The organism is Kribbella sp. NPDC006257 (assembly GCF_040613535.1).
Classification (GTDB): Bacteria; Actinomycetota; Actinomycetes; order Propionibacteriales; family Kribbellaceae; genus Kribbella.
Genome location: NZ_JBEXSJ010000056.1, coordinates 1 through 50,119, shown reverse-complemented (window position 1 = coordinate 50,119; position 50,119 = coordinate 1). Strand labels below are relative to the sequence as shown.

Annotated in this window: 41 protein-coding genes and 2 pseudogenes; 21 read left to right on the top strand and 22 right to left on the bottom strand. The window is 67.5% G+C overall.

The window, feature by feature from the left end; all coding sequences use genetic code 11:
- Positions 1–97: 97 nt before the first annotated feature.
- Positions 98–1,000: pseudogene (gene sucB, locus ABZ004_RS38770) on the top strand (2-oxoglutarate dehydrogenase, E2 component, dihydrolipoamide succinyltransferase); the annotation flags it as partial.
- A 344-nt stretch (positions 1,001–1,344) separates the two neighbouring features.
- Entirely contained in the window at positions 1,345–2,241 is an 897-nt protein-coding gene (locus tag ABZ004_RS38765) for a TIGR01777 family oxidoreductase (protein ID WP_355687037.1), read from the top strand.
- A gap of 399 nt (positions 2,242–2,640) precedes the next feature.
- Here ABZ004_RS38765 and ABZ004_RS38760 read toward each other — a convergent pair whose 3' ends face one another.
- Both ABZ004_RS38760 and ABZ004_RS38755 read right to left on the bottom strand, forming a co-directional pair.
- A complete protein-coding gene (locus tag ABZ004_RS38760; RefSeq protein ID WP_355687040.1) occupies positions 2,641–3,066 on the bottom strand; it encodes a hypothetical protein in 426 nt (141 codons plus the stop codon).
- A gap of 993 nt (positions 3,067–4,059) precedes the next feature.
- Positions 4,060–4,473 (bottom strand): annotated as a pseudogene (locus ABZ004_RS38755) (protein kinase); the annotation flags it as partial.
- Between the two features lie 108 nt (positions 4,474–4,581).
- On the opposite strand from ABZ004_RS38755, the gene lipB reads away from it, so the two are divergent.
- Positions 4,582–5,322 carry a lipoyl(octanoyl) transferase LipB gene (gene lipB, locus ABZ004_RS38750; RefSeq protein WP_355687035.1) on the top strand — a complete coding sequence of 247 codons (741 nt, stop codon included), beginning with the start codon at positions 4,582–4,584 and terminating at the stop codon, positions 5,320–5,322.
- A 442-nt stretch (positions 5,323–5,764) separates the two neighbouring features.
- Positions 5,765–7,474, top strand: coding sequence for a hypothetical protein (locus ABZ004_RS38745; RefSeq protein WP_355687034.1), 1,710 nt, complete (start codon positions 5,765–5,767; stop codon positions 7,472–7,474).
- Positions 7,475–7,667: 193 nt separating this feature from the next.
- On the opposite strand, the gene ABZ004_RS38740 is transcribed toward ABZ004_RS38745, so the two are convergent.
- From ABZ004_RS38740 to ABZ004_RS38720, 5 genes are all read right to left on the bottom strand, one after another.
- Positions 7,668–8,633 carry a LysR family transcriptional regulator gene (locus ABZ004_RS38740; protein ID WP_355687032.1) on the bottom strand — a complete coding sequence of 322 codons (966 nt, stop codon included), beginning with the start codon at positions 8,631–8,633 and terminating at the stop codon, positions 7,668–7,670.
- A 108-nt stretch (positions 8,634–8,741) separates the two neighbouring features.
- Positions 8,742–9,920: an ABC transporter permease gene (locus ABZ004_RS38735; RefSeq protein ID WP_355687030.1), complete on the bottom strand. Its 1,179-nt coding sequence runs from the start codon at positions 9,918–9,920 to the stop codon at positions 8,742–8,744.
- Positions 9,917–10,798, bottom strand: coding sequence for an ATP-binding cassette domain-containing protein (locus ABZ004_RS38730; RefSeq protein ID WP_355687038.1), 882 nt, complete (start codon positions 10,796–10,798; stop codon positions 9,917–9,919). The genes ABZ004_RS38735 and ABZ004_RS38730 overlap by 4 nt, the downstream gene beginning before the upstream one ends.
- 282 nt (positions 10,799–11,080) lie before the next feature.
- Positions 11,081–11,758, bottom strand: coding sequence for a response regulator transcription factor (locus ABZ004_RS38725; protein WP_355687028.1), 678 nt, complete (start codon positions 11,756–11,758; stop codon positions 11,081–11,083).
- Complete coding sequence (locus ABZ004_RS38720) at positions 11,755–13,149, bottom strand: sensor histidine kinase (protein ID WP_355687027.1); 1,395 nt, start codon at positions 13,147–13,149, stop codon at positions 11,755–11,757. The genes ABZ004_RS38725 and ABZ004_RS38720 overlap by 4 nt, the downstream gene beginning before the upstream one ends.
- Before the next feature lie 73 nt (positions 13,150–13,222).
- Here ABZ004_RS38720 and lipA point away from each other — a divergent pair, with 73 nt between their 5' ends.
- From lipA to ABZ004_RS38695, 5 genes are all read left to right on the top strand, one after another.
- Positions 13,223–14,167, top strand: coding sequence for a lipoyl synthase (gene lipA, locus ABZ004_RS38715; protein ID WP_355687025.1), 945 nt, complete (start codon positions 13,223–13,225; stop codon positions 14,165–14,167).
- Positions 14,168–14,197: 30 nt separating this feature from the next.
- Positions 14,198–14,893, top strand: coding sequence for a DUF4191 domain-containing protein (locus ABZ004_RS38710; protein ID WP_355687024.1), 696 nt, complete (start codon positions 14,198–14,200; stop codon positions 14,891–14,893).
- Positions 14,894–15,092: 199 nt separating this feature from the next.
- Entirely contained in the window at positions 15,093–16,370 is a 1,278-nt protein-coding gene (locus ABZ004_RS38705) for a cyclopropane-fatty-acyl-phospholipid synthase family protein (protein ID WP_355687022.1), read from the top strand.
- An 89-nt stretch (positions 16,371–16,459) separates the two neighbouring features.
- Positions 16,460–17,851, top strand: a complete 1,392-nt coding sequence (locus ABZ004_RS38700) for an aminopeptidase (protein WP_355687020.1) — start codon at positions 16,460–16,462, stop codon at positions 17,849–17,851.
- A gap of 235 nt (positions 17,852–18,086) precedes the next feature.
- Complete coding sequence (locus ABZ004_RS38695; protein ID WP_355687018.1) at positions 18,087–18,248, top strand: hypothetical protein; 162 nt, start codon at positions 18,087–18,089, stop codon at positions 18,246–18,248.
- 79 nt (positions 18,249–18,327) lie between these two features.
- On the opposite strand, the gene ABZ004_RS38690 is transcribed toward ABZ004_RS38695, so the two are convergent.
- Positions 18,328–18,792 carry an RDD family protein gene (locus ABZ004_RS38690; RefSeq protein ID WP_355687016.1) on the bottom strand — a complete coding sequence of 155 codons (465 nt, stop codon included), beginning with the start codon at positions 18,790–18,792 and terminating at the stop codon, positions 18,328–18,330.
- A 189-nt stretch (positions 18,793–18,981) separates the two neighbouring features.
- Here ABZ004_RS38690 and glnA point away from each other — a divergent pair, with 189 nt between their 5' ends.
- Entirely contained in the window at positions 18,982–20,406 is a 1,425-nt protein-coding gene (glnA, locus tag ABZ004_RS38685; RefSeq protein ID WP_355687014.1) for a type I glutamate--ammonia ligase, read from the top strand.
- A 164-nt stretch (positions 20,407–20,570) separates the two neighbouring features.
- Here glnA and ABZ004_RS38680 read toward each other — a convergent pair whose 3' ends face one another.
- From ABZ004_RS38680 to ABZ004_RS38660, 5 genes are read right to left on the bottom strand one after another with little or no spacing between them, the layout of a single operon-like run.
- Complete coding sequence (locus tag ABZ004_RS38680) at positions 20,571–22,010, bottom strand: alpha-L-fucosidase (protein WP_355687012.1); 1,440 nt, start codon at positions 22,008–22,010, stop codon at positions 20,571–20,573.
- Between the two features lie 14 nt (positions 22,011–22,024).
- Entirely contained in the window at positions 22,025–23,716 is a 1,692-nt protein-coding gene (locus tag ABZ004_RS38675) for an ABC transporter substrate-binding protein (protein ID WP_355687010.1), read from the bottom strand.
- A gap of 34 nt (positions 23,717–23,750) precedes the next feature.
- Entirely contained in the window at positions 23,751–24,701 is a 951-nt protein-coding gene (locus ABZ004_RS38670) for a carbohydrate ABC transporter permease (RefSeq protein WP_355687008.1), read from the bottom strand.
- Positions 24,698–25,690: an ABC transporter permease subunit gene (locus tag ABZ004_RS38665; protein WP_355687006.1), complete on the bottom strand. Its 993-nt coding sequence runs from the start codon at positions 25,688–25,690 to the stop codon at positions 24,698–24,700. Before ABZ004_RS38665 ends, ABZ004_RS38670 begins: the two co-directional genes overlap by 4 nt.
- Positions 25,691–25,714: 24 nt before the next feature.
- Positions 25,715–28,072, bottom strand: coding sequence for a glycoside hydrolase family 95 protein (locus tag ABZ004_RS38660; RefSeq protein WP_355687004.1), 2,358 nt, complete (start codon positions 28,070–28,072; stop codon positions 25,715–25,717).
- A gap of 134 nt (positions 28,073–28,206) precedes the next feature.
- On the opposite strand from ABZ004_RS38660, the gene ABZ004_RS38655 reads away from it, so the two are divergent.
- A complete protein-coding gene (locus ABZ004_RS38655; RefSeq protein WP_355687002.1) occupies positions 28,207–29,526 on the top strand; it encodes an L-fuconate dehydratase in 1,320 nt (439 codons plus the stop codon).
- Entirely contained in the window at positions 29,523–30,239 is a 717-nt protein-coding gene (locus ABZ004_RS38650) for a FadR/GntR family transcriptional regulator (RefSeq protein ID WP_355687000.1), read from the top strand. The genes ABZ004_RS38655 and ABZ004_RS38650 overlap by 4 nt, the downstream gene beginning before the upstream one ends.
- Here ABZ004_RS38650 and ABZ004_RS38645 read toward each other — a convergent pair.
- The 3 genes from ABZ004_RS38645 to ABZ004_RS38635 are packed head-to-tail and all read right to left on the bottom strand — an operon-like array spanning position 30,236 to position 31,736.
- Positions 30,236–30,622 carry a hypothetical protein gene (locus ABZ004_RS38645; RefSeq protein ID WP_355686998.1) on the bottom strand — a complete coding sequence of 129 codons (387 nt, stop codon included), beginning with the start codon at positions 30,620–30,622 and terminating at the stop codon, positions 30,236–30,238. The two genes, ABZ004_RS38650 and ABZ004_RS38645, sit on opposite strands and share 4 nt — an antisense overlap.
- Positions 30,622–31,266: a hypothetical protein gene (locus tag ABZ004_RS38640; protein WP_355686996.1), complete on the bottom strand. Its 645-nt coding sequence runs from the start codon at positions 31,264–31,266 to the stop codon at positions 30,622–30,624. The genes ABZ004_RS38645 and ABZ004_RS38640 overlap by 1 nt, the downstream gene beginning before the upstream one ends.
- Before the next feature lie 26 nt (positions 31,267–31,292).
- The gene (locus ABZ004_RS38635; RefSeq protein WP_355686994.1) at positions 31,293–31,736 is read right to left on the bottom strand and encodes an Hsp20/alpha crystallin family protein; all 444 of its coding nucleotides are present in this window, start codon (positions 31,734–31,736) and stop codon (positions 31,293–31,295) included.
- A gap of 130 nt (positions 31,737–31,866) precedes the next feature.
- Between ABZ004_RS38635 and ABZ004_RS38630 the strand changes: the two genes are divergently transcribed.
- The 3 genes from ABZ004_RS38630 (at position 31,867) to ABZ004_RS38620 (ending at position 34,297) form a co-directional block, all read left to right on the top strand.
- Positions 31,867–33,249, top strand: coding sequence for an FAD-dependent oxidoreductase (locus tag ABZ004_RS38630; RefSeq protein ID WP_355686993.1), 1,383 nt, complete (start codon positions 31,867–31,869; stop codon positions 33,247–33,249).
- Between the two features lie 111 nt (positions 33,250–33,360).
- On the top strand, positions 33,361–34,044 hold the full coding sequence (locus tag ABZ004_RS38625; RefSeq protein ID WP_355686991.1) for a GAF and ANTAR domain-containing protein: 684 nt from the start codon (positions 33,361–33,363) through the stop codon (positions 34,042–34,044).
- A gap of 46 nt (positions 34,045–34,090) precedes the next feature.
- The gene (locus ABZ004_RS38620) at positions 34,091–34,297 is read left to right on the top strand and encodes a hypothetical protein (protein WP_355686989.1); all 207 of its coding nucleotides are present in this window, start codon (positions 34,091–34,093) and stop codon (positions 34,295–34,297) included.
- On the opposite strand, the gene ABZ004_RS38615 is transcribed toward ABZ004_RS38620, so the two are convergent.
- The gene (locus ABZ004_RS38615) at positions 34,294–35,292 is read right to left on the bottom strand and encodes a hypothetical protein (protein WP_355686987.1); all 999 of its coding nucleotides are present in this window, start codon (positions 35,290–35,292) and stop codon (positions 34,294–34,296) included. The genes ABZ004_RS38620 and ABZ004_RS38615 overlap by 4 nt on opposite strands.
- A gap of 121 nt (positions 35,293–35,413) precedes the next feature.
- Positions 35,414–36,739, bottom strand: coding sequence for an MFS transporter (locus tag ABZ004_RS38610; protein ID WP_355686985.1), 1,326 nt, complete (start codon positions 36,737–36,739; stop codon positions 35,414–35,416).
- A gap of 67 nt (positions 36,740–36,806) precedes the next feature.
- On the opposite strand from ABZ004_RS38610, the gene ABZ004_RS38605 reads away from it, so the two are divergent.
- From ABZ004_RS38605 to ABZ004_RS38585, 5 genes are all read left to right on the top strand, one after another.
- Positions 36,807–37,358 carry a CGNR zinc finger domain-containing protein gene (locus ABZ004_RS38605; RefSeq protein WP_355686984.1) on the top strand — a complete coding sequence of 184 codons (552 nt, stop codon included), beginning with the start codon at positions 36,807–36,809 and terminating at the stop codon, positions 37,356–37,358.
- 97 nt (positions 37,359–37,455) lie between these two features.
- On the top strand, positions 37,456–39,684 hold the full coding sequence (gene yicI / locus ABZ004_RS38600; protein WP_355686982.1) for an alpha-xylosidase: 2,229 nt from the start codon (positions 37,456–37,458) through the stop codon (positions 39,682–39,684).
- Complete coding sequence (locus ABZ004_RS38595) at positions 39,677–41,629, top strand: beta-galactosidase (protein ID WP_355686981.1); 1,953 nt, start codon at positions 39,677–39,679, stop codon at positions 41,627–41,629. The genes yicI and ABZ004_RS38595 overlap by 8 nt, the downstream gene beginning before the upstream one ends.
- 177 nt (positions 41,630–41,806) lie before the next feature.
- The gene (locus tag ABZ004_RS38590) at positions 41,807–42,499 is read left to right on the top strand and encodes a hypothetical protein (RefSeq protein WP_355686979.1); all 693 of its coding nucleotides are present in this window, start codon (positions 41,807–41,809) and stop codon (positions 42,497–42,499) included.
- Between the two features lie 208 nt (positions 42,500–42,707).
- Positions 42,708–43,721, top strand: coding sequence for a LacI family DNA-binding transcriptional regulator (locus tag ABZ004_RS38585; RefSeq protein ID WP_355686977.1), 1,014 nt, complete (start codon positions 42,708–42,710; stop codon positions 43,719–43,721).
- 3 nt (positions 43,722–43,724) lie between these two features.
- Here ABZ004_RS38585 and ABZ004_RS38580 read toward each other — a convergent pair whose 3' ends face one another.
- Genes ABZ004_RS38580 through ABZ004_RS38565 form a run of 4 tightly spaced genes read right to left on the bottom strand, consistent with a single transcriptional unit; the run spans position 43,725 to position 49,555 of the window.
- Positions 43,725–45,926, bottom strand: a complete 2,202-nt coding sequence (locus ABZ004_RS38580; RefSeq protein WP_355686976.1) for a carbohydrate-binding protein — start codon at positions 45,924–45,926, stop codon at positions 43,725–43,727.
- A 41-nt stretch (positions 45,927–45,967) separates the two neighbouring features.
- On the bottom strand, positions 45,968–46,930 hold the full coding sequence (locus ABZ004_RS38575) for a carbohydrate ABC transporter permease (protein ID WP_355686974.1): 963 nt from the start codon (positions 46,928–46,930) through the stop codon (positions 45,968–45,970).
- Positions 46,927–47,904: an ABC transporter permease subunit gene (locus tag ABZ004_RS38570; protein WP_355686972.1), complete on the bottom strand. Its 978-nt coding sequence runs from the start codon at positions 47,902–47,904 to the stop codon at positions 46,927–46,929. Before ABZ004_RS38570 ends, ABZ004_RS38575 begins: the two co-directional genes overlap by 4 nt.
- The gene (locus ABZ004_RS38565; protein WP_355686971.1) at positions 47,888–49,555 is read right to left on the bottom strand and encodes an extracellular solute-binding protein; all 1,668 of its coding nucleotides are present in this window, start codon (positions 49,553–49,555) and stop codon (positions 47,888–47,890) included. The genes ABZ004_RS38570 and ABZ004_RS38565 overlap by 17 nt, the downstream gene beginning before the upstream one ends.
- Positions 49,556–49,709: 154 nt before the next feature.
- Here ABZ004_RS38565 and ABZ004_RS38560 point away from each other — a divergent pair.
- The coding region (locus ABZ004_RS38560) for a helix-turn-helix domain-containing protein (protein ID WP_355686969.1) at positions 49,710–50,119 on the top strand (410 nt) is incomplete at its 3' end.

The window sequence follows — 50,119 nt, the reverse complement described above, 5'->3', positions numbered from 1 at the left end:
CTGGCTGCAGTCGATCGTGCCGTCTTCGGGGTCGGAGACCGTGATCGTGTACGGCTTGGTGTCGCCGAAGCTGAACAGGCTCCCGTTCTGAGGTGCCCCGCTCGTCCGCAAGCTGGCGAGCGAGCACGGCGTCGACCTCGCCTCGGTGGCCGGCACCGGCGTCGGCGGCCGCATCCGCAAGCAGGACGTACTCGCCGCCGCCGAAGCCAAGAAGGCTGCCGCAGCCGCTGCCCCCGCACCGGCCGCCGCACCTTCCGCTCCGGCCGCCGCGGCCCCGGCGGTCAGCCCGCTGCGTGGCACCACCGAGAAGATGAGCCGCATCCGCAAGGCCATCGCCAACCACATGGTCAACTCGCTGCACGTCTCGGCGCAGCTGACCACCGTGGTCGAGGTGGACGTCACCGAGATCGCCAAGCTCCGGAACGCGAAGAAGGCCGAGTTCGAGGCCCGCGAGGGCGTCAAGCTGTCCTTCCTGCCGTTCTTCGCGCTCGCCGCGGTGGACGCGCTCAAGCAGTACCCGAAGCTGAACGCGTCGATCAACGACGAGGCCGGCGAGGTCACGTACCACGCCGCCGAGCACCTCGGGATCGCCGTCGACGCCGAGAAGGGCCTGATGGTCCCGGTCGTGCACAACGCCGGTGACCTGAACATCGCCGGCCTGGCGAAGAAGATCGCCGACCTCGCCGACCGCACCCGCAACAACAAGGTGCTGCCGGACGAGATGGCGGGCGGTACCTTCACCATCACGAACACCGGCAGCCGCGGCGCCCTGTTCGACACGCCGATCCTGAACCAGCCGCAGGTCGGCATGCTCGGTACCGGCGCCGTCGTCAAGCGCCCCGTCGTGATCACCCACCCGCAACTGGGCGAGACGATCGCGATCCGGCAGATGGTCTACCTGGCGCTGACCTACGACCACCGCCTGGTCGACGGCGCCGACGCGGCCCGCTACCTGACCGCCGTCAAACAGCGCCTAGAAGAAGCCCAGTTCGACGTCTGATCCCTCGCATCACCCCCTCCGGGCCGGCCGCACCACGCGACCGGCCCGGTTTCTTTGCCCAAAGCAACAACCCCACCGCCGCACGAAGAGCAACCACTGACCCGCCAACACTGAGCCGCTGATGCAGAGCCGCTGGCGAGGCGGTGGCGGCGAGCTGCTGGTGAAAGCGGTGGCTGAGGGGTCGGTGGCGAGGGGCTGGTGATGGGCTGGCTAGAGGGGGTGGGTGCGTGGGTCGTGGCAGTGCGGGCGGTTTGGGCGAAAGTTGTGCAAGCTGGTTCGATGGGCTTGCCGGCTGATCCGTCTCGCCGTCCGGCTCGAGTTCTCCACCCGCGACCGAGGGGCCGATGTTTCGGATGAAGTACGTACTGGCCGGCTCGTCCGGCTTCCTGGGTAAGGCACTCGCCCGCGACCTGCTGGCCGACGGCCACGAAGTGATCCGCCTGGTACGCCGTACGCCGAGCGCACCCGGCGAGGTCCAGTGGAACCCCGCCACCGGCCAACTCGATCTCGCTCCCCTCGCCGGCGCCGACGTCCTGGTCAACCTCGCCGGCGCGAACATCGGCCGCCCCTGGACCCCGACGTACCGCAAGACGATTCGCGAGAGCCGCGTCGACACGACCGCAACCCTCGCCGTCGCGGCCGCCGCCCTCGACAGCCGGCCTGTGTTCATCAGCCAGAGCGGGATCGGTGGCTACGGCAAGGACTGCGGCGACCGCATCCTCACCGAACACTCCGAACTCGGCGAAGGCTTCCTCTCCGACGTCGTCCGCCTCTGGGAAGGCGCCGCCGATCCCGCCCGCGCGGCCGGCTGCCGGGTCGCCGCCCTCCGCACCGGAGTAGTCCTGGACAGCGCCGCCCCCGCATTCCGCCTTCTGTCGTTGCCTTTCCGGCTCGGCTTCGGCGGACGCCTCGGCTCAGGCAACCAGTACTTCCCGGTGATCTCCTTGACCGACTGGATCCGCGCCGTCCGCTTCGTCGCCGAACACGACGAGATCAGCGGCCCCGTCAACGTCGACCTCCCCACCCCCGTGACGAACAAGGACTTCACCACGGCCCTCGGCAAGGCGCTGCACCGCCCGACCCTCTTCCCCGTCCCGTCCTTCGTCCTCACCACCCTCCTCGGCGAATTCGCCTGGGAACTCATCGGCAGCAAACGAGCCCTCCCCACCAAGCTCCTAGACGCCGGCTTCACCTTCACCCACCCCACCGCCCCCGAAGCCCTAACCGCCGCCCTCTCCTAAACCCGCACCCGTACCCCCTCGGGTTGAACAAAGCTTGCAAATGTCGATTGAAACTTTCCACCCAATGCGGTCGGCGCCCACGCCTCACAGCCCCTGTGGGCCAAAGCAAACAGCACCCAGGCAATACCGGAACGAACCCGCATTCAGGCGACACCAGGACGAACTCGGAGCCACGCGGTACCGGAACGGGACCCAGATCCACCCGGTACCGGAACGGCACCCAGATCCACGCGGTACCGGAACGGCTGTCGAGCCAGGCAGTGCTGGAACGGCCGCAAGCGGCCGTTGCGGTGACGCCGTCCATTCGGTTCGGCTTCTTCTCGACCCGGGCGGCGCCGGGTTCGGGGCGCGCTGCCGGCTGGAAGTTTGGGATCACCCCGTGGCAGGTCTGCGTGCTGATCAGAGGGTGGTGATTTTGGTTATTCGCCAGGTGCCGGGGGTTCTTGCTTCCAGGGTGATGCGGCGGGCGGTGGGTTTGCCTGGGGTGAAGGTGGTTCTGCGGCCGTGCCGGTCGACGGCAGTGCCGGAAGCCAGGCGGTCGACGACCTGGATGACGGCGTGGTTCGGCTCCTCGCTCTCGATGAGGACGCTTCGGATCTCCATGGTCAGCCCCTCAATTCGCGCGTGCTGGTTCCTGTACGTCGCGAGCAACCGGCGATCCGCGTTCCAGGGCACGCTTCCGCGCACATAGACGGAATCCAGCCCGGCCGCGTCGCCGGATTTGAAAGCTGCCGATCGCTGTCTATCAAGCGCTTTCAAAACATCGAGCCACGACGTCGGCCAGTCCGCCTGCGGCGCCGTCGACACCGACGTTGCTGTCGGCACTGGCGGATCCCCCGACGTACTAGCTCCCGAACTGGGCGGACCAATCGACTCCGCTGACACATCCGGCGCTCCTGGATCGGCTGCCCCATTCGACGCGGCGATGCTCGCCCCTCCCCCAAGGAGACCAACAGCAACAAGCCCGAGCACAAGGACGATCAACGCGGCAGCACCAGCCGAAGCCAGTACGCCGTACGCCGGAACCCGTCGTCGAACACCCTCACTCAACCGCAATCGACCATCCCTCCGCGCCCGCCTGCGCCGCAAAGAAGAAGTGGAGGCGGGTGACCTCCGGAGGGCAACGTGGAGGGCGGTGCTTTGTGGCGACCCGGTTTGTGGCGAGGTGACTTGTGGCAACCCGACTTGTGGCCACCCGGCTTGTGGCGAGGTGACTTGTGGTGAGCCGGTTTCTGGAGAGCTCGTTTGCAGAGAGGTGGGGTGGTGGGTTGGATCGAGGGTGTTCAGTCGGCGTCGGCCTCCGGTGGATGGTGTGGGGGTGGGGATCGCGTGGGTGCCCGTGGGCCTGCGTGGGCTGCGGAGGAGTTCTGACATTCGTCGGAACGAGCCTCTGGTGGGGCGACTTCCCGTTCGGCTCATTGGTGAGCGGTTTGTGCTGTCTCGGCGTGAGCCGGTCGCGCCGGGACCTGTGCGGGTTGGAATGCCAATACCGATTGATGAACTGTCGGCCGGCTCAGAGCCCTCCTTCGGAGATTCGGGTCGATTCGCATCTCCCGGCATCGCTGTGGAATCGGCGGTTGGAGGTGGTCGGTTGGAGGAGTTGCTGAAGAAGGCGATGGGGGTCGGAGCGGCTAGGTGGAGGACGTTCTGGGCGGTTTGGTCGGCGTCGGGGGTGAAGAGGGAAGGTGGGAAGAGGCGGGGGTTGCCGCCGCAGGTGTGGGCCAGTTCGGCTAGCGCCTCCAGGTCTGACTCGGGGGTTGAACGGGGTGCGATCAGCGCGCGGAGACCGGTGTCGGCGAGGACGGGGCGGCCTTCGGTGTCAAGCATGATGTTGGCTGGCGTGAGGTTGCCGTGGGTGAGGCCGGCGCGGTGGACGACCGCGAGGGCTTGGGCCAGTGGGGTGATCAGGGTGACCAGCTCGCCGGTGGAGAGTGGGGCGCGGCGGGCGAGCAGGCTCGCGAGGGTGCCTGCCGCGACGTACTGACTGAAGAGGAGCCATTCGCGGTCGGTTTGCCGTACGTCGAGCAGGCGGGCGAGGTGGGGATGGTCGATGGATCGGGCGAGGACGAGGTCCCGGCGGAACTGCTCGACAGCCGGGACCGTGGCTGCCGGGATGCGTTTGAGCACGGCGTGCCGGCCGGAACCGAGGTCCCGGAGCAGCCAGACCGAGCCGGTCGCTCCGGACCCGAGGTCGCGGCGCAAGCTGTAGCCGGCGATGTCTTCGAGTGCCATGTCAGAGAGGATGCCCGGATCGGTCCGGGCACCGCGGAAGTTATCCACAGCACCGGGGCTGTGGATGGCGGCGACCGGGCTCGAGCGCGGCGACATACACTCGAAGGCGTGCGTGAGATCAAGTATGTGAGGGCTGGGTTCGGCGCCGAGGCGGTCGGGTACGAGCAGGCGTGGGCGGAGCAGCGTCGTCTGCACGCGGCAGTTGCCGAGGGCACCGGACCGGAGACCGTCATCCTGCTCGAGCACCCGCCGGTCTACACGGCCGGCAAGCGCACCGAGCCGCACGAGCGACCAGTGGACGGTACGCCGGTGGTCGACGTCGACCGCGGCGGCAAGATCACCTGGCACGGTCCCGGGCAGCTGGTTGGCTATCCGATCGTCAAGCTCGCGTCCCATGTGTACGTCGTGGACTACGTGCGGCGGCTGGAGGAAGCGCTCATCGCTGTGTGTGCTGAGCTTGGGGTGAAGGCCGGTCGGGTCAAGGGGCGCAGCGGTGTCTGGGTTCCGGCGGACGACCGTGGGCGGGAGCGCAAGATCGCCGCGATCGGGATCCGGGTCGCGCAGAGCGTCACCATGCACGGCTTCGCGCTGAACTGCGACAACGACCTCACCTGGTTCGACCGGATCGTCCCGTGCGGGATCGCCGATGCCGACGTCACGACGCTCAGCAAGGAACTGGGTCGCCAGGTCACCATCGCCGAGGTCCTCGACCCGGTCGAACGCCACCTGACCGACGTACTCGCCTGGAACCCCTACGAACGCACCGCCGACCTCCCCCACGCCGAACCCGCCGCGGCAGCCGCCCCCACCGGCATCACCTACGGCCTCACCGCCACCCCACTTCCCTAACCGCACCGGGGGCCGTGTGGCCTTTGAAGATCTCCCGTACGCCGGGAAGCCGACCGCTGCGCTCGATTCGCCGGAAAGGCGACCGCTCCGCCCGTACGCCGGGAGCCGGCCGCTCCGCCCGTACGCCGGGAAGCCGACCGCTGCGCTCGATTCGCAGGGAAGCCGGCCGCTGCGCTTGGTTCGCGGGACAGCCGTCGGGGCTGTGTGGAGTCGAGGATGTGCGGGGTGTGTAGGGACAGATACCTCTGCGCAACCGGGTGGGCTGTTCGGGGGCAGATCTCCGAGGCCTAAAGGTCAGAGGATCTGTGGGGTGTAGCAAGCGCTTCCAGGCAGGTTACGGGGTTTGGTAGGCGGGGACGTGGCGACTGAGAGTGAGCTGTGCGGGCAGGTGCTCGCGAAGTGTCGTCCCTGCGTCGGGCGGAAACGTCGCTACGGTGGGGATGTGTCCAAAATCTTTGGCTTCCTCTTAGGTGTCGTAGTTGCGCTGGCCGGTCCGGCCGCCTTCGGAGTACTGGCTGCGGAGGGCGGGATCGAGCTCAACGCGAAGGAGATGGCGCTTGCCTATGGCATCGGAGCGCTGATCTTCTGGGCCGTCGTGTCCTACTTCTCGGGCGCCGCCGCGCTGGGTGCATTCGTCGTGTTCGGCACCATGGTCTACGCGGTGCACTGGATCCCCAACCGGATGACGAACTTCCTCAACGACGTTCCCGGGGTGACGACCGGGATGATCGACGGCGTCAAGGCGTACACGCTCAACGGCGTCGTACCTATTCTTGCTGTCATCTCGCTGGTGTTCGGCATCCAGTCGATCGTGCGGTCGGTGCAGCGGCGCCGACGGGCGCGGGCCGAGGCTGAGCGCGCGCTGCGCGAGCAGGAGTTGGCGCAGGCGCAGCAGGCGGCGGAGGTCGCGCCGTACCAGCCGCCGGCGGCGTATCCGGTTGCCGGGGGCGACTATCAGCAGCCGGCCGCGAACCAGTACGCCGGGTATGGGAACTCCAGCTACGAGGATCTGTTCGACGACGAACCTGAGCCGGAGCCGGTGCGGCCGCGGAACCAGGCGGATGAGCAGACGGCGATGATCGCGACTGCGCCTGCCGAGCAGGAGGCGTCCGCCGACGAGGATTACCGGCCGGACAACGACGACGAGACTCGCCTGGTGCCGACGGATGGGGACGCCACCGTTCTGGTTCCAACTGGGCAGCACGAGGCGGACGACTCCGCGGACGAGGTAACCGAGGCCGAAACACCTGCGGCACAACACACGCAGGAGCCGGTTGCCCAAGGCACCGATCCCGCCGAAGACGAAACCCAACTCACCCCAGCATCAGAAGCCAGTACTACGGCGCCCGCTGCACCTGCTACCTCTGAGCAGCCAACTGTCGTCGCCTCCGTCGACCCCAGTACGCCGGTGCCTGCCCAGCCGAGCGCGCCCAGCGCTCAAGCACCCAGTGCACCCGCACCCAACGCGCCGGCGCCGAGTGCTCCGACGGCGCCGGAGCCGGCTGAGCCAAGGCACTCAGGTGAAGGTGGACAGGCTTCAGCGTCGTCGGAAGACGCTCCGCAGGCTTCGGCTCAGCCCAGTGCACCCGCGCCGAGCGCTCCCGTTCAGGCAAGTGCTCAGGCGCCCAGTGCGCCCGCTTCCAATACTCCTGTGCCAACTGCACCCGCGCCGGCAGCTCCTGCTCCAAGTGCACCCGCGTCTGGTGCGCCCGTGTCCAGCGGTCCCGTGGCCGGGGCGCCCGCTTCCAGTGCTCCGGTCTCCGGTTCGCCTGCATCGACCGGTCCGGGGACTGGGTCGACTGGTTCGGTGACTGGGTCGACTGGTTCGGTGACCGGGTCGACTGGTTCGGTGACTGGGGCGACTGGTGCGGTGGGTGGTTCGTCGGAGGCGGGGCGGTTGGGTGAGGGCGGGGAGTCTTCGGAGGGTGGTTCGCAGGCTGCGGGTGGGGTGGTTTCGGAGCCGGCGCCTGTGGGGCAGCGGCGGGAAGAGGTGGGGCAGCAGTACCGGGAGCGGATGGAAGGGCCGGAGGAGGACGAGACCGGCGAGCATCACTTCGGGGCGTTCGAGAATCCGATGTTCTCCGACGAGATGCTGCCGCAGGCTCCCCGCGTGATGGACGCCCCCGGCCACTTCCGCCCCGCCGGCACCTAACCCGCGAGCACCTGACCCGCGAGCACCTGACCCGGAGGTTCCTGACGGGCACCTGAACGGCGGGAACACGATGCGACTCTGTGCCCAGGTTGGCTACTTCCGGTGCCGGAAAGTGGTCGACCTGGGCACAAAGATGCCGGGGAGTTGACCCGTCGCTTCTGGAAGCCGGGAGAGGGCCTAGGAGCAGAGGGCGTCAGGCGACGTGCATGCGTTGGTGCTGGCCCCAGCGGGCGTGTTCGGCGAAGGCTTCGTCGTAGGCGTGGATCGCCATCTGGCAGACGTCGCCGGCCATCTGCGCCCGCGGTGACTCAGTACTCCAAGCCAGCATCAGCCGCCGGTGAATCGGGTTGCCGGCGAGCGGCCGCGTCGTCACATCACTCGACAGCATCCGGTACGACGTCGGCGAGATCAGCGCGACCCCTTGCCCACTGGTCACGAACCCCATCAGCACCGAAGTATCAACAGAGTGATGCTCGACCCGCGGCATGAAGCCGGCCTTCTCACAGGCCGCCCGGAACAACACGTGGAACCCACTGTCGTCCGGCGGCTCGCCGATCCACTCCTCATCGGCGAGATCAGCTAGGTCGATCTCCTTGCGATGCCGGGTCGCGACGGCCAGCGGATGATCCGCGGCCATCACCACGTACGCCGTCTCGGACTCCACGATCGTGCACGCCTCGACGCCGGACGGCAGCCGCAGCTCGAAGCCCGGAAACTCCCGCAGCAAGGCGAAGTCCAGCCGCCCGCTCTCCAGTTGCTGCAGCAGCACGCTGGTCGCCCATTCGACCTCGATGCTGACCTGCTCGATCTCCCCGTGCTGACGGAGCCGGCTCGCGATCCCGGACATCGGCGCGGTCGGGAATCCACCGAGTCGCACGGCGCTCGACTCGACGGCGGTCATCGCCGAGACGGTCGCCGACAGGTGGTCGACGTCGACCAGGATGGCGCGAGCGCGATCCACGGCGTACCGGCCGAGTGGGGTGGGCGTGACCCCGGTCCGCGAGCGTTCGAAGAGTTCGCCACCGAAGGCGGACTCGATCCGCTTCAGCTGCGCGGTCAGGCTCGGCTGGCTGACCTTGAGCCAGCGGGCAGCCCTACCGACGGAACCCGCTTCTGCCACCAGGACCACCACCCGCAGGTGGCGCAGCTCGACGTTCATGCGTCGTGACCGTAGTCGAGGTGTGCGCTCAGCACACAGCGGACCCGTGTTGCGGTTTCATCACAGCCAGCAAACTTCCTGTAACGCCCGCCGCGAAATCACGATAAGTCACGTCGCCTCGAGAGTGATCGCCTCTCGGTAACCGAGCTTGCGTCCCGTCTTCAGCAAGGTCCGCTCGTAGATCCGGGCGCCGAGCCGGACGATCAGCACGGTCGCGACGAGCAGGATCGCGATCGCCAGCAACGGCTGCCACAGTGGGACGTCCTCGGTCAGCATCCGGCCGGGCATCGCCATCGACGACGCGATCGGGATGAAGGAGGCGATCTCCTTGGCCCCTCCCCCGGCGAAGGCGGAGAAGAAGAACGGCACCACCAGGATCATCTGACCGGGAAGCGTGGTCGACCCGAGATCCTCCTGCCGGCTCGCCAGCGAACCCGCCACCGCCCAGAGCCCGGCCAGGGCGACGAAGCCGAGCACGAAGAAGAGTACGAACCAGCCCGCCACCGGCGCGACCACCTTCAGGATGTCGCCCTGCCCGGTGGCCAGGAGCCCGATCAGCGACGCGCCGCCGATCACCACGATCTGGGTCAGCGCGAGCACGGTGTTGCCGATCACCTTGCCCCACAGCAGCGCCCGGATCGGGATCGCGGCGGCCAGGATCTCGACCACCCGGCTCTCCTTCTCCTGCACGACGCTCTGCGCGATCATCATGCCGAAGCCCAGCGCGGTCATGTAGAAGACGAGCGCGAGCCCGACGCTGACGAAGTCGGCGAGGCCCCCGGACAACGGCCCCGGTTTCAGCAGCTTCTCCTGCACCTGGGTGTTCGCGTGCAGTTCCTCGGGCGTCAGCCCCTTCTTCGAGGCGTTCTGCTCCATGCCGATGGTGCCGACCGCCTCGCGCACGATCGCCTGCAGGTCGCTGTCGACCTTCTCCTTGCCCACAAGGACGTACCCGTCCGAGCCCGGTAGCAGTGCCGCCTTCACGTCACCGTCGTCGACCAGCCGCTCGGCCGCGTCGACATCCGCCGTACGGCTGACTTCGTAGCTGTCGCCACCCTTGATCGCGTCGGCCGCCTGGACCACCTTCGCGCCTGCGTCGTCCAGTACGGCGATCTTGTCGGGGCCACCGTGACCCGCCACCAGCGCAGGAATCAGTACGGCGGCCAGCACCAGGAGCAGCAGGAATCCGGTCGAACCGAGGAACGTCTTGTCCCGCAGTTTGGTACTGATCTCGCGATGCGCCACCAGCTGCCACGGCCGGGTCAGGTTCATGGTCGGGTTGTTCATCGGGTCGCCTCCCGGAAGACGTCAGCCAGCGCGACCCGTTCGGGTGCGAACTCCAGTACCTGCCCACGACTCATCGCTTCGGCCAGAATCTGTTGCTCCTGGCCCCTTTCCTCGACATCGAACAACGCCGTCGCGCCGGCCACATCGCGCACCGTGATCCCCCGTACGTCGCGCAGCCAGCCGGCGTCGCCGTCCACGACCAGCCGGTACGTCGTACCTGGGCCGGCCGCGAGTTCCGCAACGGGGCCCGCGGCAACCACTTTGCCGCGGGACAGCACCACCAGGTCGTCGCAGAGCCGCTCGACCAGCTCGAGTTGGTGGCTGGAGAACAGCACCGGCACCTCTGGGGTGACCTCGTCGCGGAGCAGGTCCACCATCGCGTCGACGGCGAGCGGATCCAGTCCGCTGAACGGCTCGTCGAGGACCAACGCGATCGGTTCGTGCACCAGCGCTGCGGCGATCTGGACGCGTTGCTGATTACCCAGCGAGAGCGTCTCGAGCACATCGCCGGACCGCTCGCCCAGGCCGAGCCGGCCGAGGATCTTGTCGGTCCGTTCGGCCGCGCGCAGCTCGTCGAGCCCGTGCAGGCGGCCGAAGAACACCAGCTGGTCGCGGATCTTCATCTTCGGGTACAGCCCGCGCTCTTCCGGCATGTACCCGAAGTCGCGGCGCACCGCGGGAGTCAGCGGCGCCCCGTGCCAGCTCACCGAACCGGCCGTCGCGGCCAGCACCCCGAGGATGATCCGCATCGTCGTCGTCTTGCCGGCCCCGTTCGCGCCGACGAACCCGGTCATCCGGCCGGGTCGTACGTCGAAGGTGACGTCGTCCAGCGCGAGGTGATCACCGAACCGCCGGGTCAGCCCAGCAACGCTCAGCATCGTCCACCGTTCCTCTGCTCCAGCGGTTCCGGACACGTCCGGACACTCCCGTTCGGAAGTGCCTCCAACGCTAGTCATCGCGATCCCCGCATACATCGGTCCGCAGTTTGACCCGCCAGATCAACCCCAGGGTGGACCACTCCACCCAGCACGTACCGCAAACGCAGCAGCCCGTACTACGGGCGCCTACGCGCCGACGCCCGCCACCGGGCACTCCGCAGTACGGGCCAACGGCAACCATCAGGCCAGGCAGAACCACCGGCCCAGGCAGAATCCATCGGGCTAGGCAGACTGGTCATCGCCCGGTATGACGAGGCCGCATTCGTAGGCGAAGACGACCGCCTGGACGCGGTCGCGCAGACCGAGTTTGAGCAGCACCCGGGAGACGTGGGTCTTGACCGTCGCCTCGCCCACGAAGAGCGAGTTCGCGATCTCCGTATTCGTCAGACCGCGGGCGATCAGCCCGAGCACCTCCCGCTCCCGATCGGTCAGATCCGCCACCAGATCCGGCCGGTAGACGCGCTCACCACCACCCGTGAACCGCTTGATCACCCGCTGCGTCACCTCCGGCGCGAGCAACGCATGACCGGAATGGACCACCTGGATCGCCTCGACCAGATCCTCCGGCGCGGTGTTCTTCAGCAAGAACCCACTCGCTCCGGCACCGAGCGACTCGAAGAGATAGTCGTCCCGGTCGAACGTCGTCAGGATGATCACCTTCCCGGCGTCGGCGGCGACGATCCGCTGGGTCGCGGCGATCCCGTCCAGGCCGGGCATCTGGACGTCCATCAGTACGACGTCCGGGCGCAGCTGCTCGGCGAGCTGGACCGCCTTCTCGCCGTCGGCGGCCTCGCCGACCACCTCGATGTCGGGCTCGACGGACAGGATCATCCGGAACCCCGCCCGGACCAGATCCTGGTCGTCCACCAGCAGCACCCGCATCGGGGCCGTCTCAGTCATGCCTTCTCCTCGACATCAGTTACATCCTCAACAGACGCTGGTTGGAGCGGGATCCGGGCCCGGACCCGGAAGCCGCCGACCGGCCGCGGCCCGATCTCGCTCTCCCCGCCGAGCAGCCCGACCCGCTCGCGGATCCCGACATGGCCCAGCCGGCTCCCGACCGGCGCGTGTTTCGGCCGCCCGTCGTCGATCACCTCGACCTCGACCGCGGTGTCGCCGATGTACCGCAAGGTGACATGCGCGCTCCGCGCCGTCGAGTGCCGCCGGACGTTGGTCAGCGCCTCCTGGGCGATCCGGTAGACCGATACCGAGATCGTCTCCGGCAGCTGCACCGGCCGCCCGATCTGGTGGAACCCGACCTCGAGCCCTTCTCCCCCGACCGTCGCGACCAACGCCGGCAGCCGGTCCGCACCCGCCTGGGGCTCCTTCGCGCTCGGCGTACCGATCTCGTCGTCCAGATCCGGATCGGCCGCGCGGAGCATGCCGAGCAGCTGGCGCATCTCGTTGACCGCCGTCCGGCTGGAGTTCTCGATCACCGCCAGAGCATTCTTCGCCGCCGACGGATCCTTCTCCATCACGCGCCGAGCACCACCGGCCTGTACGCCGATGCTGCTGATGTGGTGAGCCACGACGTCATGCAGTTCGCGGGAGATCCGGAGCCGCTCGTCGATCACTGCGCGCCGGGCGTTCGCCTGCTGCTGAGCAGCGAGCTCGGCTGCTTGGTGCTCGAGTTCATAGCGCTGCCGGGCAGCTGCCCACGCAGTACGGCCCCAGAAGAAGGCACCGAAGAAGTAGAGAACGTTCAAAGCGATAGCAAGCAGTACATAGGACACGTACGGCGACAGCACGCCCTGCTTGGTGCCCTTGATGGTGTCGTGCTGCAGTGCCTGGACGAAGCCGTAGATGAGCCAACAGAACATCCCGACGAAGACCACGATCATGGTCAGCTTCATCCGGCGCCGGTCCTTCGACCACGCGGCCGCGGCGTACAGAGCCATGAACTGGGAGGCCTGCGTCACCAGGTTGCCGCCGAACGCCCACGGCACCCGCTCGCCCGCAGTGAAGAACAGCAATGACACGGCGAGCAACACGGTCAGCGGGAAACGGCGCCGGAAGCACAGCGGCAGGGCGACAGCAGCACTGAGTACATAGGCCTCGACGCCACCAATGCCGAGATCGACTGCCGCCGGGGACGACCCGCGCGCCAGCTCGGTGCCGAGCAGACCGGCCACCGCCATCCCGAGTCCAAGCAGCAGATCGTGCCGCTGCTCACGCTTGGACGGCCCGGGCCGCAACCACTCAGTGGCCGGTACGCCGTGCGCCGGCGGGGTGCCTGGCTGGGAAACAGCCGCGCCACCGGTCGCAGCGGCCGCCGGGAGGGAGGTGGACATGGTTGACCAGCCTACGGGTGACAGCTCCTGTCCGGTGATTGGCTCCTGTCCGGCGCCGCGTACTCTGGTGGGCGTGACGATCGCCCCAGAAGGACGGAAGCTACTCAGGCTCGAGGTGCGCAACGCGGAGACCCCGATCGAGCGCAAACCCGAGTGGATCAAGACGCGCGCCAAGATGGGCCCGGAGTACACCAAGCTGCAGAAGCTGGTGAAGTCCGAGGACCTGCACACGGTGTGTCAGGAAGCTGGCTGCCCGAACATCTTCGAGTGTTGGGAAGACCGCGAGGCCACCTTCCTGATCGGCGGCGACCAGTGCACCCGGCGCTGTGACTTCTGCCAGATCGACACCGGCAAGCCCGAGGCGCTGGACCGCGACGAGCCGCGCCGGGTCGCCGAGTCCGTGGTGAAGATGGGCCTGCGGTACGCCACCGTGACCGGCGTCGCCCGTGACGACCTGGCGGACGGCGGAGCCTGGCTGTACGCCGAGACGATCCGCCAGATCCACGCCCTCAACCCGGGTACCGGCGTCGAGATGCTTGCTCCCGACTTCAACGCCGTACCGGAGCAGCTGGCCGAGGTCTTCTCGTCCCGCCCCGAGGTGTTCGCGCACAACGTCGAGACGGTGCCGCGGATCTTCCGCCGGATCCGGCCCGGCTTCCGCTACGAGCGGTCGCTGGACGTGATCACCCAGGCCCGCGACTACGGACTGGTCACCAAGTCGAACCTGATCCTCGGGATGGGCGAGACCCGCGAGGAGGTCAGCCAGGCGCTGACCGACCTGCACGAGGCCGGTTGCGAGATCATCACCATCACGCAGTACCTGCGTCCGTCGGTGCGGCACCACCCGGTCGAGCGGTGGGTCCGGCCGGAGGAGTTCGTCGAGATGAAGGAGGAGGCCGAGGAGATCGGCTTCGCCGGAGTCATGTCCGGGCCGCTCGTGCGTTCGTCGTACCGGGCCGGTCGGCTGTACCGTCAGGCTGTGGAGTCGCGGATGACCTCCGCAACGACCGATGCTTAGGTTTTCGCTGAACAACGGACAAAGGTAGAGATGGCCAAGAACGACGCTCCCGCCGAGAAGACCAGCCGGCTCAAGCAGATCCGGTCGGCGTACCAGCTGACCAAGAAGTCGGACCCGAAGATCGGGCTGATCCTCGCCGGGATCTTCCTCGGTGTCGCCGGGATCTTCGCGGTGGTCGGCGTGCTGACCGGCCACCTGCTCGTGCTGCTGCCGCTCGGCGTCGCGCTCGGCCTGCTGGCCGCCACGATCGTCTTCGGCCGCCGGGTCGAGAAGGCGGCGTACAGCCAGATCGAGGGCCAGGCCGGTGCCGCCGCCTCCGCGCTGCAGACCCTGCGCCGCGGCTGGAACGTCACCCCGGCCGTCGCGGTCACCAAGAACGCCGACATCGTGCACCGGGTGGTCGGCCGGCCCGGCATCGTCCTGGTCGGCGAGGGCCAGCCGAGCCGGGTGAAGAACCTGCTGTCGGCCGAGGGCAAGAAGCACACCCGGGTCGCCGGTGGCGCGCCGGTGATCCAGCTCGTCGCCGGCAAGGGCGAGGGCGAGATCGACATCCGCAAGCTCACCAAGCACGTGATGAAGCTGCCGGCCGCGCTGCAGCCGTCGGAGATCACCGACCTGCTCCAGCGGCTGAAGGCGCTCGACGCCGTCCGGCCGCAGGTGCCGATGCCGAAGGGCCCGGTGCCGACCAGCCTCAAGGGCGCCCGGCAGGCCATGAAGGGCCGCTGAGCCGACTTTGACCGGCCCCGTCGATCTCGCATCGGCGGGGCCGCAGCTTTGTAACCGATCGCTCCCGGCGGCGTTCTCTAGGAGTGAGGGTATTTCTGTGTCTGGTGTCGCACTCGTCGAGTGTCCGGCTCAGGACACTGCAGGCCGATCGGCCATAGAGTGCCGCCAGGACAGAACGAGTGGTGGGGGGTAGGTGGAGATGACGGATCTGATGACGGCTGTCCATGAACCGGTGGCCGAGACGTGGCCGACGCTGGTCCGGCCACGCTCGAACCCGGTCCGCCGGGTCGGTGCGCTGGCCGCGATCCGGATGATCGCCAAGGACCTGCCGGCCACGATCCACCTGGACAACAAGTCGTACGGGCTGGGCGGACCCGCGATGCGGGTGCACCGTAGCGCCGCGTTCCTGGACCGGCTCGGTCAGGACGCCGGGTCCGGGTTCGGCGAGGCCTATCTGGCCGGCGACTGGGACCCCGAGCCGGGGACCGACCTGGCCGACCTGCTTGTTCCGTTCGCCGAGCGGTTCAGCAACGACGAGACCCGGCATCTGCTGCCGAAGTGGGCGCAGTCACTGCGCTGGCTGGTGACTCGGACCCAGCCCGGCGAGCAGGAGAACGACCGCGCGGGTGCCCGGGAGAACGTCAGCCGGCATTACGACCTGAGCAACGCGATGTTCGGGGAGTTTCTGGATCCGACTCTGACGTATTCGGCGGCCTTGTTCGGTCCTTCGGCCTTGGAGAATCTTGGCTCCGCGTCGTACGACGAACTCTCACCGGCGCAACTGCGGAAGCTGGACTCGATCCTGGATGCTGCCGGAGTGGTCGCGGGGTCGCGGGTGCTGGACATCGGATGTGGATGGGCGAGCCTGGCGATCCGGGCTGCTCAGCGAGGCGCTTGGGTGACTGCGATCACGATCGCCTCCCAGCAGGCTCTGCTTGCTCAGCGGCGGATCGCCGATGCTGGGGTGAGCGACCGGGTGCAGGTGGCTCTGCGGGACTATCGCGATCAGATCGGCGAGTTCGATGCAGTGCTGAGTGTCGAGATGATCGAGGCGGTCGGCGAGAAGTACTGGCCGGTGTACTTCGACGCGATCGAGCGTCGGCTCGCGCCGGGCGGGGTCGCCGTTGTGCAGGCGATCGTGATGCCGCACGAGCGGATGCTTGCCACCCGCAACACGTTCACCTGGGTGCAGAAGTACATCTTCCCGGGCGGTCTGCTGCCGTCCGTACACGCGATCCAGCAGGTCACCGCGCAGCACACCGGTCTCAAGGCCGACGTACTACGTCACCTCGGCGGCGACTACGCCCGCACTCTCCGCATCTGGCGCAACCGCTTCATCGACCAATGGCCGAACATCGAGGCCCTCGGCTTCGACCACACCTTCCGCCGCATGTGGGAGTTCTACCTCGCCTACTCCGAAGCCGGCTTCCGAGCCGGCTACTTGGACGACGTCCAACTCCTCCTCACCAAACGCTAGCCCGTACGGGGAGAAGCACCCGGAGAGGAAGTAGCCACGCAAGGAGGCGAAAGCGGCCCGGGCGGAGGTGGTGTACCGACGGACATGAGGTGTCCGCTCTCGGGGGCAACGGCTACCAGTATCTCGACCTGACCGCGCTCGGCCGGCAGGAGATCTGGGAGGCCACGCCGAACCCCTCGGTCTTCAGGTCGGCGGACCGAATATGCGGGCGCCTGATCGGTACGACGTCTAGGGTCGGGAGCAGACGTCGACTCCGTGAGGTGGAAATGAGCAGCAGTGCCGATCGACTGGTGAGCTTTGCCGATCTGGTGGTCCGGGTGGGGGTGAACGTGCAGCCGGGACAGGGGGTGCTGATCGGCGCCGACATCGCCCAGCTGGAGGTGGCGCGGGCCGTTGTGGAGCAGGCGTACGCCGCAGGTGCCGGCTGGGTGGAGGTCGAGTGGACCGACGGACCGATCCGGCGTTCGCAACTCACCCATGGGAGCCTCGAGTCGCTGACCAAGGACCGGCCCTGGGCCCTGCAGCGCACGGCCGAGTGGGCCGATGAGGGCATAGCCACGATCGCGCTGGTCGGCCAGCCTGACTCGTCCCTGTTCGCGGGCGTCGACCCCGCGAAGCTGACGGCCGTCCGCAAGGGCGAACAGACCGCCCGGCGGCAGGCCGTGATGACCAACCGGTGGCGGTGGACCGTCGTCGCGGCGCCCAACCCGGGCTGGGCCGCGCAGGTCTATGGCGAACCGGACGTCGAGCGACTCTGGACCGCCGTCAGCAAGGCGATGCGGCTCGACGAGGCTGATCCGGTAGCCGCCTGGCGCGATCGCGCGGCGGTGCTGGGTGCCCGGGCCAAGGCTCTCGACGCGTTGGAGGTCAGCGAGCTCACGTACTCCGGCGACGGAACGGACCTGACCGTCGGCCTGATCCCCGGCTGCCGGTGGACCGGCGGATCGGTCACCGACCCGGCCGGCGTCACCTACATGCCGAACATCCCGACCGAAGAGGTCTTCACCAGCCCGGACCGCCGCCGCGCCGACGGCGTACTGCGGGTCACCAAGCCGGTCGTGATCGCCGGGCAGCTCGTCGAAGGTCTCCGGCTCACGCTCGAAGGCGGCCGGATCACCGAGGTCACCGCCGACACCGGCGCCGAAGTGGCTCGGGCCCAGCTCGACAGCGACGAAGGCGCGCGCAGTCTCGGCGAGGTCGCGCTGGTCGACAAGGAGTCGCGGATCGCGCAGGCCGACACCGTCTTCCACAACACGCTGTTCGACGAGAACGCCGGCTGCCACGTCGCCTGGGGGCAGAGCTTCCCGTTCACGATTCCGGACTGGCAGGACCTGAGCGCCGACGAACGGTTCGAAGCCGGCCTCAACACCGCCACCGTCCACACCGACGTGGTCGTCGGCGGCGACGGCCTGACCGTCACCGCCACCACCCCCACCGGCAAAATCCCGATCCTCATCGACGACGAATGGGTCCTCGCCTGACCGAAGAGTGGGCGCGCAGGCTCGCCCAGGGCGAACCCCTTGGACGAGCTTGCGGTGAGTTTTGGTTCTACGAGGCAATGGGCACCGCTCACTTTCGGCGCCCTGACCGCCGTCCGGACCCTTCCCGCTCCGACCGGCGGCTGAACCTCCAGAGCACCCGCGCCTTCGGGCTCGGGCATCGTTGGTGTTCAGCGGGGCTGGGTACAGGTAGCGAGGACGAACAGGAGGTTTCCCCATGAGTACCAGTCAGGTCAATCCAATGCCGTTCGACGGCCCAAAGCGTGATTCGACCGATCAGGACGAGGTGAATCCGAACTCCGCCGAAGACAGTCCCCTGGCGGAAACCGGTCTACCGGACGCCGACGAGGACCCCAACGACCAACTCCCCCGCGACTGACTGCGGTGCTGCCAACCTGGTGCCTTAGGAGATAGCGCCTCCCCGAGCCGAACAGCCCGTACGACGTGCGTCGGCCGGGCTACCGGCGTACGACGATTGTTTGTGCTGCCTTGTCGTGCAGGCCACGGCGGTCGCGGTCGTAGACGACGGCCGGGATGACCAAGGAGAGCAGCAGCGCGCGGATCGCTCCGCCGAGCAGGCCGACCTGCGCGGCGTACCCGCTGCCGCCCGGCTGGGTGCGGATCACGCGCAGCCCGAGCAACCGGTGACCGATGGTGCCCCCGCCGAGACCGGTCAGGATCGCGGACATCGCGAAGAAGGTGACCAGCTGCGCGGTCCGGAAGTCATTGCCACCGGCCCACATCGGTTTGCCGGTGACGGCCGACGCGATCAGGCCGGCGATCAGCCAGTCGGCGAACAGCGCGACCACTCTGCGTCCCCAGCCGGCCACCGAGCCCGATCCCAGCTCGGGCAGCCCCAGCCGGCTGCCCGGATACCGGAACTCCTCGGTGGGTCCTGCCCCGGATTGCGCGGATGATGCCATGATGCAACCTTAGTGCTCACCGAAACGGGCACGAACTGTGCGGCCGGGGTTCTCACTACCCCCGTGCCGTCGCCAGTGGGTCAGCGCGGACCACGCTGGGCGTAACATCCGCGAAACATTGGGGTCACGGCCGAGTAATCGGCAGGGCCTACGTTCAGAACAATCTCTGAGCCACCCCGAGGAGTACGTATGTTTTCCAGCGCTGAGGAGCTGCTCGCCTACGTCAAGGACGAGGGCATCGCGTTCATCGATGTCCGGTTCTGTGACCTGCCGGGCATCATGCAGCACTTCACCGTCCCGGTGTCGTCATTCGGTCCCGAGGTCTTCGAGGACGGCCTGCAGTTCGACGGTTCGTCGATCCGCGGCTTCCAGCAGATCCACGAGTCGGACATGTCACTGCTGCCCGACCCGACCACGGCCTACGTCGACCCGTTCCGCCGGGACAAGACGCTGATCGTCAACTTCTTCGTGCACGACCCGCTGACCGGCGAGGCCTACAGCCGGGACCCGCGGAACATCGCCCGCAAGGCGCAGGAGTACCTGAAGTCGACCGGCATCGCCGACACCGCCTTCTTCGCGCCCGAGGCCGAGTTCTACGTCTTCGACGACGTGCGGTTCGAGACCAAGCAGAACGAGAGCTACTACCACATCGACTCCGTGGCCGGCGCCTGGAACACCGGCCGGGTCGAGGAGGGTGGTAACCGTGGCTACAAGGTCCGCTACAAGGGTGGCTACTTCCCCGCGCCGCCGGTCGACCACTTCGCCGACCTGCGCAACGACATCACCAAGCACCTCGAGGCCAGCGGCCTGACCGTCGAGCGGGCGCACCACGAGGTCGGTACGGCGGGGCAGGCGGAGATCAACTACCGCTTCGACACGCTGCTGACCGCGGCCGACGACCTGATGAAGTTCAAGTACATCGTCAAGAACACCGCCTGGGACGCCGGCAAGACCGCGACGTTCATGCCGAAGCCGATCTTCGGTGACAACGGCTCGGGCATGCACTGCCACCAGTCGCTGTGGAGCGACGGCAACCCGCTGTTCTACGACGAGTCCGGGTACGGCGGCCTGTCGGACGTCGCCCGCTGGTACATCGGCGGCATCCTGAAGCACGCCCCGTCGCTGCTGGCCTTCACCAACCCGACGGTGAACTCCTACCACCGCCTGGTGCCGGGCTTCGAGGCGCCGGTCAACCTGGTCTACTCGCAGCGCAACCGCTCGGCCTGCATCCGGATCCCGATCACCGGGTCGAACCCGAAGGCGAAGCGGATCGAGTTCCGTTGCCCCGACCCGTCGTCGAACCCGTACCTGGCCTTCTCGGCCCAGTTGCTGGCCGGCATCGACGGTATCCGCAACAAGATCGAGCCCGCGGACCCGATCGACAAGGACCTGTACGAGCTGCCGCCGGAGGAGCACAAGTCGGTGGCCCAGGTGCCGACCTCGCTGCCGGCCGTGATCGACTCGCTCGAGGCCGACCACGACTTCCTCCTCGAGGGCGACGTGTTCACCGGCGACCTGATCGAGACCTGGATCGACTTCAAGCGCGAGAACGAGATCGCCCCGATCCAGCTCCGCCCCCACCCGCACGAGTTCGAGCTCTACTACGACGTCTAAGCAGTACTAGACAATCCACCCGAGTCGCTGGCAGTAACGGCGGCTCGGGTGGATTTGTTTTGTCAGCGGGCGCCGAGTGCGGCTCCTACTTCGGCCAGGCGGTCGGTGTAGACCTTGGCCATCCGGCCGTCCTTGCTGGGGCCGACGTGATCGAGCTCGTTCGGTCAGGCGGTGGTGAGGTCTAGGGCTAGGCAGTTTGCGACGGCTAGGGGTTGGGTGTCGGGGAGGCGGGCTACCAGTACGCTGTGGGCTTGTTCGAAGGGGATGGGGCCGTGGCCCAGTAGTCGGACGGCGGAGACGGTCTCGTGGTCGGCGAGGCTTCGGATGACCGCGCGGCCGTCTTCCGGCCAGGCCAGCTGGAAGGCGTACAGGGTGTCGTCCTTGCGGGTGAAGCGGTAGTCGGAGCTGGTCCACTGCACCCGGTCCTCGGTGAAGCCACGGATGACGACGCCCGATGGCCCTTCGCCGAAGACGCGGAAAGGTCTGGTGCCGTAGATGCCTTCACCTCCTACGCGCATCCAGGCACCGAGGTCGTCGAGCAACTGCGAGCATTCGTCGTCGAGCGAACCGTCCGGCAGCTGTGGCACGTTGAGCAACAGGTTGCCGTTCTTCGACACGATGTCGACGAGCAGCTCGATCACATGTCCTGAAGTCTTGTAGACGTCGCGGACGTTGTAGAACCAGTCGCCGACCGAGGTGTCGGTCTGCCACGGCAGAGCATGGATGCCGGGCGTCTGACTCCGCTCGATGTCCATCACGCCGACCCGGCTCACCTCGGGCCGGCGATCCTTCTGCTGATAGACGGCCTGATTCGTTCCATGAAGACGCTGACTCGTGTTGTAGAGCTGGGTCACCGCTCGCAGCCCCGGTGTATACCCGAGCTCACCGAACGGCAGCGCGCCGTCGGAGTACAGCAGGTCGGGCTGGTAGCGATCGATCATCTCGGTCACCGCCGCGAGCCAGTAATCGTGCCAGCCGGGATCGTCGCAGTACCACGGGTCCGGAACCTCCGTGTCCACTTCCGGGAGGTATCGGCTGTTGTCGAGGTAGAGATCCCGGTCGGCCGGATCGTTCCCGTCGTACGGCACACCGGCGTACGGGCCGTGTTTGTCGCTCCCCTTGTTGACCGCCAGCCAGCCCAAGGCCGCGCCGAGGTGCTCGGTGATCCCGAACGGCAGCCCGCGCTGGTCGGCGGCGGCCTTCCATAACCCCACGATGTCCTTGCCCGGCCCGACCTTCACCGAGTTCCACGGGTTCAGCGACGACTCGTAGTTGAAGAAGTTGTCGTGATGCACGGCCTGCGCGACGAAGTACCGGGCACCCGCGGCGACGAAGCGGTCCATCAGAGCATCCGGATCGAACCGCTCCGCCTTCCATTGCCGGGCGATGTCCTTGTAGCCGACTTGGGAGGGGTGGCCGTACGTCCGCAGGTGATACCGGTACTGGTCGGACCCCTCCCGATACATGTTGCGCGCGTACCAGTCGCCGTACCGGGGCACCGATTGCGGGCCCCAGTGCGACCAGATGCCGAGCTTCGCGTCCCGGAACCAGTCCGGGCACGCGAAGCCTCCCAGCGACTCGAAAGTCGCCTCGAATGCCTGCATCGATTGCTCCCCCACTACTTCGGGATCTTGTCGTAGGCGGTCTGCTGGATCTCCAGGTAGCGCTTCAGGCCGAGGCCGTCGAGTCCCTTGACGTAGGCGTCCCAGTCGCTGTCGATGTTCTTCGAGCCGGTGATGAACTGGAGTGCGTTCTGCTGGACGTAGTTCTCGAGGTTGGTTTGCAGTGTCGCGACCTCGCTCGCCAGGGACGGGTCGATCCACACCTTCCAGAACGGGTAGATCTGCGCCTTGTCCTCGTGGCCGGCATACAACTTCGTTGCGTCGAACAGCTTGCGTTCGTACCCCGCCTGCGAGGTGGCGTCGGTGTCGATGACCTCGGAGTTGCGGTACTTCGCGGTGTTGTTGTACTGCGCCAGCGCACCCCAACCGCTGTTCCGCGGTTTCGACCCGGGCTTCAGGGGAATCTGCTTGAAACTCGGCTTCAGCGACTTGTCGAGCGCCACATCGCCGGGACCGGGTTTGGTCCAGGCCTTGCCCTCCGAGCCGAACTGGCCGTTGTTCTGTCCCTCATCGGTGAAGATGTAGTCGAGCATCTTGATCGCCTGGATCTGCTTCTCCGGTGTGGCCTTCGACGTCAGCACGAACGTGGCGCCGGGAATGCTCGGGAAGACGTAGCTGGCGTAGTTCGCGCCATTCGGACCGGTCAGCGGCGGTACCGCGTCGTACTGCTTGTCCCGCCCGTCCGCCGAACCAATGGTGACGAAGATGCCCGAGTGCATGACGGTGCCCGAGCCGAGGATGACCGAGCCGCCGTGGTTGCCCTGCTGCTGCATCGCGTCCGGGTTCTGCGTGAAGGCGCCTTTGTCGATCAGGCCTTCCTTGTAGAGCGAGTTGATGTACCGCAGGCCTTCGCGCCAGCCGTCCTTGTTCGCCTGGACGTCGACCTTGCCGTTGTTGAGAACCAGTGTGGTGTTGTTGCCGCCGCTGTTGTTCTGCCCTTGCGGGTCGTAGATGAAGGCGTCCATCAGGTACGGGATGAGGCTGTCGCGGAGGTTCGCGCTGAGCGGGATCTCGTCGGCCTTGCCGTTGCCGTTCGGGTCCTGGGTCTTGAACGCCTGGAGCACCTTGCGCAGGTCCTCGGTGGTCTTCGGCTGCTCGAGGCCCAGCTTCTTCAGCCAGGCCGAGTTCATCCACAGCTTGTCCGGGTACGAACAGTGGAAGCAGTCGACCCACTGCGGCATCCCGTAGATCTTGCCGTCCGGCGCGGTCGCCATCGCCTTCCACTCGGGCGTGGAGTCCAGCGCCTTCTTGATGTTCGGCGCGTACTGGTCGATCAGCTGGTTCAGCGGTACGACGACGCCCTGCTTGCCGAGCTTGAGCAGCTCCGCGGTGGTGAACTGGTCGACCCACGGGATCAGCAGGTACAGATCGGGGTAGTCGCCGCTGGCCAGCGAGATCTGCCGCTTCTCCTTCGACGGACCGCCGTCGAACGTCGTGGTCTGCCACTTGATGGTGAGGTTGAACTTCTGCTTCATCAGCTTGGTGAAGTCGTTCGTGGCGAGGTTCGTGTCGGCCGACTGCGGCGCGAAGACGTTCAGCGTGACGTCGGGATTTCCGGTGATCGTCGGCAGCGGCTTACCCTGCTCGTTGTTCGAGCCGCCGCCACCGGAACAGGCCGCAAGCGCGAATGCCAGGAGACTGATGCCGGCGATCCCGGCACGCCTCGTCTTTCTGAACTGTACAGACATGAGGTCCCTCACAGGGTCGAGGTGATGCGGAAGATCAGCCCTTCACGGCGCCGATCAGGATTCCCTTGGTGAAGTAGCGGGCGACGAACGGATAGATCAGCAGGACCGGCACGCTCGCCACCACGATCAGCGAGTACTTGAGCAGGTCGGCCAATTGCTGGCGCTGGATGACCACGGAGGCATCGACCGCCCCACCGCCGGTCGTGTTCAGGATCAAGATGTTGCGCAGCACCAGCTGCAGCGGGAACAGATCCGGGTTCTTCAGATAGATCAGCGCGTCGAAGTACGAGTTCCACTGCATGATCGCGTACATCAGCGCGACCACCGCGATCATCGGTTTGGCCAGTGGGATCACCACCGACCACAGGAACCGCAGGTCGCCACAACCGTCCAGCTGCGCGGCCTCGACCAGCTCCTCCGGGATCGCCGTACGGAAGTAGGTGCGGGCGATGATGACCTGCCACACGCCGATCGCCTGCGGGATGATCAACGCCCACCTGGTATCCAGCAGACCGACGGACTGGACCACCAGGTACGTCGGGATCAGGCCGCCGGTGAACAGCATCGTGAACAAGATGAACGTCATCACGACATTGCGGCCGACCAGCGTGCGGCGCGACATCGGGTAGGCGATCGCGACCGTCATGGTGACGCTGACGATCGTCCCGACCACGGTGTAGAACAGCGAGTTCAGATAGCCCTGGACGATCTGCGGGTTGGCGAACACGGCCTGGTATCCGCGGAGCGAGAAGTCCACCGGCCAGAACAGCACCCGGCCTGACGTGACCGCCTCCGGGCTGCTGAACGAACTCGCCACGATGTACAGCAGCGGCAGCAGGACGACCGCCAGCAGCACCGCCAGCAACAGATAGACACAGAAGAGGAAGATGCGGTCCGTCCGCGGCTCGCGGATCCTCCGGGCCCGCGCCGCACGGCGCTCGAGCCTCTTCCCAGGCAACGTTCTCACTTCAGTCTGAGCGCTCATGACCACAGTCCGTTCCCGGTGATCCGTTTGGCGATCGTGTTGACTCCGAACAGCAGCACCAGGTTGATCACCGAGTTGAACAGCCCGATCGCGGTCGCCATGCTGAAGTCCGCGTTCAGCAGACCCGTCTTGTACACGTAGGTGGCGATGATCTCCGACTTGCTCAGGTTGAGCGGGTTCTGCAGCAGGAACGCCTTCTCGAAGCCGATCGCCATGATGTTGCCGACGGCAAGGACCAGGATGATCACCGCGGTCGGCATGATGCCCGGCAGATCCACGTGCCGGATCCGCTGCAACCTGCTGGCGCCGTCGATCTTGGCCGACTCGTGCAGCGCCGGGTCGATGCCGGACAACGCGGCCAGGTAGATCACCGCGGAGTACCCGGTCGTCTGCCAGACGTCGGACCACACGTAGATGTGCCGGAAGTAGTCCGGGTTGCCGAGGAAGTCGACCGCCGGTACGCCGAAGAGTCCGAGGCCCTCGTTGACGATGCCCAGCCGCGGCGACAGCACCAGGATCGTCATGGAGACGACGACCACCGTGGAGATGAAGTACGGCGCATACGTCACCATCTGCACCGTCTTCTTGAAGAAGCCGGTACGGATCTCGTTCAGCGCCAGGGCCAGGACGATCGCGAGCGGGAAGCTCGCCGCGACTGTGTAGACCGAGAGCACGAAGGTGTTCTTCACCAGGGTCCAGAACACCGGGTTGTGGAAGAACACTTCGAAGTTCTGCCAGCCGATCCACGGGCTCCCCCAGATGCCCTGGATCACGTTGTAGTCCTTGAAGGCGAGCACGGCGTTCGACATCGGGATGTACTTGAACACCACGAACCAGATCAGCGGGACGACCATCAGCAGATACAGGGTCCAGTGGCGCTGCAGACTCCGGCGCAGGCCGGCGACGGTGGTGCGTTCCCGCCGGCGGCGACGCGGCCGCGCCGGCGCTTCGCCGATCGGTGGCGGGATGGTGGTCGGGATTGCTGCCATCGGGGTCCTCCTCCCTGGGCGCCGTCAGCTCAAGCTGAGACGGTGGGTAGTGCCGGCGGTCAGCCGGACAGTGATCCGCTCGTCGCCGAAGCGGATGACCCGCTCCTGGTCGCGATCCGCGGCGAGTGCCAGGTCGATGCCGTCCGGCGACCAGGCGAGATCGGCGGAGACTCCGCCGCGGGCGCGCAGCCCGGTCACCCGGCCGGAGGGCCAGTCGTCCGGCACGGCAGGCATGATCTCGATCTCGCCGGTGTGGCTCTGCAGCAGCATCTCCGCGATGCCCGCCGTCGCTCCGAAGTTGCCGTCGATCTGGAACGGCGGGTGCGCGCAGAACAGATTCGGATACACGCCGGCGCCGCTGCCCACGTAGTCGGTCGAGGTGTCCTCGGCCGGCGACAGGAACGCGCGGACCAGGCGATGCGCCGCCGCGGCGTCCCGGAGCCGGGCCTGCAGGTTGATCTTCCAGGCCAGCGACCAGCCGGTGGCCTGATCGCCGCGCAGGTCGAGCGTTCGCGCGGCCGCGGCCGCGAGCGCCGGCGTACCTTCCGGGGTGATCGCGTCGCCGGGATGGAGGCCGACCAGGTGGGACATGTGCCGGTGGTGCGGGTCCTCCTCCGGCAGGTCCGCGGCCCATTCCTGGAGTTGCCCACGGCCACCGATCGGCGGTCCCGGGATCCGCTTGCGGGCCAGCAGGAGCCGGTCCACGAACGGATCGATCACGCCGAGCAGGCCGGCCGTCTGCGTGCATCGGTCGAACAGGTCCGCGATCAGCGACAGGTCCATCGTCGACGAGATCGTGACCGAGGCAGGCTTGCCGTCGTCGGCCAGATAGTCGTTCTCGGGTGACGTGGACGGCGACGTACCGAGAGTTCCGTCCGGCATTTCGACGAGCCAGTCGAGGCAGAACTCCGCAGCGCCCCGCAGTACAGGCCAGGAGCGGCCGAGGAAGTCCAGGTCGCCCGTGAACGCGTAGTGGTCCCACAGATGGCGAGCCAGCCACGCGCCGGCCATCGGCCAGTTCGACCAGCGCGGGTCGCCCTCCACAGGAAACGTCCAGCACCACGCGTCGGCGTTGTGGTGCGCCGTCCAGCCGCCGCAGCCGTACCGCTCCGCTGCCTGCTGTCCCGCCTCGGCGAGGTGCTCGAGATAGTCGAGCAACGGCTGATGGCACTCCGGCAGCGCGGTCGTCTCGGCCGGCCAGTAGTTCATCTCGGTGTTGATGTTGATCGTGAAGTTGCTGCTCCATGGCGGGCGCAGGATGTCGTTCCAGATGCCCTGCAAGGTCGTCGGCAAGCCACCCGGCCGGGAGCTCGCGATCATCAGATAGCGGCCGTAGTTGAAGATCAGCGCGGCCAGCGCGGGGTCGTCGCCGTGCCGGGTCAACCGCGCATCGGTCGGCAGCTCCGCGACGTCAGCCGGACCGGCCAGCTCGAGCGATGCGCGACGGAACAGCGCCTGGTGGTCCGCGACGTGCTCGGCCAGCAGTACGTCGTACTCGCGGTCCAGTGCCGCGACCACCCGCTCGTCGGCCGAAGCCCAGCATTCCTCCGCTGTCCGCGTCGGCACCGTCGAAGGCCCGTCGTACCCCGTGGCTGTCGAGAGAATCAGGGACAGCTCAGTCGCACCAGTCACGGTCAAGCCGGCTTCGTCTTCGTGCGACTCACCGTCGGTCCGCGCCCGCAGTGCGATCGCGGCGGCCATTCCGCGATCCGCGCCCTCGGAGTACCGGATCGGTTCTGGTACGTCGCGATGTGGCGGCGCCACGTCGGCCGGCGCCTGCAGCAGCAGCCCACCGACATGCGGCCGGGAGTGCAACTTGGATTCGAGTCGCGCCGTCACGCCGAGCGCGCCCGGCGTCGACCCGGTCAAGCGCACGACCAGCACCCCGGCGGGCGCGCTGACGAACACCTCCTGCCGGACGACGACTCCTCCGATCTCGTACTCCGTCACAGCCGTCGCCACGTCCAGATCGAGCTTTCGGCTGTACTGCGTGAGGCCTTCGGCCACCGGTGTGGACCCGTTGACCGTGATGTCGAGCAGCAGATCACCGAGTGGCATGAAGGCCTGCGAGTAGCCGGAATGGAATCCCCCGGCCAGCTCGTGCGCGCGCCGGATGTCACCCGCCGCCAGTGCCGCCCGAACCGCCTGGACGGCGTCCGCGCCGATCGCACCGAGCGGCTCCGAGAGCAGCCGTGCCGTCTCCGGACCGCCGGACCAGCAGGTCTCGTCGTTCAGCCCGATCCGGTCGTGGCCGACGCCGCCGAAGCACATCGCACCGATCCGCCCGTTGCCGAGCGGCAACGCTTCCAGCCAGCGATCGGCCGGGCGGTCGTAGTACAGGCGGTGTGTTCCGGGCCGGTCCGAGCTCACCAGGTTGCTCATGCCAGCATTCCTCCATCAAGAGGCGATTAATCCCATGTTTTGCCGGGATCGTAGCGCTCGCTGCGCTCATGATCCATACTGTGAGCCGAATTATCTGCTCAAACATCCCATCTATGAGCTGCTTGAGGGGTCTCATGCCACGCATCACGGCCGTGCACGTCACCGACGTCCGCTTCCCGACCTCGCTCACCCAGGACGGCTCGGACGCGATGAACAAGGACGGCGACTACTCCGCCGCCTATGTCGTCCTGCGCACCGACGACGAGGACCTGTGCGGCTACGGATTCACCTTCACGATCGGCCGCGGCAACGACCTCTGCGTCGCCGCCGCACAGCAGCGCGGCGCACCTCTGGTCGGCCGTGACGTGGACGAGCTCTGCGCCGATCTCGGCGCGGTCTACCGGGAGTTGCAGTCCGACACCCAGTTGCGATGGCTCGGCCCGGACAAGGGCGTCGTCCACCTCGCCCTCGCCGCGGTCATGAACGCCGTCTGGGACCTCGCGGCCCGGCGAGCCGGGCTGCCGCTGTGGCAGCTCCTGGCCGGGATGTCCCCCGAAGAGCTGGTCGCCGCCGCCGATCTGACCTATCTGTCCGACGTTTTCACCCCCGACCAGGTGATCGCCTTCCTGGCCGGCCGAGAAGGGGGCCGCAAGCAACGGATCGACGAGATCGCGGCCACCGGATACCCGTGCTACACCACCTCCGCGGGCTGGCTCGGGTACTCGGATGCCAAGCTCCGCAGGCTTTGCGAGGAAGCGGTTGCCGAGGGCTACCACCATGTGAAGCTCAAGGTCGGCGCCAACCTCGACGACGACATCCGGCGGTGCGGGATCGCCCGGGAGGTGCTCGGTCCCGAGGGAAAGCTGATGATCGACGCGAACCAGGTGTGGGACGTTCCGGAGGCGATCGACTGGGTCCGCGCCCTGGCCCGGTTCGACCCGCTCTGGATCGAGGAACCGACCAGCCCGGACGACATCCTCGGCCATGCGGCGATCCGGAAGGCGGTCGCCCCGATCGGGGTCGCGACCGGTGAGCACGGGATGAACCGGGTGCTCTTCAAGCAGCTGCTGCAGGCCGGCGCCATCGACTACTGCCAACTCGACGCGGCCCGGCTGGGCAGCATCAACGAGATCCTGGCGGTCTACCTGCTCGCCGCCTGGTACGACGTACCGGTGTGTCCGCACGCCGGCGGCGTCGGGCTCTGCGAACTCGTCCAGCACCTGGCGATCTTCGACTACGTCGCGGTCTCGGCGTCGCTCGAAGGGCGCGTGACGGAGTACGTCGACCATCTGCACGAGCACTTCACCGACCCGTGCATCGTCCGTGGCGGTGCCTATGTTCTCCCGGCCGCCGCCGGATACAGTGCCCAGATGCACGAAGACTCGGTCGACACCTTCACGTACCCGACGGGGTCGTACTGGGCGTCGCAGACCCTCGGACAACCAGTGCCGTGATCTCCCAGACGGACGTCGTCGTCCAGGGCATCCGGAACCTGATCGTCGAGGGCAAGCTCCGGCCGGGCGACCGGTTGCCGGTGGAGAAGGACCTCGCCGAGGCCCTCGGCGTGTCCAGGAACCCTTTACGGGAAGGGGTTCGCGCCCTGTCGGTGATGGGCGTGCTGGAGACCCGTCGTGGCGACGGCACCTATGTCACCACGCTCGACTCCTCGTTGCTGCTGGCCCCGATGGGGTTCGTCGTCGACCTGCACGATCGCAACGGCGCGCACCACCTGCACGCCGTACGACGGATCCTCGAAACCGAAGCGGCCGGGCAGGCGGCCAGGTCGATCGGTCCGGACGAGCTGGCCGAAGCCGACCGGATCCTGGCCCGGATCGAGGCCGAACTCACCAAGGACGCACCCGATCACGAGGCGATCATCGACGGCGACATCGCCTTCCACCAGGTCATCTCCAAAGCAGCCGGCAACCCCGTCCTCGCGGCGTTGATCGACGCGCTCGGCGGCCGGACGATCCGGGACCGGCTCTGGCGTTCGCTGAGCCAGCACGGCGCGGACGAGGCGACCCATGCCGAGCACCGCGCGATCCTGGCAGCCCTCACCGCCCACGACCCGGATCGGGCCCGCACCTACATGTCCGCCCACTTGTTCGCCGTCGAGGACTACCTCCACCAACGCCCACCCAGCGAAGAGGTCCTCCCGGGCTCTTAGCCGGCCACGGCGTACAGGTCGGCCGAGGAGCGGCCGGCCCGCCACAGCCGGGGCGACGGATCGAGCAGCCGGATGCAGGCGCCGGTGCGGTCGGCGAACACGGCGTACCAGCCGAGCGGCGTACGGACGGGTGCCATCAGCCAGTCCAGCCCAGGGTGTTCGGCGAAGAATTCGGCCACATCGCCGACGTCGTACACGCCGCCTGCGCCGAGCGCGCTCTCCGCGGGATCACGCACCAGCACGATCGTCGGATCCCCGTCGCGGGCACCGAGCATCGCGGTGTCGTCGTCGGGCCAGCCGAGCGGCTCGAGACCCAGACTCCGGTAGTAGTCCACGGTCGCTTCCAGGTGGTCGACCGGCCGGAGTTCGAACAGCAACTTCATCAGAGTCCCTCCTCCTGGGTTCGCCGGGCGGCGCCCGGCCGTTGGGTTCTGGTACGGCGGACCTCGTCGGCACGGTGACCCAGTTCGGAGATCCGGTCCGCGAGCCCCGGATGGTCGCGGACGAGCCGCGGTCCGGCGTCGGCCAGCGGGCCGAGCAGGGCCACGGAGTCGTTGTCGCCGAGCGCGTCGTGGATCCGGTCGACGCTGTCCTGGGTGGATCGGTCGAGCCCGTCCAGCGCACTGACCTGACCTGCGAGCCGCCGAAGGTCGGCAGCGTTGTCCCGCGCCCAGGAGGCGACGGCCCGCTCGCTGGCACGCCGGTCCCGGGCCGCCTGGACCCGCTGCTCTCCGGTCATCGCCGAGTCGGCCGACCGTGGACTGATCCGCAGATATCTCCGCTCGGCAGCCTGCCTGCTCGCCACCCCGAGCGCCGGCGCCAGCTGTGCCCAGCTGACGCCGGTCGCCCGGGCATGGTCGATCAAGATGGGTTCCCACTCGGCCAGTTGCTCCCGCACCGCCCGGAGCCGGGCCAGCGCCTCGAGCCATCGATCCCCGTCGCTGCCTTCGTCTCGGAGCGCGCCCGTGACGAAGGCCAGCGCGTCGGTTGTCTCATCCAGACCTGCGGGCGGCTCGGCTCGGTGCATAGGGGATCTCCTGGCTGTGGGATCGATCAGGCGTCGATCTGGCGAGCTTCGCTCTCCGAACCGGTGATGCTGATCTTGCGTGGCTTGGCCTGCGCGGCAACAGGAATCTTCACTGTCAGCACGCCGTTGTCGTACTCCGCGGAGATCTGCTGCGTGTCGAGGGTGTCGCCGAGGAACAGCTGCCGGGAGAACGCCCCCAGCGGCCGCTCGGCCACCTGCATCTCGACTCCTTCGGTGACCGCCGGCGGACGCCGTTCCGCCTTGACGGTCAGCACGTTGCGCTCGACGTCGAGCTCGATCGCGTCGCGCGGAATCCCCGGCAGGTCGAAGACCACCACGTACTCGTCGCCGGCCCGGTAGGCGTCCATCGGCATCGGGTTCGGTCGCGACCAGGTTCCGGCGGTCGAGCCACCGGTGAGCTGCTGAGCCAGCCGATCCAACTCGCGGAACGGGTCAGTGCGCATCAACATCGTTCCACCTCCAGACTCTCTTGATCGTCGGTGTCAACACGCAGGACTGTTCTAGCACGTCATCGAATGGATGACAAGTATGCGGTGTCATCCATTCGATGACATGTTTTCCGAGGGGTACCGACGAGTCATGGTGTCGGTGTGGAGAGCTACCGCTGAGATTCCGTCGTACGCCGCGTTGAGTGCCGATGAGGAAGCTGATGTGGTCGTGATCGGCGGCGGCTGGATCGGTCTGACCACGGCGTTGCTGCTCGCCCAGGACGGCGCCGACGTCGTACTGCTCGAAGGCGGCCGACTCGGTTCGAGGACCAGCGGGAACACCACCGGCAAGGTCACCTCCCAGCACGGCGCCATCTACGCCGACCTCATCGAACGCCACGGCGAAGACAAGGCCCGCCTGTACGCCGAAGCCAACCAGGCCGCCGTCGATCGGGTCGCGGAGCTCGCCGACTCCCTGGAGATCGACTGCGAGCTCACCCGCACCCCAGCTTTCGTCTACACCACGGACTCAGCCGAGAAGCTCAAGCGTGAGTCCGACGCAGCGACCTCCCTCGGCCTCCCGGCGCATCTCACCGATGGGCGAGAGGTCGGTGTGCCGGCGAGCGCGGCGGTGCGGTTCGACGACCAGGTGCAGCTCCACCCGGTGAAATATCTCGGCGGCCTTGCGGCAGCGCTGACTCGTCTCGGCGGCCGGATCTACGAGCAGACCAGGGTCGTCGACCTGGACGACTCTGTTGTGGCCGGCACCGAGAGCGGCCCACAGGTTCGTGCCCGGCACGCGGTCGTCGCGACCCTGCTGCCGTTCGGTCTCACCGGCGGCTACTTCGCCCGCACGCGACCGCAAGAGTCCCACGGCATCGCCGTCAGACTGCCGACCGAGGCACCGACCGGAATGGCGATCTCGATCGACTCCCCCGTCCGCTCCACCCGCCCCTGGCCCGGCGGCGGCCCGAACGGCCTGATCGTCGTCGGCGGCGGCCACGAGACCGGCACCGTCGAGGACACCGAGGCGATCTACCAAGGGCTGGCCGACTGGGTCAGCTCGACCTGGGACCATGCCATCCAGGCCGAACACCGCTGGTCGGCCCACGACTACAGCACCCCGGACCTGGTCCCGTACGTCGGCAAGTCACCCGGCCACAGCTCGATCCTGATCGCCACCGGGATGCACAAGTGGGGGCTGAGCAACGGAATGGTTGCCGCAGGCATCCTCTCCGACCTGATCGCCGATCGCCCCAACCGCTGGCACAGCCTGTACGACGCGCGCCGGATCGGCGACGCGCACGCTGTCGCGAAACTCCTCAAGGACAACCTCAAGGTCGGCAAAGACTTCGCCACCGGACACCTCAGCCGCGCCCTGCACACCGACAAGCCGGTCTGCACGCATGCCGGCTGTGCGCTCACCTGGAACAACGCCGACACCACTTGGGACTGCAGCTGCCACGGCTCCCGTTTCGCCGCCGACGGCGCCGTCCTCGACGGTCCCGCCACCAAGCCTCTCGATCTCAGCTGAGGGACCCGCGTTCGGATTCCGGGCAGCTGCGCACGGGCGGGAACGATTTGCCCATCGTGACTGCAAACTGAGATCACTGGCCGGCGCGTACTCCGGCCGCGAGGGGCCCTGATGGAGCGAATCGTGCTGGCGATGAAGGCAGTCGCGGAGACGTTGGGCTATCCGATCGAGCTCGACGAAGCGTTGAACCACATCACCCGAGGCGCAGCCGATGCCGTTCCCGGGATCGACCACGCCAGCATCTCGCTGACCGCCAGAGGCGGCCGGATCCAGACCCTGGCGCCGACGGACCGGGTCGCGGTCCTGCTCGACGAACTCCAGTACTGCCTCGGCCATGGTCCGTGTCTGGAGGCAGCCCTGCACGAACCGTGGGTGCAGGTCGACGACTTGGCCGAAGACACCCGCTGGCCGGCGTACGGGGCTCGCGCTGCGGCGGAGTACGGGATCCACTCCCAGCTGGCGTTCCAGTTCGACGCCGATCCGCACACCCGCGGCGCGTTGAACCTGTACGCCGCCCGGCCGTACGCCATCGACACGGACACCCGGCAGCTCGGCTCGATGTTCGCCCAGTTGGCCGCCGTCGCCCTCGGCTGGTCACGCCATGACAGCACCATCGGCAAAGCACTGCAGAGCCGCCAGCAGATCGGTCAGGCCGTCGGCATCGTGATGGAACGCTACGGGCTCGACTCTGACCGGGCGTTCTCGTTCCTGGTCCGAACCTCGCAGACCAGCAACACCAAACTCCACGACGTCGCCGCCGCCCTCATCACCCAAACAGCCAACCGCACAAGGTAGCGCCCCTCGGCTGATCGATTGCCGCTCAAGCGGGTACAGGACCTCTATGAAGGGACCACGGCCTACAGACGAGGTTTCCAGCCAGATCTGGAGATCGCTCTTCTTCACCGCGCTCGGCTTGACGATGACCCTCGCCGGCGTCCTCTCGCTAGCCACCGGCACCGGCTCCGTCGGTGTCGCGATCACCCTCTTGAGCGTCGGCGTTGTTCTGGTCGTGGGCGGCGCGTACCGCAGGCGGGGCCAACGGCCTTAGCGGTGTTTTGGTTGCCAGGTGCCGTGGGTGTAGAAGTCTGGGAACGGTCCGCCGGGTGCGACGGTGTGCGGTCGTCCGCCTGTCGCGGAGAGGATCCAGAGGCTGCGCGTGGTCGGCGTGACGGCGGTGACGACGAGGTGCTTGCCGTCCGGCGCATAGCGCGGTTGGGTCGCGCGCAGTTGTTCGGTCCGCAGGTTGGTGAGCTTCTGCATCCGCGTGCCATCGGGGTGGATCCGGTACAGGTTGGAGACTTGGCAGCACTGGAACTCCGCGAGCGGATACGTGGAGAACACGATCCAGCGGCCGTCCGGCGACCAGGTCGGCGATCCGGCGAACATCGCCGGATCGGTGAGCCGACGCTCGTCGGTGCCATCGGCGCGGATCGTGAAGACAGCCGTGCCGGTAGGACGACCGTCGACGTACGGGTCGCGCCAGTACGTCAGCCGCTTGCCGTCCGGTGACCACGTCGGGTTGTACTCGCGGTCGCACTCGGTGCCGCGGTTGCTGGTGATCTGACGCGCCGCGCCGGTACGCCGATCGCCGATCCACAGACTGCAGTCCGCCGGCAGCCCCTCGTCGCTGAACGGCCCTTGGTACCGGATGAACGCAACATGCCGGCCGTCAGGGGCATAGGCAGGCTCGTCGTCGCCGGCACACGGATCGTTGCACTGGAAGAGCTGCCGCGACTTGTGCTTGACCGAGTCGTATTCGTAGATCAGGTCGCCGTGCTCCGACCGCGAGATCAACGCGAGATAGCGCCCGTCCGGTGACCAGTCCGGCAACAGACGTTCCCCAGGAGCATCGGTGGCGACCTCATGGTTGCCGCTCCCATCCGGCCGGATGAGCCACACACCTTCCTGACCCGACCGGCTGGACTGATAAGCGATCCACTGCCCGTTCCCGGTCCGCGCTGCGTCCGCCGACGCCGCACTCGGAGCCGAGAGCAAACTCACCCCGACAACCAACCCCAGAACAACACCAAGCTTCTTCCGCATTGGGTCCTCCCCCGACTTCCCACATCGTAGGACTCAAGAACGCCTACCGGAAGAGACGAACGCCGGTGCTGCGAGTGCGACGATGGCGTGATGGACGAGCTCCCGACCGAACATCTGATGGTCAGCGACGCAGCCTGGTTCTTGTTGCTGCGCCGAGGGAGGTGAGCACCACGATCGCCGTCAGGCCGACGGTCAGCCAGCCGAGTCGGTAGTCGATCCCGCTGCCCTGACCGGCGATGGCGACGGTGGTCGCGACCATCGTCGCCGTACCGATCTGTGCGGCCGTATTCAGCAAGCCCGCAGCACTTCCCTCCTGCTCAGCCGGTACGGCGAGGCCGGAAGCGTACGCCGCTACTGCTCCCATTCCGTTGCCCAGACCAGCCAAGACCAAGCCGGCGACGAAAGCACCCGTCGCGGGAGAGAACCACGCTGCGGCAGCACCACCCACGATCAGCAGCAAGCCAAGAATCAACGGCCGGCGAGGACCCACCCGTGGCATCAACCGTCCCGCGACCGCCGCCGCAAGCACGACAGCCGCGCTGAACGGCAGGATCATCAAGCCCGCAGCAGCCGGCCCGAACCCCTTGTCCTCCTGGAGATAAACGGTGCCGACGACAACGAACGAACTGGTCGTAGCCGTAATACCGAAGGACCCGATCAGACCCCCCACGAAAGCCGGCCGCCACAAACCCTTCGGCACCAAGGGCGACGCCGTACGCCGCTCGCCCAGCACCAGCAACCCCGCCGCCACCAAACCCACGAGCCCCAGCCCGACCGGGATCGGCCACGCTTCCCCGACCGCGTTCGCAGCAGCGACGACCGCCCCGACCGTCGCCACCTGCAACACCACCGACCGCGGAGCGAAGCCGGCCGAAGTCCTCTCGGCCGATCGATCGGGTGGGATCACCCGCAGCAGTACGCCGATGAGGACGCCGGTGGCCACCAGGTTGCCCCAGAAGATCGCCCGCCAGCTCACCGCGGACGTGGTCAAGCCACCTACCAGGAGACCGGCCGCACCGGCCAGCCCGCCACAGGCGTTCCACGCTCCGAGAGCCCGATCCCGGGCGGTCTTGGTCGGACTGCCCCGGCTCAACAGCACCAGCGCGTTCGGCACCGAGATCGCGGCGGCCGCGCCCTGGATGCCACGCCCCGCGACCAGCAGGCCCATCACCGGAGCCGCTGCGGCGACGACCGAACCGATCGCGAAGATCACCAGCCCTGCCAGCAGCACCCGGCGAACTCCGAACCGATCGCCCAGCCGCGCGGCAAGCAGCAGCAGGCTGCTGAACCCGACCGCATAGACCGGCACCAGCAAGCCCGCCTGAGACAGCGATCCGCCCAGGTCGGCGAGCATCCGTGGCAACGCGGACACGACCACGGTCACGCCCATCACATCGACGAACTGGACCGCGCACAGCGCGACGAGCCGACCACGAGAACTCTCCATACCGTCGACGCTAATGTAACGGTTTTACACGTTCAAACCGTTAGCGTGTTGCCCTAGACTCGTCAGCATGAGCTGGCAGTGGCTGGAGGGCTACCCGTCCCTCGATTTCGCCAACACGGTCATCCGTCGCGGCTGGACCGAGCACGAAGCGGTGACCTCGGTCGACGACCTCGAGTCCTGGCTCGACGCGGCGGCCCTGCCCGCTCCGCGGCCCACCCAGGTCACGCAAGAGGATCTGGAAGCATTCCTCACCGTCCGCGACGCGGCCCTACGGCTCCTTCGCGAAGCCACCGGCCACGGCACCCGGCACGCTTCCGACGTACGGACACTCAACGAAGCCCTCCTCCGTACGCCGGAAGTGAAGGTTCTCGGTGACGACGCCGAGTCGACGGCCTCCCAGGTTGTCGGCCCCGCGTCCCCGTTCACGCTCCTGCTGGCGAGGCTCGCTGCCGAGGTGCGCGACGTACTGGCCGGCGCCCGCGACGACCTGGCTCTCTGCGACGCCCCGGGATGCGGTCAGCTCTTCTTCCGGCGTCGTACGAACCAGGCCTGGTGCGGTCCCGGCTGCGGCAATCGCGCCCGCGTGGCCCGCCATCACGCGACAACTTCCCAGTCCTAGTTCGGCGCCTCTTGACTGCCCTGTGACCTTGCCTTAACTTTTGTCGAAGCGCTTCGACAAGAGCGTTTTCGATGAGCGAAGCGGGTGGCGGCTACAGATGAAGTTCACGGACGGCTACTGGCAGCTGCGCCCAGGATTGACCCGGTTGCGCCCGGCGGCGGTAGAGAGTGTCGAAAGCACCGAGCGCTCGCTGGTCGTCTTCGCGCCGGCCAAGCAGATCATCGGCCGCGGCGACACGCTCAACCAGCCGCTGTTCACCGTCACCCTCAGCTCACCGGCCGCGGGCGTGATCGGTGTCCGGATCGAACACCACAGCGGCGGCCTGCACCCGCGGCCGGCCTTCCAGCTGACCAGCGACGACGACCATCCGGTGAAGGTGGAGGTCGACGAGGACACCGCCCGGCTGACCAGCGGTGACCTCACCGCGGTGGTCAAGCTCGACGGGCCCTGGGACCTGCGGTTCGAGCGCGACGGCCGGGTGCTGACCGATTCGTCGGCCCGCAGCATCGGGCAGATCACCGATCAGCAGGGCCGGCAGTACCTGCACGAGCAGCTCGCACTCGGCGTGGGCGAGACGGTTTACGGCCTTGGTGAACGATTCGGCCCGCTGGTGAAGAACGGCCAGGTCGTCGACATCTGGAACGCCGACGGCGGCACCTCGAGCGAGCAGGCGTACAAGAACGTTCCGTTCTACCTGACCAGCGCCGGGTACGGCGTACTGGTCGACACCCCGTCGCTGGTCTCCTTCGAGGTCGGCTCCGAGGTGGTCTCCCGCAACCAGTTCAGTGTCGAAGGACAAGCGCTCACGTACTACGTGATCGACGGCCCGACTCCGAAGGACGTCCTCCGCCGGTACACCGCTCTCACCGGCCGCCCCGCGCGCATCCCCGCTTGGTCAATGGGACTGTGGCTGTCCACGTCGTTCACCACCGACTACAACGAGCCGACCGTCACCAGCTTCGTCGACGGGATGGCCAGCCGCGACCTACCGCTCAGCGTCTTCCACTTCGACTGCTTCTGGATGCGCCAGTTCCACTGGTGCGACTTCCACTGGGATCCGGTGGCGTTCCCCGATCCCGGTGGGATGCTGCGGCGGTTGAGGGATCGCGGGCTGCGGATCAGTCTGTGGATCAACCCCTACATCGCCCAGCGGTCGGTACTCTTCGAGGAAGGCCGCAGTCTCGGCTACCTGCTGAAGCGGACCGACGGTTCGGTCTGGCAGTGGGATCTCTGGCAGGCCGGGATGGCGATCGTCGACTTCACGAACCCCGGCGCGACCGAGTGGTTCCGCTCCAAGCTGCAAGCACTGATCGACCTCGGCGTGGACTGTTTCAAGACCGACTTCGGCGAGCGCATCCCGACCGAGGACGTCGTCTGGCACGACGGCTCCGACCCGCAGCGGATGCACAACTACTACCCGCACCTCTACAACAAGGCCGTCTTCGATCTGCTGACGGACAACCGCGGCGAGGGCGACGCAGTACTGTTCGCGCGGTCGGCGACGGTCGGCGGACAGCAGTTCCCGGTGCACTGGGGCGGCGACTGCGAGTCGACCTTCGAGGCGATGGCGGAGTCGCTGCGCGGCGGTCTGTCGCTGGCCTCCTCCGGCTTCGGCTACTGGAGCCACGACATCGGCGGCTTCGAGGGAACTCCCGATGCGGCGGTCTTCAAGCGCTGGGTTCCCTTCGGTCTGCTGTCCTCGCACTCCCGGCTGCACGGCTCCGGTTCCTATCGCGTGCCGTGGGCCTTCGACGAAGAGGCTGTCGGCGTACTGCGTCGTTTCACCAAGCTGAAGATGTCGCTGATGCCCTACCTGGCCGTCGTTGCCGAGGAAGCGCACACGGACGGTACGCCGATGATGCGGCCGATGGTGCTGGAGTTCCCCAACGATCCGGGCGTCGCCTACCTGGATCGCCAGTACATGCTCGGCCCCGACCTCCTGGTCGCGCCGGTGATGAGCAAGGACGGCGAGGTGCGGTTCTACCTGCCCGAAGGGACCTGGACGGACCTGATCACCGGTGAGCAACTGGCCGGCAGCCGCTGGGTCACCCGGTCCTACGGCTTCGACGGATTGCCCTTGCTGGCGAGGCAAGGCGCTGTGATCGCCTTCGGTGCAGTGGACGACCGGCCCGAGTACGAGTGGGCCGACGGCGCCGAGTTGCGCTGGTACGCCCCCACCGAAGGTCAGGTGGCTCGCGTTGGTCTCCCCGGGCCGAACGGGGAGACCAATGCGGTCATCGAATTGACGCTGGTCGACGGCAACGCGGAGTACAGAGTGGTAGAAGGCCAGGCCGACCTCACGGTCACGGTGGTAGGCAATGCCTGAGCTGTACTACGGCGGCGACTACAACCCCGAGCAGTGGTCCCCCGAGGTCTGGGCCGAGGACATGGCTTTGATGAAAGCCGCCGGGGTGAACCTGGCAACGGTCGGCGTCTTCTCCTGGTCGAGTCTCGAGCCCGAGCCCGGCCGCTACGAGTTCGGCTGGCTCGACCAGGTGCTGGATCTCCTGCACAGCAACGGCATCCGGGCGAACCTGGCAACTCCGACCGCGTCACCACCTCCTTGGTTCAGCCTGGCTCACCCCGACGCGCTGCCGGTCACCGCGGACGGCGTACGGCTTCTGCATGGCAGTCGGGACACGTACTGCGTCTGCGCACCGGCGTATCGGGAGGCGGCCGTCGGAATCGCGAAGGTGTTGGGTGAACGCTACGGCGACCACCCTGCCCTCGCGATGTGGCATGTGCACAACGAGTACGGGTCGACCTGCCACTGCGATCACGTCGCCGTGGCGTTCCGGAGTTGGCTGCAACGCCGGTACGGTGACCTGCCCGCGCTGAACGCAGCTTGGACGACAGCCTTCTGGAGTCAGGGCTACTCGGCCTGGGAGCAGGTCTTCCCACCCCGACGGACGCAGTACCTCCCCAATCCCTCGCAGATGCTGGACTTCCGCCGCTTCCTCTCGGACGAACTGCTCGACGCCTACCGCGAACAGCGGACCGTACTCCGAGGCTTCAACCCCGACATCCCGATCACCACCAACTTCGTCTTCGGCCCCTGGGTTCCGGTCGACCACTGGCGCTGGGCGCGCGAGGTCGATCTGGTTGCCATCGACCACTATCCCGGCAGCGCCGGAATCGAAGCAGAGCAGGACACCGCGTTCGGAGCGGACCTTGCCAGGGCCTGGGGTGGTGGCCGCTGGCTGCTGATGGAGCAGGCGGCCAGCGTGATCAACCAGGGCGGGCGCATGAAGGCCAAGGAACCCGGCCGGATGACCCGCAACAGCCTGTCCCACCTCGCGCGCGGATCGGCCGGCGCCCTGTTCTTCCAGTGGCGAGCTTCCCAGGGTGGCGCCGAACGCTTCCACAGCGGAATGGTTCCGCATGCCGGTCCCGACACCAGGGCCTTCCGCGAGATCACCGAACTCGGCGCCCTGTTGCCGCGGCTCGCGGAGGCCGACCCGGCCGAGGTCGAGGCCGAGGTGGCGATCCTGTGGGACGCCGAATCCTGGTGGGCGACCCAGGGCCCCGCACTGCCGTCGCCCCAGATCGACTACCTGGCAGCGGTCCAGGCCGCACATCGGCAGCTCTGGAACCTCGGCGTCCCGACCGACTTCGCACAGCCGTCGTCCGACCTGACTGCCTACCGGGCCGTGATCGTGCCGTCGCTCTACCTGGTCTCCGACGAGGCCGCCGCCGCTCTCAGCCGGTACGCCGACGGTGGCGGCCAGCTGCTGATCACGTCGCTGAGCGGGATCGCGGACCCGACGACGCAGATCCGGCTCGGCGGCTATCCCGGGGCGTTCCGCGAACTGCTCGGGATCCGGGTCGAGGAGTTCCAGCCGGTGGACGGCCGGATCGAGCTGGACACCGGTGCGATCGCCGAAGGGTGGAGCGAGCGGGTCCTGCTCGAAGGAGCCGAAGCGATCGCGCACTACCAGGGCGGCACTCTCGACGGGATGCCGGCGATCACCCGGCACGCCAACGCGTGGTACACGTCCACGTGGCTCACCGACCCGGCGTACGAGGCTCTGATGGAGCAGGTCGTCCGTGCTGCCGGGATCACGCCGCCCGGTCTGCCGCGGGGCGTCGAGGTGGTCACCCGGCGCGCCGGCGATACGCAGTACCGGTTCGTTCTGAACCACACGACCGAGCCGGCCGGCCTGCCGTACGGCGGTTTCGACCTGGTCACCGGAGAAGTCACCGGAGACCGGTTCACCGTCCCGGCCGGCGGCTGGGCGGTATTACGGAATTCGACCGCACCGACAGGTTGACGCGCGAATACCTGGCTGTAATAGTGCTGCTATTCCAAAGTGTTTCCGCCCCATCGACAGTATTGTTTTCGAAGCGCTTCGACAATCGTCGCACCGGACCTCGGAGCGCGTAGTTTCCCCTGCCCCCGGCGGGCGTCGCCCGCCGTCTTGTGGTTCCGCCTCGAGAGGGAGATGAGCATGTCGAGAACCTGGAAGATCGCCACTGCGGTCGTGGCAACCCTGGCCGCGTCGTTCGCGGCCGTACCGTCGGCAAGTGCAGCAACCTGGCAGTCGTCGGACAAGTTCGGCAGTTGGTCCAACGGTGGCTACACCGTCCGTAACGACGTCTGGGGTGGAGGTGCCGGCCCGCAGACCATCTGGGCGAACTCCTACAGCAACTTCGGAGTCTGGGCCAACCACCCGAACACCGGCGGCGTCAAGTCCTACCCGCACTCCGCCAAGAACATCGGCAAGCGGATCAGCGCGCTCGGCACCTTGACCAGCAACTTCAACGTGAGCCGCCCCGGCAGTGGCGCCTACGAGACCGCCTACGACATCTGGGCCGGCAACAACGGCTACGAGATCATGCTCTGGATGAACAAGCAGGGTGCGGTCGGGCCGATCGGCTCGAAGCAGACCTCCGCGTCGGTCGGCGGCCACAGCTGGGACGTCTACAAGGGCAGCAACGGCTCGAACCAGGTCTTCTCGTTCATCCGGACCGGGAACACCAACTCCGGCAGCGTCGACATCAAGGCCGTGATGAACTGGCTCAAGTCGCGCGGCTGGATGGGTGACGAGACGATGGGCGAGGTCCAGTTCGGATTCGAGATCACCTCCTCAAGCGGTGGCTTGAACTTCACCACGAACAGCTATTCCGTGACCTCCAACTAAAGCGCATGGCGATGCGGCTGCGAGCCCTGGTGAATTCGCAGCCGCATCGCTTTTCCGGCGCTATTCAGTATCGAAATCCTGTCCTATTCCGCCGGACCTCCGGCGGATTTTCCACGTCCGGACTTGACAGGCCATCGCGCTCACTCGACGCTGGTCACTGGAATACCATGGTCGAAGCGCTTCGATCTTGTTCGACAAGGAGATACCAATGGTCACCATCGCCGATGTCGCCCGTCATGCCGGGGTGGCGGCCAGCACCGTGTCGTACGTCCTCAGCGGCAAGCGGTCGATCTCGCCCGACACCCGCGACCGGGTGAAGGAGAGCGTCCGGGTCCTCGGCTACCGCCCCAACGCCAGCGCCCGCGCACTGGCCAGCCAGCGGTCGAACGTGCTGGCCCTGGTGATCCCACTGCGGACCGACATGCACGTGCCGGTGATGATGCAGTTCGCCACCGCGGTCGTCACCACCGCGCGCCGGTTCGACCACGACGTCCTGCTGCTCACGGCCGACGAGGGCCGCGAAGGCATCGAACGGGTGGCGCAGACCTCCCTGGTCGACGCCATGGTGGTGATGGACGTCGAGCTCCACGACGAGCGGATCCCGGTCCTGCGTGAGTTGTCGATGCCGTCTGTACTGATCGGGCATCCGGCCGACACCGCCGGCCTGACCTGTGTCGACCTGGACTTCTTCGCGGCCGGCGAACGCTGCGTCGATCATCTGGCGGACCTCGGCCACCGCTGCATCGCGCTGCTCGGTACGCCGTCGACGGTCTACGAGCGGCAGACCGCGTTCGCCCAGTGGACGCTGGACGGCTTCTCCAGCGCGGCCGAGCGGCGCGGGATCGTCGGCGTGGAGACGCCCTGCGAGCACACCTTCGACGCCGTCCTCAGCACCGTCGAGCAGTTGCTCCGCGACCACCCGGGCATCACCGGCCTGGTGGTGCAGAACGAGCCGATCATCGGTCCGCTGCTCGACGTGTTGCGCCAACTCGGCCGCCGGGTGCCGGAGGACATGTCGCTGATGGCGATCTGCACCGACGACTTCGCCGAAGGCCAGGTCCCGCAGCTCTCGTCGGTCGCCCTGCCCGCGGACGCGATCGGCCTGCAGGCGGTGGAGATGCTGATCAGCAAACTCGAAGGGGGGCAGGTGCCCGCGATGACCCTGCTGCCCGCGCAGCTGACCGCCCGCGCAAGCACCTGCCCTCCTCCTACTCGCGGCTGACGGTCAGACCGGTTCCCCGTAAGGGATTCCGAGGCCGTTGGTGGACAGGTAGACCCGGCCGTAGACCCGCGGGTCGCCGGCGATCGCGTCATTGGTGGAGGCGAACTGGTGCCGGTCGTCGTTGACCCGGACCCAGCTCTTCGCACTGTCGTCCGAGCGGAAGATCCCGCGCACCCCGGCTACCTTGCCCGAGGTGTAGACCGCCATCTCGGTGCGGCCGCGAGCGGCCTTGCCGAAGCCGATCGTGAACGCCTCCTCGATCGTCGTCACCTGCTGATAGCTGACCCCTTGGTCGGTCGAACGGAACAACCCACCGCTCCCGGCCGCGAGCCAGCAGTGACCGGCTCGGTCGAGCACAGTCTCCAGCTTGCCGGCTCCGGTCGGCAGACCTGTTGCCGACGGCAAGAAAGTGGCACCACCGTTCGTACTGCGGTACGCCGTACCGGTGGCTGCGTCGAAGGCATAGAACGAGCTCGGGTCGACCCGGTCCCCCACGACGGCCACCTGCGCCGGCAGGCCCGTCACGGGCGTCCAGGTGGCGCCCCGGTCCCGGGAGTAGTGCGGTACGACGTCACCCGGCACCCAGACGATCGTCCGGGCATCGGCACCGAGCACGATCTTGCCAGGCTGCGAAGACCCGGCCGGCTCCCCCGCGAACGGCTGCCAGCTCACCCCGCCGTCGGTCGAGTAAGCGCCGCGCTGCAGAGATCCGCCGTACGCGACCCGGACGACGAATCCTTCGGCCAGAGCCGCATAGTCCAGGCTGGGCGAGGTGCCCGACACCGGGTTGGCCGCCTGCCCGTCGGGCGGTACGACGTCCAGCCGGTCGTGCCGGTAGACCCCGATGTCGCCGAGCGCGCTGATCAGCGGCGCACCCCAGGGCGGACTGATCAGATCGAGCACCGCAGTCTCCTCGAGACCCTGTGCCCGGACCGACCAGTGCGTACTCCGGCCGGCCTCGGCGCCGGTGACGTCGTCGGTGCCGAAGATCGTTGCGCCGGTGACGTACATGACCTTGTCGGAGTCGAACGGATCGATCGAGATGTCGCCGATCATCCAGCCCAGCTTGGGCGTCCCGTGGAAGTTCAGGAACGGCGCCCCGGAGGTGTCGAGCACGATCCGCTCGGCGATCGAGTGCCAGGTCAGGCCGCCGTCGACGGAGCGGAAGATGTCGTCGACCGGACCCCACCTGCTCATCGTGGAGACCATCACCGTGCCCGGCCGGCGCGGATCGGTGGACAGCCCGGCGTACCCGAACCCGGCCTCGCCGCCGGTGTTCGGCCGCAAGGGGGTGATGTCGGTCCACTCCCCCGTTGCGGTGGCGAGCTTGTACACGGCGCCGTTGTACATCTCGTACGGGCCGGGCAGGTCGCCGTAGGTCACATAAAGGTTGCCGTCAGCCCCTAGTTCACCGTGGTGCGGCAACAACCCGGTCGGCTGCCCCGGCACCGGCGCCCAGGAGAGGCCACCGTCCGTACTGCGGTACAGCGGGCTCGCCTTGTCGGTGACGCCGGCGTAGATGGTCGGCGTCGGGCGGCCTCGCCGGGCGCCCCGGGGGTCGAAGAAGACGAACCCGATCCCGATTCCCGCGGTACCCACCGAGGGGAAGCTGTCGACCCGTGCCCAGGTGAGACCACGATCTGTGCTGCGCCACAGCCCCTGGTTCCGGGTGCCGAAGTACAGCACCCGGCCGTCCATCGGGTCCACGACCAGCCGCTCACCCATCGACCGCCCCGGCTCGTTGCCACCGAGCTTGAACGGCAGATCGGTACGCCGGAAGGTGCGCCCTTGGTCGGTCGACGAAAGGATCGCGCCGTTGATCGGCGACCACTCATTGGTATAGGTGCCGACGGCAAGGTAGATCCGGCTGGGATCGCACGGGTCCAGCGCCAGGGACTCCACCCCGGTCAGGCTCCAGTCGTCGAAGCCGACCCACTCGAGCAGCTGGACCCACCGCTTCGTCCGGACGTCGAGCCGGGCCGCGCCGCCGATGTCGGTCCGGCAGTAGACCAGGCCGCGTTGCTTGGGGTGATGGATGATGCCGGTGACGAAGCCGCCACCGACGATCTCGACGTTGCGCCAGCGATAGCGCCCGCCGGACCGGTCGGTGGTGGACTGCTGGGCAGCCGCGGCCGGCCCGGCAACGGTGGCGACCAGCGCCGTACCGGTGCCGAGGGCAAGGAACTGCCTGCGTGGAAGGGACATCTTTCTCCTCAGAACGGGACGGCGTTCGGGGCGGGCAGTGCTCAGCCTTTGACCGCGCCGATGATGACGCCCTTGGTGAAGTGCCGCTGGATGAACGGGTAGATCACCAGGACCGGGACGACCGCGATCACCACGATGGCCATCTTGATCGCCAGGCTCGGCGCGGGCGACAGGCCCATCCCGGACCCGCTGGTCACCCCGCCGGCACCGGTCGGCAGTACCTGCGCCTGCACGATGTAGGTCCGCAGCACCATCTGCAGCGGCCACTTGTTGTTGTCGTTGATGTAGAGCATCGCGTTGAAGAAGGCGTTCCAGTAACCGACGGCGTAGAACAGCCCGACGACCGCGACCACCGCCTTCGACAGCGGCAGGACGATCCGGCTCAGCACCGCGAACTCGCCCGCCCCGTCGATCCTGGCACTGTCGATCAGTTCGCCAGGGATCCCCATGAAGAAGGACCGCATGACGATCAGGTTGAAGGCCGAGATCGCCGTCGGCAGGATCAGCGAGCCGTAGCTGTTGATCAGGCCGAGGGCGTTGACGACCAGGTAGCTCGGGATGATGCCCGGCCCGAACAGGAAGGTCAGCAGCACGATGAACAACAGCGGCCGGTGCAGCAGCGATCCGGGCCTGGACAGTCCGTACGCCGCGAGCACGGTGAGCCCGAGGCTGAACGCCGTACCGACGAAGGTGATCAAAGTGCTGATCATCAGGGCCCGGGTGACGACTCCGCCGGACAGCAGTTGCACGTAGGCGGCGATGGTCAGCTCGCGCGGTACGACGACCAGGCCGCCCGCGCGGGTGACGGCTTCGGTCGTGGACAGGCTGGTGACGACGACGACATACAAGGGGAAAGTCACCAGCAAGGCCACCAGCGCCAGCACCACCGGCTTGCTGAGCCGGCCGAAGATGGATGGTTGCTCTTCCCACACCGGCCGGCCGGCCTCGGTCCGGGCGCGCTGCCGCGCGAGCCGGCGTGGCGTGCTCAAGGTCTCTGTGGTCATGATCGCGAATACACCCCTTGCTCCCCAATCAGGTGAGCGAATTTGTTGGCCACCAGTACCAGCACCAGCCCGACCAGTCCCTTGAAGAGCCCCGCAGCCGCGCCGTACCCGAAGTCACCGGCCAGCAGGCCCTGGTAGTAGACGTAGGTGTCCAGCACCTCGGCCGCGCCGCCGCCGACCGCGCTGCGCTGCAGGATGAACTGCTCGAAGCCGACCGTCAGCGCGTCGCCCAGCCGCAGGATCAGCAGCAGCACGATGACCGGCCGCAGACCGGGCAGCGTGATGTGCCACAGCCGCCGCCAGCGGTTCGCGCCGTCGGCGGCGGCGGCTTCGTACAGGGCGGGGTTGATCGTGCTCAGGGCAGCGAGAAACACGATCATCCCCCACCCTGCGTCTTTCCAGACCGACTGTGCCGTCACCAGCACGATGAACGTGTCCGGTTTCGTCATCAGGTCGACCGCGTTGTGACCGTGCTCGCGCAGGGTCTGCGCCAGCAGACCCGCACCGCCGATCATCTGCTGGAAAAGCGACACCACCAGCACCCAGGAGAAGAAGTGCGGCAGGTAGACGACCCCCTGGATGAAGGTCCGCAACCGGGTGGAGAGAACGCTGTTCAGCAGCAGCGCCAGCCCGATCGGGATCGGGAAGAAGAACACGAGCTGGAAGGCGGTGATGGACAGCGTGTTCACCAGCGCCTTCCAGAACGCGGGCTCGGAGAACAGCCGGCTGAAGTTGGCGAAGCCGATGAACTCGCTGCCGCGGATTCCGACGTACGGCGAATAGTCCTGGAAGGCGATCACGTTGCCGAGGGTCGGGAAGTAGTGGAAGACGCCGAGCAGCACGATCACCGGCGCCACCATCAGCAGCAGCGGCCAGTCCCGGCGCAACCGGTGCCGCCAGCCGGCCCCGCCCGGCCGCCGCGATCGGCGCAGCCGGGCCCGCCTGCCGGCCCGCCCGCTAGCGACCGTTGTCACTGAGAACCTTGGCGTAGAAGTCACGGCCTTCGTCGCCGCCGTTCTTGCGCCACTCCTGCAGGGCGACCTTGAGATCGCTGACCGGGCGCCGGCCGCGGAGGATGTCCTGCAGTTTGTCGTCGAACGGCTGGGACAGCGCCGCCATCTTGGCCGGCTGCTCGACCCGGATGCCCTCGAACAGGTTCTTCTCGCGCATCTTGACGGCCTCGTTCTGCCACTTGGTCATCGCCTCGACGTACCCCGGGTACTCGCTCTGCGTGGTGGCCAGCGGCCGGCCGCCGAGGAAGATGTACGTGCTGGCGACCTCCTTCTGGCCGAGCGCCGTCAGCTTCGGCGCGCCGGAGGGCTGCCGGGTGTAGTGCTTGCCCTCGACTCCATAGTTGTAGAGCTGGTTCTCCTCGGTGCCGAACGGCGCCGCGGTGTAGTTGAGTACGCCGAGCAGTTCCGCGATCCGGTCCTTGCCGACACCCTTCTTGACGAAGGTGAAGATGCCCGCCGGGTCGCCGCTCCAGACGATCGGCGTACCACCGTCGTGCGCGAACGGGGTGACGATCCCCATCCCGAACTTCGGGTTGATCGCCTGCTGGCGCTGGAGTGTCTCGGTCCAGGCTCCGAGGCCGTCCTGCCGGATCACGATCTGGCCACCCTCGAACAACGGCTTCTGGTCGACCGCGTTGTTGCCGACCACGGTCGGGTGCACGTAGCCGAGCTGGAAGATCCGGCGGACGAAGGCGGTCGCCTCCTCGAACTCCGGCGTCTCGATCTTGTTCACCAGCTTGCCGTCGGAGCCCTTCCGCCAGTTCGACGGTACGCCGAACGCCCGCTGCACCTCGTCGGCGATGCCGCCGAACGCCCACCGGTTGCGCTTGGCGTCGGTGAGCTGCTTGCCCAGCGCGAGCAGGTCGTCGGCGGTCTTCGGCGGCGCGGCGCCGACCTGGTCGAAGATGTCCTTGCGGTAGAACAGCGCCCACGGGAAGCCGTCGGAGGGGAACGGCACCGCCTTCAGCTGCGAGTTCCACACGCCGTAGGCCCAGGCCCGGGTCGGCAGGTTCGCCAGCATCGGGTACGCCGAGGCCTTGTCGCCGGCCAGGTAGGGGGTCAGGTCCTCGAACAGCTTGTCGACCGCCTGACCGAATCTGGTCAGGCCGGAGATGTTCCAGCCCGGGATGCAGAGCAGTTCCGGGACGTTGCCCGCGGCAAGCAGCGGGCCGAGCTTGTCGCCGTAGTCGTTACCGCTGAGGATGTTGAACCGGACCGGTGCGCCGATCCGCTCGTTGTTCGCGTCGAAGTAGGAGTTCTTGCCCAGTCCGGGCGGCAGCGGGGCCCACAGCGGGGTCATCGCCGAGACCTCCTTGCCGCTGTGCACCGCCTTGTCCGGCACCCCGCGCTTCAGTTCGGCGGGGTAATGGGTGAATCCCGGCGAGGCACCGTTCTCGCCCGGCAGGTCCGGCTTGACCGACTCGTACGCGATGTACTTCGGCAGCAGGCCGGTCAGCTTGTCCTCGGTCTCGGCATGGCCCTTGGTCGACGAACTGCCGTCACCGGAGGAGCAACCCGCCAGCGCGCCGCCGCCGGCCGCGGCCGCCGCGCCGGCGCCGAGCAGGGAGATGAAAGTCCGGCGGCTGGTCGAGCCGCCCACTGGTCCGGTCACGATGAAATCCCTCTCGTACTGGGAACGGTGGCCGTCCCGGGGTAGAATTAGTTGGGCTAGTAGCCAAACAAATTAGCTCACGCCGGATGGCTCCACAAGGTGTAGAACTGAAGCAGCCACAGGCGGCCCCGGCGACGAGTCGACAGGACGGACCTTGACCACACAGACCGCGGACCACACCGACGTCCGCGCCACCAACCTGGCCGCAGTGCTGGGCACCCTGCGCCGCGAGGCGCCCTGTTCGCGCGCCGCGATCGCGGCCGGCACCGGGCTGAACAAGGCGACCGTGACCAGCATCGTCGCCGACCTGATCGACCGCCGGCTGGTGCGCGAGACGCACCAGACGCAGAATCACGTCGGCCGGCCGGCCACCTTGCTGGTGCTGGACGGATCCGCCTATGCGGCGATCGGTCTCGAGGTCAGCGCACGCGGCCTGAGCGCCTCGGCGTACGACTCCGCAGGGGGTCAGCTGCTGCGCTGGCACCGGGCCGGACCCGGTGCCGACGCCGGAGGTCGACGGCGACCGGGCGGAGATCTTCGTCCGGGATCGCGGGAAGGGTTTCG

Bases quoted from the DNA above. Each gene is read 5' to 3' on its own strand.
- ABZ004_RS38625 (WP_355686991.1), top strand. From the start codon at position 33,361: ATGGAGCGAATCGTGCTGGCGATGAAGGCAGTCGCGGAGACGTTGGGC.
- ABZ004_RS38720 (WP_355687027.1), bottom strand. From the start codon at position 13,149: ATGTCCACCTCCCTCCCGGCGGCCGCTGCGACCGGTGGCGCGGCTGTT.
- ABZ004_RS38690 (WP_355687016.1), bottom strand. From the start codon at position 18,792: ATGGCATCATCCGCGCAATCCGGGGCAGGACCCACCGAGGAGTTCCGG.
- ABZ004_RS38605 (WP_355686984.1), top strand. From the start codon at position 36,807: ATGAGCTGGCAGTGGCTGGAGGGCTACCCGTCCCTCGATTTCGCCAAC.
- ABZ004_RS38585 (WP_355686977.1), top strand. From the start codon at position 42,708: ATGGTCACCATCGCCGATGTCGCCCGTCATGCCGGGGTGGCGGCCAGC.
- ABZ004_RS38595 (WP_355686981.1), top strand. From the start codon at position 39,677: ATGCCTGAGCTGTACTACGGCGGCGACTACAACCCCGAGCAGTGGTCC.
- ABZ004_RS38655 (WP_355687002.1), top strand. From the start codon at position 28,207: ATGCCACGCATCACGGCCGTGCACGTCACCGACGTCCGCTTCCCGACC.
- ABZ004_RS38580 (WP_355686976.1), bottom strand. From the start codon at position 45,926: ATGTCCCTTCCACGCAGGCAGTTCCTTGCCCTCGGCACCGGTACGGCG.
- ABZ004_RS38620 (WP_355686989.1), top strand. From the start codon at position 34,091: ATGAAGGGACCACGGCCTACAGACGAGGTTTCCAGCCAGATCTGGAGA.
- ABZ004_RS38590 (WP_355686979.1), top strand. From the start codon at position 41,807: ATGTCGAGAACCTGGAAGATCGCCACTGCGGTCGTGGCAACCCTGGCC.
- yicI (WP_355686982.1), top strand. From the start codon at position 37,456: ATGAAGTTCACGGACGGCTACTGGCAGCTGCGCCCAGGATTGACCCGG.
- ABZ004_RS38765 (WP_355687037.1), top strand. From the start codon at position 1,345: ATGTTTCGGATGAAGTACGTACTGGCCGGCTCGTCCGGCTTCCTGGGT.
- ABZ004_RS38615 (WP_355686987.1), bottom strand. From the start codon at position 35,292: ATGCGGAAGAAGCTTGGTGTTGTTCTGGGGTTGGTTGTCGGGGTGAGT.
- ABZ004_RS38670 (WP_355687008.1), bottom strand. From the start codon at position 24,701: ATGAGCGCTCAGACTGAAGTGAGAACGTTGCCTGGGAAGAGGCTCGAG.
- ABZ004_RS38575 (WP_355686974.1), bottom strand. From the start codon at position 46,930: ATGACCACAGAGACCTTGAGCACGCCACGCCGGCTCGCGCGGCAGCGC.
- ABZ004_RS38735 (WP_355687030.1), bottom strand. From the start codon at position 9,920: ATGAACAACCCGACCATGAACCTGACCCGGCCGTGGCAGCTGGTGGCG.
- ABZ004_RS38630 (WP_355686993.1), top strand. From the start codon at position 31,867: ATGGTGTCGGTGTGGAGAGCTACCGCTGAGATTCCGTCGTACGCCGCG.
- ABZ004_RS38645 (WP_355686998.1), bottom strand. From the start codon at position 30,622: ATGAAGTTGCTGTTCGAACTCCGGCCGGTCGACCACCTGGAAGCGACC.
- ABZ004_RS38725 (WP_355687028.1), bottom strand. From the start codon at position 11,758: ATGACTGAGACGGCCCCGATGCGGGTGCTGCTGGTGGACGACCAGGAT.
- ABZ004_RS38675 (WP_355687010.1), bottom strand. From the start codon at position 23,716: ATGTCTGTACAGTTCAGAAAGACGAGGCGTGCCGGGATCGCCGGCATC.
- ABZ004_RS38680 (WP_355687012.1), bottom strand. From the start codon at position 22,010: ATGCAGGCATTCGAGGCGACTTTCGAGTCGCTGGGAGGCTTCGCGTGC.
- ABZ004_RS38705 (WP_355687022.1), top strand. From the start codon at position 15,093: ATGACGGATCTGATGACGGCTGTCCATGAACCGGTGGCCGAGACGTGG.
- ABZ004_RS38640 (WP_355686996.1), bottom strand. From the start codon at position 31,266: ATGCACCGAGCCGAGCCGCCCGCAGGTCTGGATGAGACAACCGACGCG.
- glnA (WP_355687014.1), top strand. From the start codon at position 18,982: ATGTTTTCCAGCGCTGAGGAGCTGCTCGCCTACGTCAAGGACGAGGGC.
- ABZ004_RS38710 (WP_355687024.1), top strand. From the start codon at position 14,198: ATGGCCAAGAACGACGCTCCCGCCGAGAAGACCAGCCGGCTCAAGCAG.
- ABZ004_RS38610 (WP_355686985.1), bottom strand. From the start codon at position 36,739: ATGGAGAGTTCTCGTGGTCGGCTCGTCGCGCTGTGCGCGGTCCAGTTC.
- ABZ004_RS38740 (WP_355687032.1), bottom strand. From the start codon at position 8,633: ATGAACGTCGAGCTGCGCCACCTGCGGGTGGTGGTCCTGGTGGCAGAA.
- ABZ004_RS38695 (WP_355687018.1), top strand. From the start codon at position 18,087: ATGAGTACCAGTCAGGTCAATCCAATGCCGTTCGACGGCCCAAAGCGT.
- ABZ004_RS38730 (WP_355687038.1), bottom strand. From the start codon at position 10,798: ATGCTGAGCGTTGCTGGGCTGACCCGGCGGTTCGGTGATCACCTCGCG.
- ABZ004_RS38660 (WP_355687004.1), bottom strand. From the start codon at position 28,072: ATGAGCAACCTGGTGAGCTCGGACCGGCCCGGAACACACCGCCTGTAC.
- ABZ004_RS38635 (WP_355686994.1), bottom strand. From the start codon at position 31,736: ATGTTGATGCGCACTGACCCGTTCCGCGAGTTGGATCGGCTGGCTCAG.
- ABZ004_RS38665 (WP_355687006.1), bottom strand. From the start codon at position 25,690: ATGGCAGCAATCCCGACCACCATCCCGCCACCGATCGGCGAAGCGCCG.